This is a genomic window from Thermus sp. (genome assembly GCF_039793865.1).
In the GTDB taxonomy this organism is placed as follows: domain Bacteria; phylum Deinococcota; class Deinococci; order Deinococcales; family Thermaceae; genus Thermus.
In genome coordinates, this window is record NZ_JBAMMI010000044.1 from 1 (window position 1) to 40,916 (window position 40,916).

Annotated in this window: 41 protein-coding genes; 27 read left to right on the forward strand and 14 right to left on the reverse strand. The window is 68.7% G+C overall.

The features are described 5' to 3' along the window. Positions 1-121 precede the first annotated feature (121 nt). The 5 genes from ABJK26_RS04025 (at position 122) to ABJK26_RS04045 (ending at position 3,751) form a co-directional block, all read left to right on the forward strand. Entirely contained in the window at positions 122-508 is a 387-nt protein-coding gene (locus ABJK26_RS04025; protein ID WP_347240948.1) for a hypothetical protein, read from the forward strand. Between the two features lie 78 nt (positions 509-586). Then, positions 587-1,648, forward strand: coding sequence for a PQQ-dependent sugar dehydrogenase (locus ABJK26_RS04030; RefSeq protein WP_347240949.1), 1,062 nt, complete (start codon positions 587-589; stop codon positions 1,646-1,648). A 10-nt stretch (positions 1,649-1,658) separates the two neighbouring features. Continuing rightward, complete coding sequence (gene mtnA / locus ABJK26_RS04035; protein ID WP_347240950.1) at positions 1,659-2,651, forward strand: S-methyl-5-thioribose-1-phosphate isomerase; 993 nt, start codon at positions 1,659-1,661, stop codon at positions 2,649-2,651. Beyond that, the gene (locus tag ABJK26_RS04040; RefSeq protein WP_347240951.1) at positions 2,632-3,246 is read left to right on the forward strand and encodes a ComF family protein; all 615 of its coding nucleotides are present in this window, start codon (positions 2,632-2,634) and stop codon (positions 3,244-3,246) included. Before mtnA ends, ABJK26_RS04040 begins: the two co-directional genes overlap by 20 nt. 100 nt (positions 3,247-3,346) lie before the next feature. Next, positions 3,347-3,751 carry a DUF4258 domain-containing protein gene (locus ABJK26_RS04045; protein ID WP_347240952.1) on the forward strand — a complete coding sequence of 135 codons (405 nt, stop codon included), beginning with the start codon at positions 3,347-3,349 and terminating at the stop codon, positions 3,749-3,751. Here the strand turns inward: ABJK26_RS04045 and ABJK26_RS04050 are convergent. Further along, positions 3,733-4,110 carry a transcriptional repressor gene (locus ABJK26_RS04050; protein WP_347240953.1) on the reverse strand — a complete coding sequence of 126 codons (378 nt, stop codon included), beginning with the start codon at positions 4,108-4,110 and terminating at the stop codon, positions 3,733-3,735. The genes ABJK26_RS04045 and ABJK26_RS04050 overlap by 19 nt on opposite strands. Positions 4,111-4,167: 57 nt before the next feature. Here ABJK26_RS04050 and ABJK26_RS04055 point away from each other — a divergent pair, with 57 nt between their 5' ends. From ABJK26_RS04055 to ABJK26_RS04075, 5 genes are all read left to right on the forward strand, one after another. Further along, positions 4,168-5,190 carry a YibE/F family protein gene (locus ABJK26_RS04055; protein WP_347240954.1) on the forward strand — a complete coding sequence of 341 codons (1,023 nt, stop codon included), beginning with the start codon at positions 4,168-4,170 and terminating at the stop codon, positions 5,188-5,190. A 168-nt stretch (positions 5,191-5,358) separates the two neighbouring features. Further along, entirely contained in the window at positions 5,359-6,480 is a 1,122-nt protein-coding gene (locus tag ABJK26_RS04060) for an exonuclease SbcCD subunit D (RefSeq protein WP_347240955.1), read from the forward strand. Then, positions 6,455-9,286: an SMC family ATPase gene (locus tag ABJK26_RS04065; protein WP_347240957.1), complete on the forward strand. Its 2,832-nt coding sequence runs from the start codon at positions 6,455-6,457 to the stop codon at positions 9,284-9,286. The genes ABJK26_RS04060 and ABJK26_RS04065 overlap by 26 nt, the downstream gene beginning before the upstream one ends. Positions 9,287-9,384: 98 nt before the next feature. Further along, on the forward strand, positions 9,385-9,762 hold the full coding sequence (locus tag ABJK26_RS04070; protein WP_347240959.1) for a CBS domain-containing protein: 378 nt from the start codon (positions 9,385-9,387) through the stop codon (positions 9,760-9,762). 92 nt (positions 9,763-9,854) lie between these two features. Then, entirely contained in the window at positions 9,855-10,844 is a 990-nt protein-coding gene (locus ABJK26_RS04075; RefSeq protein ID WP_347240960.1) for a pectin acetylesterase-family hydrolase, read from the forward strand. On the opposite strand, the gene ABJK26_RS04080 is transcribed toward ABJK26_RS04075, so the two are convergent. Continuing rightward, complete coding sequence (locus ABJK26_RS04080) at positions 10,798-11,574, reverse strand: hypothetical protein (protein WP_347240961.1); 777 nt, start codon at positions 11,572-11,574, stop codon at positions 10,798-10,800. The genes ABJK26_RS04075 and ABJK26_RS04080 overlap by 47 nt on opposite strands. Next, on the reverse strand, positions 11,574-13,886 hold the full coding sequence (gene recG, locus ABJK26_RS04085; RefSeq protein WP_347240962.1) for an ATP-dependent DNA helicase RecG: 2,313 nt from the start codon (positions 13,884-13,886) through the stop codon (positions 11,574-11,576). Before recG ends, ABJK26_RS04080 begins: the two co-directional genes overlap by 1 nt. Before the next feature lie 15 nt (positions 13,887-13,901). On the opposite strand from recG, the gene ABJK26_RS04090 reads away from it, so the two are divergent. The 5 genes from ABJK26_RS04090 (at position 13,902) to malQ (ending at position 19,717) form a co-directional block, all read left to right on the forward strand. Next, positions 13,902-15,113 (forward strand): pitrilysin family protein, encoded by a 1,212-nt coding sequence (locus ABJK26_RS04090; RefSeq protein ID WP_347240963.1) that lies wholly within the window; start codon positions 13,902-13,904, stop codon positions 15,111-15,113. Next, on the forward strand, positions 15,106-16,326 hold the full coding sequence (locus ABJK26_RS04095) for a pitrilysin family protein (protein ID WP_347240964.1): 1,221 nt from the start codon (positions 15,106-15,108) through the stop codon (positions 16,324-16,326). Before ABJK26_RS04090 ends, ABJK26_RS04095 begins: the two co-directional genes overlap by 8 nt. Beyond that, positions 16,316-17,170, forward strand: coding sequence for a DMT family transporter (locus ABJK26_RS04100; RefSeq protein ID WP_347240965.1), 855 nt, complete (start codon positions 16,316-16,318; stop codon positions 17,168-17,170). The genes ABJK26_RS04095 and ABJK26_RS04100 overlap by 11 nt, the downstream gene beginning before the upstream one ends. 20 nt (positions 17,171-17,190) lie before the next feature. Continuing rightward, the gene (locus tag ABJK26_RS04105) at positions 17,191-18,063 is read left to right on the forward strand and encodes a 3-hydroxybutyryl-CoA dehydrogenase (RefSeq protein ID WP_347240992.1); all 873 of its coding nucleotides are present in this window, start codon (positions 17,191-17,193) and stop codon (positions 18,061-18,063) included. Positions 18,064-18,214: 151 nt separating this feature from the next. Continuing rightward, positions 18,215-19,717: a 4-alpha-glucanotransferase gene (malQ, locus tag ABJK26_RS04110; RefSeq protein ID WP_347240966.1), complete on the forward strand. Its 1,503-nt coding sequence runs from the start codon at positions 18,215-18,217 to the stop codon at positions 19,715-19,717. Between the two features lie 23 nt (positions 19,718-19,740). On the opposite strand, the gene sucD is transcribed toward malQ, so the two are convergent. Genes sucD through ABJK26_RS04135 form a run of 5 tightly spaced genes read right to left on the reverse strand, consistent with a single transcriptional unit; the run spans position 19,741 to position 26,282 of the window. Next, complete coding sequence (gene sucD / locus ABJK26_RS04115; RefSeq protein WP_347240967.1) at positions 19,741-20,607, reverse strand: succinate--CoA ligase subunit alpha; 867 nt, start codon at positions 20,605-20,607, stop codon at positions 19,741-19,743. After that, entirely contained in the window at positions 20,604-21,740 is a 1,137-nt protein-coding gene (gene sucC / locus ABJK26_RS04120) for an ADP-forming succinate--CoA ligase subunit beta (RefSeq protein WP_347240968.1), read from the reverse strand. The genes sucD and sucC overlap by 4 nt, the downstream gene beginning before the upstream one ends. A gap of 39 nt (positions 21,741-21,779) precedes the next feature. Continuing rightward, on the reverse strand, positions 21,780-22,787 hold the full coding sequence (locus ABJK26_RS04125; RefSeq protein WP_347240969.1) for a PIN domain-containing protein: 1,008 nt from the start codon (positions 22,785-22,787) through the stop codon (positions 21,780-21,782). Continuing rightward, entirely contained in the window at positions 22,784-24,064 is a 1,281-nt protein-coding gene (gene radA / locus ABJK26_RS04130) for a DNA repair protein RadA (RefSeq protein ID WP_347240970.1), read from the reverse strand. The genes ABJK26_RS04125 and radA overlap by 4 nt, the downstream gene beginning before the upstream one ends. 13 nt (positions 24,065-24,077) lie before the next feature. Beyond that, a complete protein-coding gene (locus ABJK26_RS04135; RefSeq protein WP_347240972.1) occupies positions 24,078-26,282 on the reverse strand; it encodes an ATP-dependent Clp protease ATP-binding subunit in 2,205 nt (734 codons plus the stop codon). A gap of 128 nt (positions 26,283-26,410) precedes the next feature. Between ABJK26_RS04135 and ABJK26_RS04140 the strand changes: the two genes are divergently transcribed. The 3 genes from ABJK26_RS04140 (at position 26,411) to ABJK26_RS04150 (ending at position 29,331) form a co-directional block, all read left to right on the forward strand. Beyond that, positions 26,411-27,931, forward strand: coding sequence for a glycine--tRNA ligase (locus ABJK26_RS04140; protein WP_347240973.1), 1,521 nt, complete (start codon positions 26,411-26,413; stop codon positions 27,929-27,931). Positions 27,932-28,144: 213 nt separating this feature from the next. Next, positions 28,145-28,339, forward strand: coding sequence for a hypothetical protein (locus ABJK26_RS04145; protein WP_347240975.1), 195 nt, complete (start codon positions 28,145-28,147; stop codon positions 28,337-28,339). Continuing rightward, positions 28,336-29,331: an aspartate-semialdehyde dehydrogenase gene (locus tag ABJK26_RS04150; RefSeq protein ID WP_347240976.1), complete on the forward strand. Its 996-nt coding sequence runs from the start codon at positions 28,336-28,338 to the stop codon at positions 29,329-29,331. The genes ABJK26_RS04145 and ABJK26_RS04150 overlap by 4 nt, the downstream gene beginning before the upstream one ends. Here ABJK26_RS04150 and ABJK26_RS04155 read toward each other — a convergent pair. Then, complete coding sequence (locus ABJK26_RS04155) at positions 29,318-30,025, reverse strand: TlyA family RNA methyltransferase (RefSeq protein WP_347240977.1); 708 nt, start codon at positions 30,023-30,025, stop codon at positions 29,318-29,320. The genes ABJK26_RS04150 and ABJK26_RS04155 overlap by 14 nt on opposite strands. A gap of 17 nt (positions 30,026-30,042) precedes the next feature. On the opposite strand from ABJK26_RS04155, the gene ABJK26_RS04160 reads away from it, so the two are divergent. After that, entirely contained in the window at positions 30,043-30,354 is a 312-nt protein-coding gene (locus ABJK26_RS04160; RefSeq protein WP_347240978.1) for a DUF3234 domain-containing protein, read from the forward strand. Beyond that, the gene (locus ABJK26_RS04165) at positions 30,347-30,775 is read left to right on the forward strand and encodes a hypothetical protein (RefSeq protein ID WP_347240979.1); all 429 of its coding nucleotides are present in this window, start codon (positions 30,347-30,349) and stop codon (positions 30,773-30,775) included. Before ABJK26_RS04160 ends, ABJK26_RS04165 begins: the two co-directional genes overlap by 8 nt. Here the strand turns inward: ABJK26_RS04165 and ABJK26_RS04170 are convergent. Further along, a complete protein-coding gene (locus ABJK26_RS04170; protein WP_347240980.1) occupies positions 30,772-32,418 on the reverse strand; it encodes a glutamine--tRNA ligase/YqeY domain fusion protein in 1,647 nt (548 codons plus the stop codon). The two genes, ABJK26_RS04165 and ABJK26_RS04170, sit on opposite strands and share 4 nt — an antisense overlap. Before the next feature lie 9 nt (positions 32,419-32,427). Then, a complete protein-coding gene (locus tag ABJK26_RS04175; RefSeq protein WP_347240982.1) occupies positions 32,428-33,189 on the reverse strand; it encodes an enoyl-CoA hydratase/isomerase family protein in 762 nt (253 codons plus the stop codon). A gap of 92 nt (positions 33,190-33,281) precedes the next feature. Between ABJK26_RS04175 and infC the strand changes: the two genes are divergently transcribed. The 6 genes from infC (at position 33,282) to mqnB (ending at position 37,283) form a co-directional block, all read left to right on the forward strand. Continuing rightward, positions 33,282-33,797: a translation initiation factor IF-3 gene (infC, locus tag ABJK26_RS04180; protein ID WP_347240993.1), complete on the forward strand. Its 516-nt coding sequence runs from the start codon at positions 33,282-33,284 to the stop codon at positions 33,795-33,797. Positions 33,798-33,885: 88 nt separating this feature from the next. Next, positions 33,886-34,083 (forward strand): 50S ribosomal protein L35, encoded by a 198-nt coding sequence (gene rpmI / locus ABJK26_RS04185; protein ID WP_011172638.1) that lies wholly within the window; start codon positions 33,886-33,888, stop codon positions 34,081-34,083. Positions 34,084-34,094: 11 nt separating this feature from the next. Next, positions 34,095-34,451, forward strand: coding sequence for a 50S ribosomal protein L20 (rplT, locus tag ABJK26_RS04190; RefSeq protein ID WP_347240983.1), 357 nt, complete (start codon positions 34,095-34,097; stop codon positions 34,449-34,451). 44 nt (positions 34,452-34,495) lie between these two features. Then, entirely contained in the window at positions 34,496-34,975 is a 480-nt protein-coding gene (locus ABJK26_RS04195; protein WP_347240985.1) for a small multi-drug export protein, read from the forward strand. Then, a complete protein-coding gene (locus ABJK26_RS04200; protein WP_347240986.1) occupies positions 34,972-36,630 on the forward strand; it encodes a glycerol-3-phosphate acyltransferase in 1,659 nt (552 codons plus the stop codon). Before ABJK26_RS04195 ends, ABJK26_RS04200 begins: the two co-directional genes overlap by 4 nt. Continuing rightward, the gene (gene mqnB, locus ABJK26_RS04205) at positions 36,630-37,283 is read left to right on the forward strand and encodes a futalosine hydrolase (RefSeq protein ID WP_347240987.1); all 654 of its coding nucleotides are present in this window, start codon (positions 36,630-36,632) and stop codon (positions 37,281-37,283) included. Before ABJK26_RS04200 ends, mqnB begins: the two co-directional genes overlap by 1 nt. 21 nt (positions 37,284-37,304) lie before the next feature. Here mqnB and ABJK26_RS04210 read toward each other — a convergent pair whose 3' ends face one another. The 3 genes from ABJK26_RS04210 to ABJK26_RS04220 all read right to left on the reverse strand — a co-directional run bounded on the left by ABJK26_RS04210 (position 37,305) and on the right by ABJK26_RS04220 (position 40,191). Then, entirely contained in the window at positions 37,305-37,919 is a 615-nt protein-coding gene (locus ABJK26_RS04210) for a superoxide dismutase (protein WP_347240988.1), read from the reverse strand. Positions 37,920-37,993: 74 nt separating this feature from the next. After that, entirely contained in the window at positions 37,994-39,394 is a 1,401-nt protein-coding gene (gene fumC / locus ABJK26_RS04215) for a class II fumarate hydratase (RefSeq protein ID WP_347240989.1), read from the reverse strand. Between the two features lie 53 nt (positions 39,395-39,447). Continuing rightward, a complete protein-coding gene (locus ABJK26_RS04220; RefSeq protein ID WP_347240990.1) occupies positions 39,448-40,191 on the reverse strand; it encodes a TerC family protein in 744 nt (247 codons plus the stop codon). Between the two features lie 36 nt (positions 40,192-40,227). Here ABJK26_RS04220 and ABJK26_RS04225 point away from each other — a divergent pair, with 36 nt between their 5' ends. Next, positions 40,228-40,893 carry a transposase gene (locus ABJK26_RS04225; protein ID WP_347240991.1) on the forward strand — a complete coding sequence of 222 codons (666 nt, stop codon included), beginning with the start codon at positions 40,228-40,230 and terminating at the stop codon, positions 40,891-40,893. Positions 40,894-40,916: the final 23 nt, after the last annotated feature.

Sequence of the window (40,916 nt, forward strand, 5' to 3'; positions counted from 1 at the left end):
GGGGATCTTCAACACCGCGTAAGTCCAGTACGAGGTCAACGTCCTGAACTACGCGGACCTCTCGGGCACGTTCACGGTGGGGCAGGGAGGCATTAGCCCCAACCCCAAGACGGTGGGCCCCGTGGAGATCCGGTACACCCCCGACCCCCGGTTGAACCTCACGGGGGTTGCCCTGGACTACAAGGTGCGCTTCGCCTCGGGGACCCCGGGGGCGAGCTTCCAAGGGAGCGTGGTCTACACCGCCTACCTGGGTGGGGATGCGGGAACGCTCTTCCTGGAGGCCAACAAGCTGGCCGAGGGCACGGAGGACGTCTCGGGTCTTTCCGCTGGGGGGGTGTGCGTGGAGGGGCAGGCCCAGGCCACGGCGGCCCAGGTCCAAGCCTTGCAGAGGGGCACCTTCTACGTGGGGGCCAGGATCTCCGGGGACGCCACCAGCAACCAGGAGGCCACGGTGCGCTACCGCACGGAGCGGTTCCTCTTGAGGCTTTCGGGAACGGTGAGGCCTTAGGAGCCTTCTTTGGGAACGTGGGCCCTGCCCTTGGGGCGGGGCCTCGCTTTGGGGTAGCCTCCTCCTTAAGGAGGGACCATGCTGAGCCGCAGGCGGCTTCTTGCGGGGCTTTTGGGCCTAGGGCTTTCCCGGGGCCAGGGGCTGAGGGCCGAAGAGGTGGTGGGGGGCCTCGAGGTCCCCTGGGGCCTGGCCTTTCTGCCCGGTGGGGGGATGCTCATCTCGGAGAGGCCCGGGAGGGTCCGGCTCTTTCGCGAGGGGAGGCTTTCCACCTACGCCGAGCTTTCCGTCTACTCCCGGGGGGAGTCCGGGCTTTTGGGCCTCGCCCTCCACGCCCGGTTTCCCGAGGCGCCCTACGTCTACGCCTACCGCACGGTGGAGGAGGGGGGTCTGAGGAACCAGGTGGTGCGCCTGAGGCATCTGGGGGAGCGGGGGGTCCTGGACCGGGTGGTCCTGGACGGGATCCCCGCCCGGCCCCACGGCCTCCACTCGGGGGGCCGGATCGCCTTCGGCCCCGACGGCATGCTCTACGTGACCACGGGGGAGGTCTACGAGCGGGAGCTCGCCCAGGACCTGGCCTCCTTGGGGGGGAAGGTCCTCCGCCTTACCCCGGAGGGGGAGCCTGCCCCGGGGAACCCCTTTCTGGGCCAGAAGGGAGCCAGGCCCGAGATCTACAGCCTGGGCCACCGGAACCCCCAGGGCCTCGCCTGGCACCCCAAGACGGGGGAGCTCTTCCTGAGCGAGCACGGGCCGAGCGGGGAGCAGGGCCTTGGCCAGGATGAGGTGAACCTGATCGTCCCCGGGGGGAACTACGGCTGGCCGAGGGTGGTGGGGAGGGGGAACGACCCCCGCTACCGGGACCCCCTCTACGTGTGGCCCGAGGGCTTCCCCCCGGGGAACCTGGCCTTCTTCCGGGGGGACCTCTACGTGGCGGGCCTCCGGGGGGAGGCTCTCCTCAGGCTCGTGCTGGAAGGGGAAAGGGGGCGCTGGCGGGTTTCGCGGGTGGAGGTGGCCCTCTCGGGCTTCGGCCGCCTCCGGGAGGTCCAGGTGGGCAAGGACGGGGCCCTCTACCTCACCACCTCCAACCGGGACGGAAGGGGAAGGGTGCGCCCCGGGGACGACCGGGTGCTCCGCCTGGCGTAGACTGGGCCTCGTGGAGCGGGTCCTGCCCTTCCGCTTTGACGAGAAAGAGGGGGTCTTCTGGCTTTTAGACCAGAGGCGGCTTCCCCTGGAGGAGGTCTGGGTGCCGGTGCGCACCGCCAAGGAGATGGCCGAGGCCATCCGGGCCATGGTGGTGCGGGGGGCTCCGGCCATCGGGGTTTCGGCGGCCTTCGGCATGGTGCTCGCCCACCTCCGAGGGGAGGACCTGGAGGAGGCCGAGCGCCTCCTTAGGCAAAGCCGTCCCACGGCGGTGAACCTCTTCCACGCCCTAAAGAGGATGCGCCCCCACCTCGGGGACCTAAGGGGAAGCCTAAAGGAGGCCAAGGCCCTCTGGCGCGAGGTGGAGGAGACCGAGCGGGCTATAAGCCAGCACGGGGCGAGGCTCTTAAGGGGCCAGGTCCTCACCCACTGCAACACGGGGCCCTTGGCCACGGGGGGCTTCGGCACCGCCCTGGGGGCCATCCTCGAGGCCCACCGCCAGGGGCGGGTCACCCACGTCTGGGTGGACGAGACCAGGCCCTACCTCCAGGGGGCCCGCCTCACCGCCTTTGAGCTCATGAAGGCGGGGGTCCCCGCCACCCTCATCGCCGACAACATGGCGGGGTTTCTCATGCAGCGGGGCCAGGTGGACGCCGTCATCGTGGGGGTGGACCGCATGGCCCTAAACGGGGACTTCGCCAACAAGATCGGCACCTACGCCCTGGCGGTCCTGGCCCACCACCACGGCATTCCCTTCTACGCCGCCCTGCCCCTTTCCTCCGTGGACCCAAGCCTCCCAAGCGGGGAGGGCATCCCCATTGAGGAGCGCCCCCCCGAGGAGGTCCTGGAGCTAAAGGGGGTGCGCCTCGCCCCCCCGGGCTTTCCCGCCTACCACCCGGCCTTTGACCTGACCCCCCACCGCTACCTCACCGGCATCGTCACGGAGAAGGGGGTCCTCTATCCCCCCTTTGACGAGGCGCTACGGGATGCCCTGGGCCTTTCTTGAGGGGCTTTTGGGCCACGCCTGCCCGGGGTGCGGGGGGAGGCTGGACCGGCCTCTCCTCTGCTCCGGGTGCCGCGCGGGCCTTCGGGCCCAGGTGGCGGGGGACTTGGTCTACCTCGGGCTCTACGGCCGGGTAGGGGGGCTTGCCCGTGCCCTGAAGTACGGCCGACGCTTCGGCCTCGCCCCCCTCCTCGCGGCTCCCCTGGCCGAAGGGGTGCGGGAGGCGGGCTGGGCCCTCCAGGGGGTTGCGGCGGTGCCCACCCTTCTCCCTAGGCTTCTCCTCCGGGGCTACAACCCCCCCGAGCTCCTCGCCCGGGAGGTGGCCCGCCTCCTCGGCCTTCCCTACCGGAGGGCCCTGCGCCGGGTGCGCTATGCCCCAAGCCAGCCCACCCGGGGCCGGGCCCGCGGGAAGCTCCCCGGGAACCTCTTCGCCCCCGCCCTAAGGGTGGAGGGAGCCTGGCTTTTGGTGGACGATGTGCTCACCAGCGGGGCTACCTTCCTAAGGGCGAAGGAGGCTCTTGAGAGGGCGGGAGCGAGCCAGGTCTACGGCGCCTTTATCGCCGTCAGGGACCCCGGGGCCTTGGGGCCTTACCGGTAGACGGGCGCTCTCGGCTCCCATGCGGGCGCCCTGCCATGGGGCGGTAGGCACATTCCCGCGGGGGCTTCCCCCTAGACTGGGGCGTAAGGGGGTGGTTCCCTTGAAAAAGCCCCGCCTCCGCCGCCTCCCGGACCTCCTTCCCCACCTCAGGGAGGGGCGCTACCGCCTGGGCCCCCACGTGGCCCGGCACATGCTCCAGGAGGGCTTCACCGAGCTGGACGTCCTCCGGGCCCTGGAGTGGGGGAGGGAGCTCGCCATCTACCCCGAGGACCAGAGGATGCTCGTCCTGGGCTACATGGTCTTTCCCCCGAGGCTCCGGCTTCCCCTGCACGTGGTCTTGGAGTACGCCACGCCCCGCCAGGTGGACATCGTCACCGCCTTCATCCCCAAGGACCCCTACCGGGTCTACTCCCGGGCCCGCCTGGCGGCCATCTTGCGCTTTGACGGGGCCCTCGAGGAGGTGCGCTGGACCAAGCCCCTCGCCCTCTACCCCTCCTGGGAGTAGCACCCGGGGCAGCGGCCGTAGACCGTGACCTCGTGGGCCTCGGCCAGGAAGCCGGGGGGTAGGTGGGTGAGGCCCAGGTCGCATCCCAAAAGCTCGTACACCCGGCCGCAGACCCGGCAGAGGAAGTGGTGGTGGTGGGCCTGGCCCGCCCGCTCGTACCTCGGGGGCTCCCCTGGGAGCGCTACGGGCACCAGAAAGCCTTCCTCCTGGAGGCTTTTGAGGTTGCGGTAAACGGTGGCCAGGCCCAGGGAGGGCACCTTCCTGCGGGCGAGCTCCAGCACCTCCTGGGGGGAGAGGGGGCGGTCCGCCTCGAGGAAGACCTCCCGGATGGCCCGCCGCTGCCGGGTGGAGCGCTTCATGCTCCAAGGATACCCATCTGAAAAGAAATTTTCATCCTCTTGGGATAGAGTGGCCTCATGCGCTCCCTCATGGCCTTATTCCTATGCCTTTGGCTCCTGCCCGCCTTGGCCCAGGAGTCCGGGGAGTACCTCCTGGGGCGCATCCTCGGCCTGGACCTGGAGCGGGGCGTGGCCCAGGTCAGGGTCCAAGGGGAGGTGAGGGAAGCCCTCTTGCCCACCGATGGAGGGGGGTTTCGGGTGGGGATGGGGGTGGTCCTGTACCGGGAGGGGGAGCGGCTTTACGTGAGCGAGCCCGACCGGACGCCCTGGCTCCTTGCGCTTCTTGGCCTTTTCGCCCTGATGGCGGCCCTTTTGGGCCGGGCCAAGGGGGTGCGGGGGCTTCTCGGTACCTTCCTTAGCCTCCTGGTGGTGGTCTACCTCGTGGTGCCCAAGGTGGCCTCCGGGGGAAACCCCTTGCTTGTTGCCCTTCTAGGGAGCCTGGGGGTGCTCCTTTTTTCCGTCTACCTGGTCCACGGGGTGAACCGCAAGACCACGGCGGCCCTTCTCGGCGTCCTGGGGGCCGTGGCCTTCGTGCTCCTCCTCGCCGCCTTCTTCGTGCGGGCCATGGGCTTCACCGGGCTGGCCTCGGAGGAGGCCCTCCTCCTCCGCCAGTGGGGCGGGGTGGACCTCCTCTCCCTCTTCCTGGCCGGGGTGGTGGTGGGGGCCCTGGGGGCCCTCACGGACGTGAGCGTGACCCAGGCGGCGGTGGTCCAGGCGCTAAGCCACGCCAACCCCCGCTACGGCCTTTGGGAGCTCTACCGGAGGGGGATGGAGGTGGGCTACGACCACATCGGAAGCCTGGTGAACACCCTGGTCCTGGCCTACGCCGCGGGCTCCTTGCCCCTCTTCCTCCTCCTCACCAAGGACCCCACCCCTCTTCGCTTCCTCCTGAACACCGAGCCCTTCGCCTCCGAGATCGCCGCCATGGTCCTGGGCTCCTTGGGGCTTCTCCTGGCGGTCCCCCTCACCACCCTGGTGGCGGCCTGGTTCTTCCAGGGGGGGAGGGGTGAGGCCCCAGAAGACCAGGGGCACGTTCACTAAGTGCCCGCACCTTGGCTTTGTAACAAGGGATGCCCAAGCTTTGGCCGCGGGAAAGCTCTTTTGGGGCCCCCACCGCGGCAAAAGCCGCGGTGGGGTACTTAACCTGGCGACCCTTCGCCCAGGACGAGGCCCGGGAGGTTGGGTGGGATAAGCGCCTACAATGGGGGCGTGCGCTTATTGCATACCGCGGACTGGCATTTGGGAAAGGTGTTGAAGGGCATAGACCGCACCCCCGAGATCGGGGAGGCCCTGAAGGGTCTTCTGGAGATCGTTCACAAGGAGCGGGTGGAACTGGTGGTGGTGGCGGGGGACCTCTTTGACCGGCCCCAGGTTTCCGCCGAGGCCGAGGCCTACGCCGTGGAGTTCTTCCTGCGCCTCAGGGAGCTTGAGGTGCCCGCTTTGGTCATCGCCGGGAACCACGACCCCAAGGAGCGCCTCGAGGCCCTCTCCCCCCTTCTCGCCCTGGCGGGGGCGGTGGTGCGGGGAAGGCCCCTCTTTCGGGAGGAGGGAGGGGTGGTAAAGACCCGGGGGCTAAGCGCGGCCCTCCTCCCCTTCGTGTCCGAGAGGGTCTTGGTGAAGCGGGTGTGGCAGGAGGCGGAGGAACGGCACCGCACCTACGCCGAGGCCATGCGCCGGGTCCTGGCCAACCTGGAAAGCCCCCTGATGTTGGCCCACTTCGCCCTGGAGGGGGTGCGGCCCGGGGGTGGGGAGTTCTACTTCCACCTGGCCGGGAGCTACGCCGTGCCCCCCTCGGCCCTCCCCTTGGGGGCCCGCTACCTGGCCCTGGGGCACATCCACCGCCAGCAGCAGGTCTCGGAGGCTCCCGTGGCCTGGTACCCGGGGAGCCTGGTCCAGCTGGACTTCGGCGAGGGGGAGGAGGCGGAGCGGGGGGCGCTTCTGGTGGAGCTTCCCCCCTCGGGGCCTCCCCGGGTCCACCCCATAAGGGAGCGCTGGGGGAAGCCCCTCAGGACCTATCGCCTGAAGAAGGAGGAGCTGGACGGGAGGATGGGCGAGCTGGAGCGCTTTCCCGGCTACCTGCGCCTGCTGGTGGAGGGGAGGCTTTCCCCGGCGGAGAAGGAGCGGTTCTACCGGGCCCTTCCCCATCTCCTGGCCCTCGAGGCCCTTTCGGAGGGGGCGGAGGCCAGGGGGGAGGAAGGCCCCGAGCTCGGCCTGGTGGAGGCCTACGGCCGCTACCTGGAGGAGCGGAACCGCAAGGAGGAGGCCCTCCTCGCCCGTTTCGGGGAGGTGCTGCGGGAGGTGGAGCGTGAGGCCTTGGAAGCTGGAGCTTGAGGGCTTCGGCCCCTACCGGGACAAGCAGGAGGTGGACTTCTCCGAGGTGGAGCTCTTCGCCATCACCGGCCCCACGGGAAGCGGGAAGAGCACCCTCTTGGACGCCATCGCCTTCGCCCTTTACGGGCGGGTCCCCCGGGTGGGGCGGAACGTCAAAGACCTCGTCCACCCCGCCCGGAGCGAGGCCCGGGTGCGCCTCACCTTCGCCGTGGGGGAAAGGCTCTACCGGGTGGAGAGGGTGCGCGGGAAAAAGAGCGAGGCCCGGCTTTTTGAGCTGGGGACGGTGGAGAGGCTCCTTCCCCTGGAGACCCTGGAGGACGTGAACCGCGCCCTGGAAGGGCTTCTCGGCCTCTCCTACGAGGCCTTCACCCGGGCCCTCCTCCTGCCCCAGGGGGAGTTTGACCGCTTCCTCAAGGGGGAGGCCAAGGAAAGGCGGCAGCTCCTCATGGACCTCTTTGAGCTCTCGCGCCTGGAGAGGGCCAAGGAGAAGGCCGTCCATGAGCGGGACCGGCTAAAGGGGGAAAGGGACCGCCTGGAGGGGGAGCTTTCCTCCCTGGCCGGGGCCACGCAGGAGGCCCTGGAGGCCTTGGAAGGGGAGCTGGAGGTCCTGAGGCAGGAGGAAGACCGCCTGCAGCGGGAGAGAAAGGAAAGGAAAAGGGCCCTCGAGGAGGCGGAGGCCCTTCTGGAGAAAATCCGGGAAAAATCCCAGCTGGAGGCGCGAAGGGCCCGCCTCGAGGCCGAGTCCGAGGAGATAGAAACCCTCCGCCGCCGCCTGGCCCGGTCCGAGGAGGCGGCGCGGGCCCTGCCCCTTTGGGAGCGGTACCGCAGATGGGCGGAGGCCCTGCGGAAGACCGAGGAGGAGATAGCCAAGGCCGAAAGGAGCCTGGAGAACCTGAGGGCCCAGGTCCAGGCCCTGGCCTTTGACCCCCAGGCCTTGGAGGAGGCCCGGGAGAGGCTTCGCCAGGACCAGGAGCTCAAGGGCCTCGAGGGCCTCTGGAAGCGGGTGGCCCCCTCCTTCCCGGGAGGCCCACCCCGCCACCCCTCTCCCCGCCTGGACCCCCTGGCCCTGGAGGCCCTTCTGGAGAAGGAGGCCAGTCTGCAGGCCTCCTTGCAGGAGCTCCGGCGTCTCGCCGAGCGGGAGGAGGCCTTGAAGGAGACCCTGGAAGCCCTGGAAAGGCTGGAGGAGGAGGGCAAGGCCCAGCGCGAAGAGGTGGAGGGCCTAAGGGCCCGCCTTAAGGGGGCCTTGGCCCACCGCCTGGCCCAGGTGGAGGCGGCCCTCGCCGCCTTGGAGGGGGAGGAAGGGGCCCTGCGGGAGGCCCTGGAGGCCCTGAGGGAGGAGGAGCGCCGCCTGGGGCTTCTCGCCTACCACGACCTCCTCCGCCCCGGGGAGCCCTGCCCCCTCTGCGGCGGGGTGGTCCACCGCCTCCCGGAGAGGCCCTCTCCCAAGGACCTGGAGGGGGAGAGGAAGCGGCTTTCGGAGCGCCTTGGGGAGGTGGAGCGCGGGCGGGGCGCGCTCCTCGCCGAGAAGGAGTCCTTGGAAGAGAGGCTGGGAGGGGTCCGGCCCGAACCCCTCCCCGGGGACCCCAAGGCCCTGGAAGGGAAACTGAAGGAGGCGGAGGAACGGCTTGCCGCCTTACGGGAGGCCTACAAGGAAAAGAGGGGCCAGGTGCAGGTCCTGGCGGAGGCGGTCCAGGACCTAAGGAAGCGGGTGGAGGGCCTTGGCCCCCTGGAAGAGGTGGAAAGGAGGCTTTCCGCCCTCCAGGAGGAGAAGGCCAGCCTGGCGGCGGGGCTTTACGGGTATCTGGAGGGGAAGACCGGCGGCCTGGGGGTGGAGCGGTACCTGAGGGACTTGGAGGCCAAGGTCAAGGACTTGGAGGCCAAGGAGAAGAGGCTAAAGGACTTGGAGGAAGCCCTCCACCGGGTCCAAAGCGCCCTCTCCGGCCTTCGGGCGCAAAAGGAGACGCAGGCCCAGGCCCTGGAGGAGGCCCGGGCTTCCGTGCAGGGCCTCATGCCCGAGGAGGAGGCCAAGGCCCTCGCCCTCTCTCCCGGGGCCAAAGAGGCGCTGGAGAAGAAGGTCCAGGCCCACGAGAAGGAGTGGGCCGAGGTGGAGATCAACTTAAGGAAGCTCTCCCACCTCCCCCCCCTCTCCCTCGCCGAGGCCGAGGCCCGGGTGAGGGAGTTCCGGGAGGGCCTTCGGGCGGTGGAGGAGAGGCTCCAAGAGCTGGGCAGGGAGATGGGGGCCAAGGAGGCCCGGGTGGAAAGCCTGCGGGAAGACCTCAGGCGAAAGCGGGACCTCGAGGCCCGCCTGGCGGAGGTGGGGAAGGAGGTGGCCCTTTGGGAAAAGCTCGCCTGGGATCTCCAGGGAAACAACTTCCCCGCCTACCTCCTGGGCTTCAGGCAGCGGCACCTGGTGGAGCGGGCCGATGGGCTTCTTTCCACCCTTTCCGGAGGGCGGTACCGCCTGAGGGTTCAGGAAGACGAGTACAGGGTCCTGGACCTCTGGACCGAGGCCGAGCGCCCGGTGAAGACCCTCTCCGGCGGGGAGAGCTTCCTGGCGAGCCTCGCCTTGGCCCTGGCCCTCTCGGAGGAGCTTTCCCGGGGGCGCCTCGGGGCGCTTTTCCTGGACGAGGGCTTCGGCACCCTGGACCCCGAGGCCCTGGAGGGGGTGGCGGGGATCCTCGAAGCCCTTCCCACCCGGGGGCGGCTCGTGGGCATCGTGACCCACGTGGAGGCCCTGGCGGAAAGGCTTCCCGCCCGCCTCCGGGTGCGCAAGCACCCCTCGGGAAGCCGGGTGGAGTGGGTCTAGACCCGGGGCGTTTGTCCCTGGCGGGCCCCTACCCCGAGGAGGTATCCTTTTCTTCGCCCACAAGTCCTTTCCACGGCTCACGGGCGAGGAGGTGCGTCGTGAAAAAGGCCAAGGACATCATGTCCACCGAGGTGGTTATGATCCAAGGCTCGGCTACGGTGAGGGAGGCCGTCAACCTCATGAAGGAGACGGGCCTTAGGGCCCTCATCGTGGACCGCCGCCACGAGGAGGACGCCTACGGCATCGTCACCGAGACGGATATCGTCTACAAGGTCATCGCCTACGGCAAGGACCCGAGCACCGTCCAGGTCCACGAGATCATGACCAAGCCGGTCATCACCGTGAACCCGGACCTGGGGGTGGAGTACGTGGCCCGCCTCTTCGCCAACACCGGCATCCGCCGTGCCCCGGTGATCCAGGGAGAGGTCCTGGGCATCGTTTCGGTGACGGATATCCTCCGCAAGGCCGTTTTCTGAGGAGGGTTCCACGGGACCCCGGGGAATCCACCCCGGGGCTTTTTCTTGACCTGGTATAAGAATCTTCTTAAAATGGCAGCGGAGGTGAAAGGATGAAGCGGCTTATCGCCCTGGTTCTCCTCTTCGCCCTGGTCCTGGCCCAGGGCCTCGAGGCCTTCTGGAAGGCGGTGGAGGTGCCGGGCGGGGTCTGCGCGGACGGCTCCCCCTACCGCTTCTACGTGAGCCCCGGGGACCCCAAAAAGGTGGTCCTGGACTTCCAGGGGGGCGGGGCCTGCTGGGATCCGGCCACCTGCAACCCCCAAAACCCTACCTACCGCAAGCGGGTGGACGTGCAGGAGCTCCTCCTCGCCCAGGGCATCTACAACCGGATGACCGCCGCCAACCCCTTCTTCGGCTGGACCCATGTCTTCGTCCCCTACTGCACGGGGGACCTCCACGTGGGCCGGGCCACGGTGGACTACGGGGGCTTCAAGGTCCACCACCAGGGGGCCCAGAACGCCGAGGCCGCCCTGGAGTACGCCTTCCGCAACTACCCGAACCCCGAGCGGGTCTTCGTCACCGGGTGCAGCGCCGGGGCCTACGGGGCGGTGCTTTGGGCGGACAAGGTCCTCGCCACCTACAAAAACGCCCAGATCGCGGTCTGCGGCGACGCCGGGGTGGGCGTGGTCACGGGGGACTTCCCGGGCTTTGCCGCCTGGAAGCCCCGCCTCCCCGAGCTTCCGGGCCTCTCCTCGCCCCCCAGGATGTGGGAGGTCTACCGCGCCCTGGCCCAGGCCTACCCGAGGGCGGTCCTCGCCCAGTACACCACCCTTCTGGACGGGACCCAGATCTCCTTCTACGCCCTCATGAAGAAGGAGGCCGCCCCCAGCGAGGCCACGGCCCGGGAGTGGGCCGAGGAGGCGAGGAAGGCCGTCCTGGCCCCGGCCGGGGAGGTCAACTACACCTACTACCTCGCCCCGGGGAGCCAGCACTGCATCCTCCCCCGGCCCGAGCTCTACACCCTAAAGGTGGGGGAGGTGGGCTTCCTGGAGTGGCTCAAGGCCCTGGCCGAGGGGAAGACCCCGCCCCGGGTGGGCCCTTGAGGCCGAAGCCCCGGAACCAGTCCCTAAGCTCCGGGTAGAGCTCCACCAGGAGGCGGTGCCCCCGCTTGCGGTCCAGGGGGGCCGCCTCCAGCATCTTCCTGAGGAGGAGGTCCCCGTCTCGCCTGAGGAGGGTTTCGGCCTCTAGGGTGAACCGGGCCTGGAACCAGAGGGCGCCCTCGAGGCCCCCCCGGCGCCGCTCGTAGTCGGAAAGCCGCCTTTTCTCCGGGGCGAGCCGGGCGAGGTACCGGCTAAAGGCGAGGAGGGTCTCCGCAAGGTCTGGTCGGGCCCTTTGGAGCCCCAGGAGGAAGAGGTAGTTGGCCACGAACTCGTCCAGCCACCGGGCCCCCGTGCGGAGCCCCCAGGCCACCTGCACGGCGTGGGCGTATTCATGGCCCAGGTTGAGGTCCAAGAAGGCGGCAAGCTCCCCGGGGGGCGGCCCCAAGGGGAGAAGGACCTCCCTCAGGCGGTGGAGGAGCCTTTCGGGGTAGGTGAGGGGGGCGTAGACGGCAAGCCCCTCTGGCCCCGCGTGCTGGAAGGGGAGGCCGTAGGGGTAGGGAAGCCTCGCCCGCCAGTCCCTCTCCGAGAGGACGAAGAGGCGCACCGGGGGGAGGGGGGCGTAGCGGGCGTAGACCCCCCTTAGGGAGAGGAGGTAGTCCTGGAGGGCCTTGGCCCTTAGGGCCCCGCCCTCGGAGAAGAGGGCGGGGAAGTGGGGGTGGGGGAGGGCCCGCATCAGATGACTTCCCGGAAGCCCACCCGCTCCGACTGGGCCCGGAGCTCCTCCCTGAGGGCCCGGTGCTCGGGGAGGTCCAGGGTGGGGTCCCTCTCCACGATGGCCTTGGCCAGCTCTCGGGCCCGCTCAATGATCCCCGTGTCCTCGGCGAGGTCGCCGAGCTTGAGCTCGGGGTAGCCCGACTGCCTTGTGCCCCGAAGCTCCCCCGGGCCCCGAAGCTTCAGGTCCATCTCGGCGATGTAGAAGCCGTCCGTGGACTCCTCCAGGATCTTCAGGCGCTTTAGGGTCTTCTGGCCCGCCTCCCCCGCGAGGAAGATGGCGTAGCCCTGAAGCCCTCCCCGGCCCACCCGGCCCCTGAGCTGGTGGAGCTGGGCGAGGCCGAAGCGCTCGGCGTTTTCCACGATGATGAGGGTGGCCTTGGGGATGTCCACCCCCACCTCCACCACGGTGGTGGAGACCAGAAGGTCGTAGTCCCCCCGCCGGAAGGCCTCCATGACCTCGTCCTTTTCCCGGGCGGGCATCTTGCCGTGGAGGAGGGCGAGGCGCACCCCGGGGAGGAGGCCTCTAAGCTCCTCGTAGAGGCTCGTGGCCGCCTTCAGGTCCAGCTCCTCGCTCTCCTCAATGGCCGGGGCTACCACGAAGACCTGGTGGCCCTTCCTCACCTCCTCCCGGGCGAAGGCGTAGGCCTGGAGGCGGAGGCGGTGGGGGAGGACCTTGGTCTTCACCGGGGCGCGGCCCGGGGGCATCTCGTCCAGGACGCTCACCTCCAGGTCCCCGTAGAGGGTTAGGGCCAGGGAGCGGGGGATGGGGGTGGCGGACATGACGAGGACGTCGGGGGGCGTCTTGGCCAGCTTGAGGAGGGCCCGCCGCTGGAGGACCCCGAAGCGGTGCTCCTCGTCCACCACGGCGAGGCCGAGGTCCCTAAAGCCCACCCCCTCCTGGATGAGGGCGTGGGTGCCCACGGCCACCTGGGCCTCTCCCGAGAGGAGGCGGGCCGTGGCGGCCTCCTTCTCCTTGGCCGTCATGGAGCCCAAAAGGAGCTCCACCCGGACCCCCAGGGGAAAGAGGTAGCGGGCGAGGTTCTGGTAGTGCTGCTTGGCCAGGATCTCCGTGGGGGCCATGAGGGCCCCCTGGGCCCCGTTCTTGGCCGCGAGGAAGAGGGCGAAAGCCGCCACCACGGTCTTCCCCGAGCCCACGTCCCCCTGGAGGAGGCGGGCCATCTGGCGGGGGCTTTGCATGTCCTTGGCGATCTCCCCCATGACCCGCTCCTGGGCCTTGGTGAGGGGGAAGGGGAGGGCCTTTTTGAAGGCCTCCACCCAGGCCTCCTCCACCCGGAAGCTCCGGCCCAGCACCGCCCCTCCCGCCTCGAGGAGGGCCTTGAGCTCTAAGAGGAGGTACTCGTCAAACTTGAGGCGGAGGAGGGCGCGCTTTAAGGCCTCCTCGCTTTCGGGGAAGTGGATGGCCTTTAGGGCCTCGCTGTAGGGCATGAGGCCGAGGCCCTCCCGGTAGGCCTCGAGGGGGTCGGGGAGGGGGAGGGCCTCCTCCAGGGCCTTGTGGACGGTGCGGCGGAGGAAGGCCTGGCTTACCCCCTCCTTGGCGGGGTAGATGGGGACGATCCGCCCGGTGGAGAGGGACTCGGTGCCCTCGTCCTCAAAGTGCTCCACCAGAAGCTGCACCCCGCCCCGGCGCTGCACCCGGCCCGTGACGATGAGGGTGCTCCCCACCTCCACCTGGGAGAGGACCCAGGTCTGGTTGAACCAGACCAGGGTGAGGCGCCACCCCCAGGCGTCCTGGGCCTTCACCTGGACGAGCTGCATCCCCTTCTTGGGGGTCCTTAAGAGCTCCTTGGCCAGGACCTTCACGGCCAGGGTGGCCTTCTCTCCCTCCTCCAGGAAGCGCACCCCCGGGAGGGCCCTCCGGTCCTCGTAGCGCCGGGGGTAGTGGTGGAGCACGTCCCGCACCGTGCGCAGGCCGAGCTCGGCGAGCTTCCTCCGGCTTTGCGGGGGGGCGAGGAGGTGGGCGGGATCGGCGGGGCTAAGCCTCTCGGAGGAGGCCTGGGCCTGGCCTCGAGGGGAGGGCTCTTGGTCCTTTAGGAGGCGGAGGGCTTCCTGCAAAACCCGCTTCCGCTCTTCCTGGGGCTTTCCCCCGTAGCCCCGGAAGAGCGCCAGGAGCTCGGGGAAGGGGCGGGCGAGGTTTTGCACCAGGGCCTCGAGGCCCCCCACCACCACCCGGTCCCTGGCCCCGTCCTGGAGTTCCCGGAGAAGGGGCTTGAGGAGCCTGGCCTTGAGCTCCCCTTCCGTCACGCCTTCCATGATACCCTTAGGCCTGTGAGCCGCGTGGAGCGCCTACCCAACGGCCTGGTGGTGGCCCTGGAGGAGCGGGACTTCCCCGGGGTCGCCTTCCAGCTTCTGGTCCCCGCGGGGGCGGTGAACGACCCCGAGGGGATGGAGGGGGCGGCCGCCCTCCTCGAGGGGTGGCTCTGGAAGGGGGCGGGGGACCTGGACGCGAGGGCCCTGGCCCAGGCCCTGGACGCCCTCGGGGTCAGGCGGAGTAGCGGGGCGGGCCTGGAGTACACCGGCTTTTCCGCCGCCTTCCTCCCCGAGGTCCTGGAGGAGGTCTTCCGCCTCTACGCCCTCCTCCTCACGAGGCCCCGCCTTCCCGAGGAGGGCTTGGAGCAGGTGCGCTCCGTGGCCCTCCAGGCTCTCCTCTCCCTGGAGGACCAGCCCGCGAGGAAGCTCCTTTCTGAGCTTCGCCGCCAGGTCTTCCGCTCCCCCCACGGGCGGGAGCCCCTGGGCCGGGAGGAGGACCTGAAGGGGGCGGGGGCCGAGGCCCTCAAGTCGGACTACCGGAGGCGCTACACCCCCAAAGGGGCCATCCTCGCCGTGGCCGGGGGGGTTTCCTGGGAGAGGCTTCGCGAGGCCCTAGAGCCCTTCCTCGCCTGGGAGGGGGAGGAGGCTCCCTACCCCCGCCCGGAGCTTTCCGAGCCCCACCGCTTCGCCCTCCAAAGGCCCACGGCCCAGGTGCAGATCGGCCTCGCCTACCCCGACGTGGGCCCCGAGGACTCGGGCTTCTACGCCGCAAGGCTCGCCCTGGAGGTCCTCTCCGGGGGGATGTCTAGCCGCCTCTTCACCGAGGTTAGGGAGAAGCGGGGTCTGGTCTACGCCGTCTCGGCCTTCCCCGCAGGGGTAAGGGGCCAGGGCCTCCTCATGGCCTACGCCGGGACCACCAAGGAGCGGGCGGGGGAGACCCTGAAGGTGATGCGCGCCGAGGTGGAGCGCCTGGCCGAGGGGGTCACGGAGGAGGAGCTTTCCCGGGCCAAGGTGGGCCTGAAGACCGCCTTGGTGATGGCGGACGAGTCCATTAGGAGCCGCGCCGCCTCCATGGCCCGGGACCTCTACATGCTGGGGAGGGTGCGCTCCCTTTCCGAGATTGAGGCCGCCATTGAGGGGACGAGCCTGGAGGCGGTGAACGCTTTCCTCAGGGCCCATCCCTACCAAAACCCCTGGGTGGGCCTTTTGGGAGAGGTGGAGGATGTTTAGGGAAGCCGAGCTCAAAAACGGCCTTCGGGTCATCGCCGAGGTGGTCCCGGGGGCGCGAAGCGTGGCCCTGGGCTACTTCGTGAAGACGGGGGCCCGGGACGAGGCCAAGGAGGAGAGCGGGGTGAGCCACTTCCTAGAGCACATGGTCTTCAAGGGCCCCGAGGACATGGACGCCCTCTCCGTGAACCGGGCCTTTGACCGGATGGGGGCCCAGTACAACGCCTTCACCTCCGAGGAAGCCACGGTCTACTACGGGGCGGTCCTCCCCGAGTTCGCCCAAGACCTCCTTGGCCTCTTCTCCAAGCTCCTGCGCCCCGCCCTTCGGGAGGAGGACTTCCAGACGGAGAAGAAGGTGATCCTGGAGGAGATCGCCCGCTACCAGGACCGCCCGGGCTACATGGCTTATGAATGGGCCCGGGACCGCTTCTTCCAGGAGCACCCCTTGGGGAATAGTGTCCTGGGGACACGGGAGAGCATTGCCGCCCTCGCCCGGGAGAGGATGGCGGCCTACCACGGGAAGCGCTACCTGCCCAAGAACATGGTCCTCGCCGCCACGGGGAAGGTGGACTTTGACCGCCTCCTCGCCGAGGCCGAGCGCCTCACCGAGGGCTGGCCCGAAGGCGAGGCGGAAAGGGCCTACCCGCCCCTAAAGCCCGGCTTCGGGGTGGAGGAGCGCCCCTACGAGAAGGCCCGGGCCCTCTACCTGGTGGCCCTCTTCCCGGGGGTCGCCTACCAGGAGGAGGCCCGCTTTGCGGCCCAGGTCCTCGCCCACCTCCTGGGGGAGGAGGGCTCGGGAAGGCTCCACTTCGCCCTGGTGGACCAAGGCCTCGCCGAGGCCGCCTCCTTCGGGCACGAGGAGGCCGACCGGGCCGGGGTCTTCCACGCCTACGTCCAGGCGGACCCCGCCCACAAGGAGGCGGTGCTCCTTGCCCTTAAGGAGGAGCTTGACCGCCTTCTCCAGGAGGGGGTCACGGAGGAGGAGGTGGAAAGGGCCAAGACCCCCCTCGCCACGGGCCTGGTCTTCGCCGGGGAGACCCCCATGCAGCGGCTTTTCCACCTGGGGATGGAGTACCTCTACACCGGGCGCTACCTCTCCTTGGAGGAGGTGAAGGCCAGGGTGCGAAGGGTGACGGCCCGGGAGGTGAACGCCCTTTTGGAGCGGGGCCTCCTGGAGAAGGGGCTTTACTACCTGGTCCTCCCCCATGGAGCCTAGGGCCCTAGGGGCGGCCCTCCTCACCATCCTCTTCTGGGCGAGCGCCTTCGCCGGGATCCGGGCGGGGCTTATGGGCCTTGCGCCCGGCCACCTCGTCCTCCTCCGCTTCCTGGTGGCGGGGGCCGTCCTCCTCCTCTACGCCCTCTTGAGGGGGCTTTCTCCCCCGAGGCGGGAGGACCTTCCCCGCCTTTTCCTCCTGGGGTTCTTGGGCATCACCGTCTACCACACCGCCCTGGTCTACGGGGAGCTTTGGGTGAGCGCGGGGGCGGCGAGCCTCCTCATCGCCACGGGGCCGGTCTTTACCGCCCTCCTCTCCCACCTTTTCCTGGGGGAAAGGCTCGGGAGGCGGGGGGTTTTGGGCTTCGGCCTCGCCTTCCTGGGCTCCGCCCTCATCGCCTTCGGGGAGGGGGGCGGAGTGGGGCTTAGCCCGGGGGCCTTCCTCGTCCTCCTCGCCGCCCTCTCCACCTCCCTCTACTTCGTCCTGCAAAAGCCCCTCTTCGGCCGCTACCGGAGCGAGGAGATGACCGTCTACACCCTGCTTCTCGGCACCCTGCCCCTCCTCGTCTTCCTCCCCGGGCTTCCCGAGGCCATCGGGACGGCCCCCAGGCCCGCCCTCCTCTCCGCCTTGTACCTCGGGGTCTTCCCCGGGGCCTTCGCCTACCTCACCTGGACCTACGCCCTTTCCCGCACCCCGGCCTCCCGCCTCTCCTCCTTCCTCTACCTCTCCCCGGTCCTCGCCCTCTTCATCGCCTACCTGTGGCTTGGGGAGGTGCCCTCCCCCCTTTCCCTCCTGGGCGGGGGCCTCGCCCTCCTCGGGGTCCTCCTGGTGAACCTCCGGGCGTAGAATGGGCCGGGGTGAACGCCATGGAGGTCAAGCGCATCGGCGTGGTGGGCGCGGGGCAGATGGGCAGCGGCATCGCCCAGGTGGCGGCGAGCGCGGGCTACGAGGTGGTCCTGGTGGACGTGGCGGAGGGCTTCCTGGAAAGGGGCCTTTCCGCCATAAGGCGCTCTTTGGGCAAGTTCCTGGAGAAGGGAAAGATCACCCAGGAGGCCCACGACCTGGCCCTCGGGCGCATCCGCACGAGCCTGAGCCTCGAGGACCTGAAGGACGCCGACCTCATCGTGGAGGCCATCGTGGAGGACGAGGGGGAGAAGCGGCGGCTCTTTGAGCGCCTGGGGGCCCTGGCCAAGCCCGAGGCCATCCTCGCCAGCAACACCTCTTCCATCCCCATCACCGCCCTCGCCCGCTCCTCGGGGCGGCCGGAGCGCTTCATCGGCATGCACTTCTTCAACCCCGTCCCCCTCATGCAGCTCGTGGAGGTGATCCGGGGGGAGCTCACCTCCGAGGCCACCCGGGACGCCGTGGTGGAGGTGGCGAGGCGCATGGGGAAGACCCCCCTGGAGGTCCAGGACTACCCCGGCTTCATCTCCAACCGCCTCCTCATGCCCATGATCAACGAGGCTGTGGAGGCCCTCCGCGAGGGGGTCGCCACCAAGGAGGCCATTGACGGCATCATGCGCCTTGGGATGAACCACCCCATGGGGCCCTTGGAGCTCGCCGACTTCATCGGCCTGGACACCTGCCTCGCCATCATGGAGGTTCTCCACAAAGGCTTCGGCGACGACAAGTACCGGCCCTCGCCCCTCCTCCGCCGCATGGTCCAGGCGGGGCTTTTGGGAAGGAAGTCGGGCCGGGGCTTTTACACCTACGACGAGAAGGGGAACAAGGTGGGCTAAGTACCCCACCGCGGCAAAAGCCGCGGTGGGGGCCCCAAAAGAGCTTTCCCACAGCCCAAGCACGGGCATCCCGTGTGGCAAAGCCAAGGTGCGAGCACTTGGGTGCCCGAAGGTTGTGGAAGCTCTTCCAGCGCCGGGGTATACTTCCCCCATGGAGCTTCCCCGCGCCTACGGCCTCCTCCTCCACCCCACGAGCCTCCCCGGCCCCTATGGCATCGGCGTCCTGGGCGAGGAGGCCCGGGACTTCCTTCGCTTTTTAGGGGAGGCGGGGGGGCGGTACTGGCAGGTCCTCCCCCTGGGCCCCACGGGGTATGGGGACTCCCCCTACCAGTCCTTCAGCGCCTTCGCCGGAAACCCTTACCTCATAGACCTCAGGCCCCTCTCGGAGCGGGGCTTCATGGGCCTCGAGGACCCCGGCTTCCCCCAAGGTCGGGTGGACTACGGCCTCCTCTACGCCTGGAAGTGGCCCGCCCTGAAGGCGGCCTTCCAGGGCTTCAAGGAAAAGGCCTCCCCGGAGGAGCGGGAGGCGTTCGCCGCCTTCCGGGAACGGGAGGCCTGGTGGCTTCAGGACTACGCCCTCTTCATGGCCCTCAAGGAGGCGCACGGGGGGCTTCCCTGGAACCGGTGGCCCCTTCCCCTGAGGAAGCGGGAGGAGAAGGCCTTAAGGGAGGCGGAGCGGGCCTTGGCCGAGGAGGTGGCCTTCCACGCCTTCACCCAGTGGCTCTTCTTCCGCCAGTGGGGGGCCCTGAAAGCGGAGGCCGAGGCTTTGGGGATAAGGGTCATCGGGGACATGCCCATCTTCGTGGCCGAGGACTCCGCCGAGGTCTGGGCCCACCCCGAGTGGTTTCACCTGGACGAGGAGGGCCGCCCCACGGTGGTGGCCGGGGTGCCCCCCGATTACTTCTCGGAGACGGGCCAGCGCTGGGGGAACCCCCTCTACCGCTGGGAGGTTTTGGAGCGGGAGGGGTTCTCCTTCTGGATCCGCCGCCTGGAAAAGGCCTTGGAGCTCTTCCACCTGGTGCGCGTGGACCACTTCCGCGGCTTTGAGGCCTACTGGGAGATTCCCGCAAGCTGCCCCACGGCGGTGGAGGGGCGCTGGGTTAAGGCCCCGGGGGAGAAGCTCTTCCAAAGGATCCAGGAGGTCTTCGGCGAGGTCCCCATCCTCGCCGAGGACCTCGGGGTGATCACCCCTGAGGTGGAGGCCCTGCGCGACCGCTTCGGCCTCCCGGGGATGAAGGTCCTGCAGTTCGCCTTTGACGACGGGATGGAAAACCCCTTCCTCCCCCACAACTACCCCGCCCACGGCCGGGTGGTGGTCTACACCGGCACCCACGACAACGACACCACCCTGGGCTGGTACCGCACGGCCACGCCCCATGAGCGGGCCTTCCTGGAGCGCTACCTTAGGGACTGGGGGATTTTCTTCCAGGGGGAGGAGGAGGTGCCCTGGGCCCTGATGCGCCTGGGCATGGCCTCCGTGGCCCGGCTCGCCGTCTACCCGGTGCAGGATGTCCTGGCCCTGGGCAGCGAGGCCCGGATGAACTACCCGGGAAGGCCCTCGGGGAACTGGGCCTGGCGGCTCCTTCCGGGGGAGCTCTCCCCGGAGCACGGGGCGAGGCTTAGGGCCATGGCCGAGGAGACGGGTCGGGGATGAGGCCATGGCCCTAGAGAGCCCGTTTAGCCCAGGGCCTTTTTCACCAGCTCCACGATCTCGTCAATGGTGTCGGCCACGGGGATGCCCGCCTCGGCGAAGGCCTTGAGCTTGGACTCCGGGGTGCCCACGTTGCCCATGATGATGGCCCCGGCGTGGCCCATGCGCTTGCCCTTAGGGGCGGAGCGCCCTCCGATGAAGCCCACCACGGGCTTCTTCATGTGGGCCTTCACCCAGGCCGCCGCCTCCTCCTCGTCGGAGCCGCCGATCTCCCCAATCAGGACCACGGCCTCGGTCTCCGGGTCCTCGTTGAAGAGGGGGAGGAGGTCCTTGAAGGTGGTGCCGATCACGGGGTCGCCCCCGATGCCCACGGTGGTGGTGGTGCCAAGCCCCGCCTCCGAAAGGGCGGCCGCCGCCTCGTAGGTGAGGGTGCCGGAGCGGCTGATGAGGCCCACCTTCCCCCGCTTGAAGACGTGGCCCGGCATGATGCCGATCTTGGTCTCCTCGGCGCTGATGATCCCCGGGCAGTTTCCCCCGATGAGGCGGCTTCCCAGGGCCTTGATCTCCTCCACCGCCCGCACCATGTCCAGGGTGGGGATGCCCTCGGTGATGAGGACGATGAGGGGAACCCCGGCGTGGGCCGCTTCCAGGGCGGCGTCCGCCGCCATGGGGGCGGGGACGAAGATGATGGAGGCGTCTATGGCGTGGTGGGCCACCGCCTCCTTCACCGTGTCGTAGACGGGGACCCCTAGGACCTCGGTGCCCCCTTTCCCCGGGGTGACGCCCGCCACGATCTTGGTGCCGTAGGCAAGCATCTGCTGGGTGTGGAACTGCCCCTCCCGGCCGGTGATGCCCTGGACCAGGACCCGGGTCTCGCGGTTCACCAGGATCACGCCGCACCTCCCACCATGGCCACGATGGCCTTGGCCGCCTCGAGGGACGTGGGGTACATGTAGACGGGCTTCCCCTCCAAAAGCTTCTTGGCCTCCTCCTCGGCGGTGCCCGCCACCCGCATGACCACGGGCTTGGTGAGGAGGCCCTCCTCCAGGGCCCGGATCACCCCCTTGGCCACCTCGTCCGCCCGGGTGATGCCGCCGAAGATGTTGATGAAGACCCCCTTGACGTCGGGGTCCTTGAGGACCACCTTGAGGGCGTTGTAGACCACGTCCGCCTTGGCCCCACCGCCGATGTCCAGGAAGTTGGCGGGCCTGCCCCCCACCCGGTTCACCAGGTCCAGGGTGTACATCACGAGGCCCGCCCCGTTGCCGATGATGCCGATGTTGCCGGAAAGCTTCACGTAGGCGAAGCCGTAGTTGCTGGCCTCCACCTCCAGGGGGTGCTCGGCCTCCACCTCCCGGAGCTCCGCGAGGTCGGGGTGGCGGAAGAGGGCGTTGTCGTCCAGGACGATCTTGGCGTCGGCGGCCACGATCCCGCCCTCCGTGGTCACCACCAGGGGGTTGATCTCGGCGATGGAGGCGTCCACCCCCTCGTAGGCCCGGTAGAGGGCCACCAGGACCTGGGCGATCTTGTTGGGGTTGCCCTCGAGCCCCGCCCGCTTCACCATCTCCCGGGCCTCAAAGGGGCGGAAGCCCTTGTGGGGGTCTATCCAGAACTTGTGGATGGCCTCCGGGCGCTCCGCGGCCACCTCCTCGATGTCCACCCCCCCCTCCTTGGAGAGCATGAGGACCACCCGCTTCTTGGCGCGGTCCAGGATGAGGCCGGCGTAGTACTCCTTGGCGATGTCCACCGCCTCGGCCACCAGGACCTTCTTCACGGTGAGGCCCTTGATGTTCATGCCCAGGATGGCCTTCGCCTTCTCGTAGGCCTCCTCCGGGGTGTCGGCGAGCTTCACTCCCCCCGCCTTGCCTCTCCCCCCCACGTGCACCTGGGCCTTGATGACCACCCGCTTGCCGAACTCCTGGGCGATCCTTTTTACCTCCTCGGGGGTGTAGGCCACCTTGCCCGGCGGCACCGGCACCCCGTAGCGGGCCAGGATCTCCTTGGCTTGATACTCGTGCAGGTTCAAGCTCCACCTCCTCGGCCAAGGCCAGGAGGCATTATACCTTCAGGTCTCCGCGGCGGGCCGGGCGAAGAAGAGGCGGCCCACCTGGGTCTGGATGGCCTGGGTGATGACCACCTCCACCTCCTGGCCCCGGTAGCGGATGCCCCCGTCCACCACCACCATGGAGCCGTCCTCCAGGTAGCCCACCCCCTGGTGGGGCTCTTTGCCCTCTTTGAGGATGAGGAGCTTCAGGGTGTCCCCCACCTGGAGCTGGGGCCTTAGGGCCTGGGCCAGGGCCTGCACGGAGAGGGCCTTCACCCCGTAGATGCGGGCCATCTGCAGGAGGGCGAGGTCGTTGGTGATCAGGGCGGCCCCGAGCTCCCGGGCCAGGAAGAGGAGCTTCTCATCCACGCTCTCCCCCTTGGGGGCCTCCTCGAGGACCTCCAGGGGCAGGTGCTCTTTAAGCCTCTCCAGGGCCTCGAGGCCCCGCCTGCCCTTGGCCCGCTTGAGGGGGTCGGGGCTGTCGGCGAAGTGCTGGAGCTCGGTGAGGATGAAGTGGGGAACGTAAAGGGGGCCTTCCAGGAAGCCCGTGGCCGCCACCTCCGCGAGGCGCCCGTCCACCAGGACGCTGGTGTCCAGCACCTTGCCCCCATTTGGGCGGCGCTCCCTTTGGGGGGGGCGGAGGTACTCCTTGTACCCCAGGGCCAGGTAGGCGAAGAGGCCCACCAGGAAGAGGGCCAGAAGGAGGCTGTGGTAGGGGCTGAAGCCCGGCACCTGGGAGAGGAGGCTGGTGAGAAGCACGGTGAAGAGGAGGCCCAGGGTGGCCCCCAGGGTGAGGGCCACCGAGACTTCGGGGGGAAGCTCCCGCAGGCGGGCGAGGCGCTTTTCCAGGAAGATTTCCAATCTAGGGGCCAGGAGGACCCCGCTCAGGAAGCCCGCCCCGGCCAGGTAGAGCCGGTTCAGGGAGAGGAAGCCGGCGGAACGGGGGAGGAGGCCCAGGCCCTCCAGGGCCACCGCCCCCTGGTAGCCCAAGAAGGCGAAGAGGAGGTAGAGGAGAAAACGCCCGTTCATCCCAGGTACCGCTCCACCGCTTCTTTCAGGCTCCGGGTGTTGCCGGGGTGCAGAAAGCGGGAAAACCCCGCCCGCTCCCCCTCCCGAAGCCGCCTCTCCAGGCTCACCACGCTCCGCACCTCTCCCAGAAGCCCCACCTCCCCCACGGCCGCCAGGTCCTGGGGCAGGGGCTTTCCCACCACCGCAGAGTACACCGCCAGGGCCACGGCCAGGTCCAGCCCCGGGTCCAGCACCTTAAGCCCCCCGGCCAGGTTCACGTAGACGTCCAGGCTGGCCAGGGGCAGGCCGAGCCGCCTCTCCAGCACCGCCAGGACCATGTCCACCCGCCTAGCCTCCAGCCCCTGGACCACCCGGCGGGGGGCGGGGAAGGGGGTCTTGGCGGCCAGGGCCTGGACCTCGAGGGCCAAGGCCCGCTCCCCGGCCAGGGCTAAGGCGATGGCGCTCCCCGGAACCCCCAAAGGTCGCTCCAAAAGGAAGGCCTCCGAGGGGTTCTTCACCTCCAGGAGCCCCTCCTCCTCCATGCGGAAGACCCCGAGCTCCCCCACGGGGCCGAAGCGGTTCTTGGCGCTCCTTAAGACCCGGTAGACCCCGGCGGTCTCCAGGTAGAGGGTGGCGTCCACAGCGTGCTCCACGCTCTTGGGCCCCGCCACCACCCCCTCCTTGGTCACGTGCCCCACCAGGACCACCGCGGCCCCGCTCTCCTTGGCGAAGCGCACGAAGGCCTGGGTGGCCTCCCGCACCACCACCAGGCTCCCGGGGCTTCCTCCGGCCTCTATGGTCTGGATAGAGTCCACAAATAGGGCCTCGGGAGGCTTCTGCTCCAGGAGGTGGAGGAGGGGTTCCAAGCGGGTCTCCCGGAGGAGCAGGAGGTCCTTCACCCCCAGGCGCCGGGCCCGGAGCTTGATCTGGGCCGGGGACTCCTCCCCGGCCAGGTAGTAGACCCGCTCCGGCATGCGCCGGGCCATCTCCAGGAGGAGGGTGCTCTTGCCCACCCCGGGCTCCCCGCCCAGGAGGACCACCTCCCCCGGCACGAACCCCCCGCCCAGCACCCGGTCCACCTCGGCAAGCCCCGAGGAGAAACGGCGCTCCTCCCTCTCGTCCACCTGGGAGAGGGGAAGGAGGGCGGCCGGGCGTCCCGGCGCCTCCTTGCGGGGAGGTTCCAGGGCGGCCTCCTGGAAGCTCCCCCAAGCCCCGCACCCGGGGCACCGCCCCAGGGGCTTCGGGGTGCGGTAGCCGCACTCCACGCAGACGTAGCTGGCCTTCTCCTGCCTCCTCACGCCGGGGGGTGCTTCACACCAGGAACTCCTCCACCTCGTGGAAGGCCAGGTGCCCGTCCTCCACGCTCACGTAGAGGCGGCCCGCCGGCTTCTTGAGGAGGGCCAGGGACAGGGGGTCTTCGATGCGCTCGCGGATGACCCCCCGGATGGCCCGGGCGCTCCCCGTCTTCGGGGCCTGGTCCACCACGAAGCGGGCCACCTCGGGGGCGAAGGTCACCTCTATGTCTCGGCTCTTCAGCTCCTTCTGGATCTCCTCCAGCATGAGCCGGGCCACCTGCACCAGCTCCTCCTCGGTGAGGGGGCGGAAGCGGATGACCTCGTCCAGCCGGTCCAGGAACTCGGGGGTGAAGAGGGCCTTCAAGGGGGACTCCGTGTCCACCTCCTTGGAGGTGAAGCCGATGGCGGGGCCCACGTTGTAGCCGGTGTTGGAGGTCATGATGAGGATCACCCGGCGGAAGTCCACGGTGCGCCCCATGCCGTCGGTGAGGCGGCCCTCGTCCAGCACCTGCAGGAAGGTGTTGTAGACGTCGGGGTGGGCCTTCTCAATCTCGTCCAGGAGGACCACGCTGAAGGGCTGGCGCCGCACGGCCTCGGTGAGGCGGCCCCCCTGCTCGTAGCCCACGTACCCCGGCGGGGCGCCGATGAGCTTGGAGATGGAGTGGGGCTCCTGGAACTCGGACATGTCAAAGCGGATGAGGGGCCTCTCCGAGCCGAAGAGGACCTCGGCCAGGGCCTTGGCGAGCTGGGTCTTGCCCACCCCGCTTTGGCCCACGAAGAGGAAGCTCGCCGCCACCCGGGTCCTCCCGCCGAGGCCCACCCGGGCCCGGCGGAGGGCGCTCGCCAGGGCGCGGATGGCCTCCTCCTGGCCCACCACCCGCTTCCTTAGCTCCTCCTCCAGGCGCATGAGCTTCTCGTCGTCCTTGTCGTCCACGTAGACCCCGCCCCAGGAGTCCACCACCGCCTCTATGTCCTCCCGGGTGACGATGGGGGTGCCGTCCTCCTCCTCCGCCACGGGGAGGCCCAAGGAGGCGTTGAGGCGCACCCTCGAGGCCGCCTCGTCAATGAGGTCAATGGCCTTGTCGGGGAAGTTGCGCCCAGGGAGGGAGCGGATGCCGATCTTCACCGAAAGCTCCAGGATCTCGTCGGGGATGATCACCCCGTGGTGGGCCTCGTAGCGGGGGCGGAGGCCCTTTAGGATCTCCAGGGTCTCCTCCGGGGAGGGCTCGAGGACGATCACCGGCTGGAAGCGCCGCTCTAAGGCGGCGTCTTTTTCTATGTAGCGGTGGTACTCCCCGGTGGTGGTGGCCCCGATGACCTGGATCTCCCCCCGGGCCAGGGCGGGCTTCAGGATGTTGGCGGCGTCCAGGGTGCCCTCGGCCCCGCCCGCCCCGATCAGGGTGTGGAGCTCGTCGATGAAGGCGATGACCTTGGCGTTCTTGAGCTCCTCGATGATCTGGCGCAGGCGCTCCTCAAACTCGCCCCGGTACTTGGTCCCCGCCACCACCCCGGCGAGGTCAATGGCCACCACCCGGGCCCCCTTGAGGATGGGGGGGACCCGCCCCTCCACGATGGCCTGGGCCAGCCCCTCCACGATGGCCGTCTTGCCCACCCCGGGGTCGCCGATGAGCACGGGGTTGTTCTTGGTGCGGCGGGCCAGGATCTGGATCACCCGGTTGATCTCCTCCTGCCTGCCGATCACCGGGTCCAGCCTCCCCTCCCGGGCCTCCTTGGTGAGGTCGCGGCCGTACTCGTCCAGGAAGGGGGTGTTCACCGGCTTCTCCCGCTCGCGCCCCTCGGCCATGGAGAGGATGCGCCAGCGGATGGCGTCCACGTCCTTGGCGAAGTGGCTGAGGATGCGGTAGGCGATCCCGTCCCCCTCGCGGATGATGCCCAGGAGGATGTGTTCCGTGCCGATCACCTGGGCCCCCATGTTGCGGGCCTCGGCGCTGGCGAGCTCCATCACCCGCCTCGCCCTCGGGGTGATGGCGGGGGGCTCCCCGGTGCGGCTCCCCTCGCCCCGGCCCACCAGCTCCTCCACCATGCGGCGCATGGCCTCGAGGCTCGCCCCGTACTCCTGGAGGATGCGGGCCGCCGTGCCCCCCTCGCGCATCAGGCCCAGGAGGAGGTGCTCCGGGCCGATCATGGAGTGGCCTAAGCGGCTCCCCTCCTCCCTTGCGTAGTGGAAAACCAGCCTGGCGCGGTCGTCGTACCTGTTCATGCTCCCCTCTACCCACATTCTAGCCTAACCCCCCTTCCCTTGGGGGTTTGCGCCCAGGCTCACCTTGGCCCCATCCGGTAAGATGCCCTCTAACCGGGGGTCTTTGCCCCCCTTTTTGAGGAGGAAGCATGCCGGCGAGCACCCTCGAGGAACTGGTAGCCCTTTGCAAGCGGCGCGGCTTCATCTTCCAAAGCTCCGAGATCTACGGGGGCCTCCAGGGCGTCTACGACTACGGGCCCTTGGGGGTGGAGCTCAAGAACAACCTCAAGCAGGCCTGGTGGCGCAGGAACGTCTACGAGCGGGACGACATGGAGGGCCTGGACGCCAGCGTCCTCACCCACCGCCTGGTCCTCCACTACTCCGGGCACGAGGCCACCTTCGCCGACCCCATGGTGGACAACCGCATCACCAAGAAGCGCTACCGCCTGGACCACCTTCTCAAGGACCAGCCTGAGGAGGTCCTCGGGCGGCTTTACCGGGCCATGGAGGTGGAGGAGGGAAACCTCCACGCCCTGGTCCAGGCCATGATGGGGGCCCCCGAGAGGGCGGGAGGGGCCATGACCGCGGCCGGTGTCCTGGACCCCGCGAGCGGGGAGCCGGGGGACTGGACCCCGCCCCGGTACTTCAACATGATGTTCAAGACCTACGTGGGCCCCGTGGAGGACGAGGCCTCCCTGGCCTACCTGCGCCCGGAGACCGCCCAGGGCATCTTCGTCAACTTCAAGAACGTCCTGGACGCCACGAGCCGCAAGCTCCCCTTCGGCATCGCCCAGATCGGCAAGGCCTTCCGCAACGAGATCACCCCCAGGAACTTCATCTTCCGGGTACGGGAGTTTGAGCAGATGGAGATCGAGTACTTCGTCCGCCCGGGGGAGGACGAGCGCTGGCACCGCTACTGGGTGGAGGAGCGCCTTAGGTGGTGGCAGGAGATGGGCCTAAGCCGCGAGAACCTCGTCCCCTACGAGCAGCCCCCGGAGGAGCTCGCCCACTACGCCAAGGCCACCGTGGACCTCCTCTACCGCTTCCCCCACGGCCTGGAGGAGCTTGAGGGCATCGCCAACCGCACGGACTTTGACCTGGGGAGCCACACCAAGGACCAGGAGGCCCTGGGGATCACCGCCCGGGTCCTGAGGAACGAGCACTCCACGGCCCGCCTCGCCTACCGCGATCCCGAGACGGGAAAGTGGTTCGTGCCCTACGTGATTGAGCCCTCTGCCGGGGTGGACCGGGGGGTCTTGGCCCTCCTCGCCGAGGCCTTCACAAGGGAAGAGCTTCCCAGTGGGGAAGAGCGCATCGTCCTCAAGCTCAAGCCCCAGCTCGCCCCCATCAAGGTGGCGGTCATTCCCCTGGTGAAAAACCGCCCGGAGATCACCGAGTACGCCAAGCGCCTCAAGGCCAGGCTCCTCGCTTTGGGCCTCGGGCGGGTCTTCTACGAGGACACGGGCAACATCGGCAAGGCCTACCGCCGCCACGACGAGGTGGGCACCCCCTTCGCCGTCACCGTGGACTACGACACCCTCGGCCAGGGCAAGGACGGCACCAGCAAGCTCAAGGACACGGTCACGGTGCGGGACCGGGACACCATGGAGCAGATAAGGCTCCACGTGGACGAGCTGGAGGGCTTCCTTCGGGAGAGGCTTAGGTGGTAAGCTATAGGCATCTTCGCGGGGCGCCTTGAGCAGGAACAAGCAGCTTCGCAAGCGGCTTGAAGGATTGGAATACCAAATCCTTCAGCATCACCGGAAGATCAGGGAGGAGCTGGAGAGGGCTAACCCCGACTGGGGGTTGATTGGAAAGGGGGAAAGGGAGATTCGGGCATGGGAAGGGGAACGAAGGCGGCTACTCCGCAGGTTGAGAAGGTAGTGGGCCTGCCTGACCCCATCTGGCAGGAGCTCTTTGAGGAGGTGGACCGCCTCAAGGCGGTGTACCAAAGCCTGAAGGAGGCGCCTCCGGAAGCGCGAAGCGCCTTGGAGGAGGAGGTCCTCCATAGCCTCACCCACCTCTGGGCCCACACCCGGGTCATGTGGGAAGAGCTAGAGCTTACGGAGGACGCATGAGGGTGGCCGTGGTGGGGGCCACGGGGGCCGTGGGGCGGGAGATCCTCAAGGTCCTCGAGGCCCGGAACTTCCCCCTCTCCGAGCTCCGGCTCTACGCCTCCCCCCGCTCCGCCGGGGCGCGCCTTCCCTTCCGGGGCGAGGAGATTCCCGTGGAGCCCCTGCCCGAGGGGCCTCTCCCCGTGGACCTGGTGCTGGCGAGCGCCGGGGGAAGCCTTTCCAAGGCCAAGGCCTTGGTCTGGGCGGAGGGCGGGGCCCTGGTCATAGACAACTCCAGCGCCTGGCGCTACGAGCCCTGGGTGCCCCTGGTGGTCCCCGAGGTGAACCGGGAAAAGATCTTCCAGCACCGGGGGATCATCGCCAACCCCAACTGCACCACGGCCATCCTGGCCATGGCCCTCTGGCCCCTGCACCAGGCCTTCCGCGCCAAGCGGGTCGTGGTGGCCACCTACCAGGCGGCTTCAGGCGCCGGGGCCAAGGCCATGGAGGAGCTCCTCCGGGAGACCCACCGCTTCCTCCACGGGGAAGCCCCCAAGGCGGAGGCCTTCGCCCACCCCCTCCCCTTCAACGTCATCCCCCACATAGACGCCTTCCAGGAGAACGGCTACACCCGCGAGGAGATGAAGGTGGTCTGGGAGACCCACAAGATCTTCGGGGACGACTCCCTTAGGATCAGCGCCACGGCGGTGCGGGTGCCCACCCTAAGGGCCCACGCCGAGGCGGTGAGCGTGGAGTTCGCCCGCCCCGTGACCCCGGAGGCGGCCCGGGAGGTCCTGAGGGAGGCCCCGGGGGTGGAGGTGGTGGACGAGCCCGAGGCCAAGCGCTACCCCATGCCCCTCACCGCGAGCGGCAAGTGGGACGTGGAGGTGGGAAGGATCCGGAAAAGCCTCGCCTTTGAGAACGGCCTGGACTTCTTCGTGGTGGGGGACCAGCTCCTGAAGGGGGCCGCCTTAAACGCCGTGCAGATCGCCGAGGAGTGGCTCAAGGGCGCCTGAGCCAAAGCCAGTACTCCAGGTTCCCCTCCTTCCCCGGGAGGGGGCTTTCCCTTTCCCCCAGGACCTGGAAGCCAAGCTCCCTGGCCTTTTCCCGCACCCGCCTCAGGGCCTCTTGCCGCTTGGCCTCCTCCCGCACCACCCCCTTGTGGGCTTTGGGCCCGAGCTCAAACTGGGGCTTGACCAGGACCAGGGCCTCCCCTTTTGGCCTTAGGAGCTCCAGCACCTTGGGAAGGAGGAGGGTGGAGGAGATGAAGGCGACGTCCATCACCACCAGGTCCACGGGCTCGGGCAGGACCAGGGTGCGGGCGTCCTGTTCCTCCAGGGCCACCACCCGGGGGTCTTCCCGGAGGCGGGGGTGGAGCTGGCCCCGCCCCACGTCCACGGCGTAGACCCGCCTCGCCCCTCCCTCCAGGAGCACCTGCGTGAACCCCCCGGTGCCCGCCCCGAGGTCGGCGCAGAGCTTTCCCCTGGGCTCCACGGGAAAGGCCTCCAGGGCCCCGAGGAGTTTGTAGGCCCCCCGGCCCACGTAGCGCTCCTCCGCGAGAAGCTCCACGGGGGCGTCTTGGGGCACGGGGTGGGCGGGCTTCTTTACCACCCTTCCTCCCACCCGCACCCTGCCCTCCTGGATCAGGCGCTTGGCCTTCTCCCGGCTTTCCGCGAGGCCCCTCTCCACCAGGTACCGGTCCAGGCGCACGAGGGTATTATGAGCGGGTGGCGCCCGACCTTTCCGGGACCTGGTACGTGCTGGAGGGGGAGCCCGGGGAGCACCTGGTGGTGGAGGCCTTGGGGGAGAGGCTTTCCGGGATCTGGACGAGCCGGGAGCTGGCCGAGGCCTTCCTGGCCCACCACCCCCACCTGGGGATGCGGGTGAGCGCCTTGGAGAGCTGGGCCCTGAAGGAGGCTTTCTTGACGGCCCTCAGGATGCTCCGCGTGGAAGCGGTGATGGTGGACTATCGGCCCGGGACCCACCGGGCGCAGGTGGCCAAGGTGGAGGACCTTCTCAAGGAGGTGCGGCGTGCGTAGGGTTTGGGCGGCGCTTTTCCTGGTCTTGGCCTTCGGCGTGGCCCAGCGGGCCGAGTTCAGCGCGGGCAGCCCCTTCGGGCTTCAGGCCGGGGTGCGCTTCCCCCTCGTCCCCCTCCTTTTGGACGGGCGGGCCTACGGGGGGGCGGGCCTCGAGGCCCTGGGGGGCGGGGCGGACCTCCTCTTCAAGGTCCCCCTCACGGACCTCTACCTGGGCCTGGGGGGCTTCTACGGCACCAGGCGGGCCCTCTCCTTTCCCCGGGACGGGGCGGGGCAAGGGGGCGTGCGGGCGGTGTTGGGCACCTGGCTCAACCTTCCCCTGCCCCTCCTCGGGGTCTACCTGGAGCTCCATCCCGTCTACTACCTGGCCCCGGTCCGGGCCTTCGGCCTGGGCGGGGCCTTGGGCGTGAGCGTAGGGCTTTAGGCCCGGTACCCCTCCTTCAGGGGCACGATGCGGTTCATCACCAGGGCCTCGGGCCTAGAGTCCACGGGGTCCCGCCAGAAGTAGCCGAGGCGCTCCAGCTGGTAGCGGGTGTCCTCGGGGTCCTTGGCCACGCTGGGCTCAAGGAAGCCCCGCTTCACCAAAAGGGCCTCGGGGTTGAGGTTCTTTAGGAAGTCCCCGCCCTCCTCGGGGTCAGGGGTGCGGAAGAGCCTCCCGTAGAGCCTAAACTCCACGGGGAGGGCGTGGCGGGCCGAGACCCAGTGGATCACCCCCTTGGGCCTGACCCCGTCCTCGGGGTTCGCCCCCAGGGTGCCGGGGACGATCCGGGCCTTGAGGAGCTTCACCTCGCCTCCCTCTTCCACCACGTCCTCGAGCTCCACCACGTAGGCGTGCCGGAGGCGCACCCTCTGCCCCGGGGCGAGGCGCTTCCAGCCCTTGGGGGGGTGAAGGCTAAAGTCCGTGCGCTCAATATAGAGCTCCGGGGAGAAGGGGAGGGGGCGGCTTCCCTCCTTGGGGATGTCCCGGGGCCAGTAGGGGGCCTGAAGCCACTCCTCCCCCTCGTAGTTGGTGAGGACCACCTTCAAGGGGTCCACCACGCCTAAGACCCGGGGGGCGATGGGGTTCAGGTCGTCCCGCACCACCTCCTCAAAGAGGTCCATGGCTATCTGGGCCTCGTTGCGGGAGATCCCCGTCTTGCGCACGAACTCCACGATGGCCTCGGGCCTTACCCCCCTCCGCCTCAAGGCCCTTAGGGTAGGAAGCCTGGGGTCGTCCCAGCCCCACACATACCCCCCTTCCACCAGCTTGATGAGCTTCCTCTTGGAGAGCACGGTGTGGCTTAGGTCCAGCCGGGCGAACTCGTACTGGTGGGGCCTCGGAGAGGTGAGAAGGCCGCACTTCCCCTTGAGGTTTTCAATGACCCAGTCGTAGACCGCCCGGTTGTTCTCAAACTCCAGGGTGCAGAGGGAGTGGGTGACCCCCTCAATGAAGTCCTCCAGGGGGTGGGCGAAGTCGTACATGGGGTAGACCACCCACCGGTCCCCGGCGTGGTAGTGGGGGGCGTGGACGATGCGGTAGAGCACGGGGTCGCGGAGCTTGAAGTTGGGGTGGGCGGGGTCAATCTTGGCCCTAAGGACCCGGCTTCCCGTGGGGAACTCCCCCCGGCGCATCCTCTCAAAGAGCTCCAGGTTCTCCTCCACGCTCCGTTCCCGGTAGGGGCTTGGTTTCCCCTCGGCCCTTAAGGCGCTCATCTCCTCCTCGGGGAGGTCGTCCACGTAGGCCTTGCCCTCCTGGATGAGGGCCAGGGCGCATTGGTACATGGTCTCAAAGTAGTCCGAGGCGTAGAGGACCCGGCTCGGGGTGAAGCCGAGCCAGCGCACGTCCTCCTCAATGGCCCGGGCGTACTCCTCCTTCTCGGTCTCGGGGTTGGTGTCGTCAAAGCGCAGGTTGCACTCCCCGCCGTAGTCCTGGGCCAGGCCGAAGTTTAAGACGATGCTCCGGGCGTGGCCGATGTGGAGGTAGCCGTTGGGCTCCGGGGGGAAGCGGGTGAGGAGCTTGGGGTACTTTCCCTCCTTGAGGTCCCGCTCCACGATCTCGGTGATGAAGCACTCGGGGACGAGGCCCATAAGGAGAGTCTAGAACTTGGGCGGCCGTTTCTCAAAGAAGGCCCGGATGCCCTCCTTCAGGTCCCCGGTCTCCCGCACCCAGGCGTTGGCGAGGGCGGCTAGGCGGAAGCCGTCCTCGAGGCCCATCCCCGGCAGGGCGAGGAGGAGCTCCTTGGTGAGGCGAAGGGAGGTGGGGGCGTTCTTCGCCACCTCCTCCGCCAGGGCCACCGCCTCCTCCAGGGCCCTCCCCGGAGGGGCCACGCGGTTCACGAGGCCCAGGGCCTTGGCCTCCTCCGCCCCCACGAGCCTTCCCGTGAGGAGGAGGTCCTTGGCGGCCTTCTCCCCCACGGCCCGGGAGAGGATCACCGAGACCAAGGCGGCCACGAAGCCGATCTTCACCTCGGTGTAGCCGATTTGGGCTTCTCGGTCCATGACCACCAGGTCGCAGGCGGTGGCGAGCCCCGCCCCCCCGGCCACCGCCACCCCGTTCACCGCGGCCACCGTGGGCTTGGGGAAGGTGTAGAGGCGGTGGAAGAGGCGCATGAGGGAGAGGGAGTGGCGGTAGTTCTCCTCGGCGCCGAGCTCCGTGACCCTTTCCAGAAAGGCGAGGTCCGCCCCGGCGCTGAAGGCCTTGCCCCTTCCCGTGAGGACCACCGCCCGCACCTCGAGGTCTTCCTCCAGCGCGTCTAAGGCCTTTAGGAGCCCTTCCACCATCCCCGGGGAGAGGGGGTTGCGCCGCTCGGGGTCGTTGAGGAAGATCGTGGCCACGCGGCCTCTTTCCACCTGGACCATGCCCCCATTGTAGCCGAGGGCCTTTTCCTGCTACACTCCCCTTAGCCCGCAAACTTCGGCGAAAGGGCTTGGCGGGCTAGGAGGTGGTGTAGATAAAGGAGTACCTGACGAACGAACGCATACGCGCCAAACAGGTAAGGGTCATCGGCCCCGATGGACAGCAGCTCGGCATCATGGACACCCGGGAGGCCCTTCGGCTCGCCCAGGAGCAGGACCTGGACCTGGTCCTGGTGGGCCCCACCGCCGATCCGCCCGTGGCCCGCATCATGGACTACTCCAAGTGGCGCTACGAGCAGCAGGTGGCGGAGAAGGAGGCCCGGAAGAAGGCCAAGCGCACCGAGGTCAAGTCCATCAAGTTCCGGGTGAAGATTGACGAGCACGACTATCGGACCAAGCTGGGCCATATCAAGCGCTTTCTGGAGGAGGGGCACAAGGTCAAGGTGACCATCATGTTCCGGGGGCGGGAAATGGCCCACCCCGAGCTCGGGGAGAGGCTTCTAGAGCGGGTGGCCGAGGACCTCAAGGGGATGGCGGTGGTGGAGATGAAGCCCGAGATCCTCGGCCGGGACATGAACATGCTCCTGGCCCCGGCCAAGGTGTCGGCCTAGACCGAGGAAGCCCCCTCTGGTATAGTGGGAGGGCTTTGGGGAGCACCCAAGACCCCTTCGGGGGCGCTTCCCAAAGCGGAGGAGGCTTATGCCGAAGATGAAGACCCACAAGGGCGCCAAGAAGCGGGTCAAGATCACCGCTTCGGGCAAGGTGGTGGCCATGAAGACGGGGAAGCGGCACCTCAACTGGCAGAAGTCCGGGAAGGAGATCCGCCAGAAGGGGCGGAAGTTCGTCCTGGCCAAGCCGGAGGCGGAGCGGATCAAGCTTCTCCTCCCTTACGAGTGAGGAGGTAGAGGATGCCGCGCGCCAAGACCGGATTTGTCCGCCGCAGGAAGCACAAGAAGATCCTGAAGCTGGCCAAGGGGTACTGGGGCCTCCGCTCCAAGAGCTTCCGCAAGGCCCGGGAAACCCTCTTCGCCGCGGGCAACTACGCCTACGCCCACCGCAAGCGGAAGAAGCGGGACTTCCGCAGGCTCTGGATCGTGCGCATCAACGCCGCCTGCCGCCAGCACGGGATGAGCTACTCCACCTTCATCCACGGGCTGAAGAAGGCGGGGATTGAGGTGGACCGGAAGAACCTGGCGGACCTCGCGGTGCGGGAGCCCCAGGCTTTCGCCGAGCTGGTAGCGAGGGCCAAGGCGGCCCAGGCCTAAGGGCCGGGGAGGGGGCGCCGGGCCAGGCTCCGGCGCCCTTTCCGATGAAGATGAACCCGATCCCGCCGCAACTTTACGTCCTCCTGGTGGCGGTCCTCCCGGTGGCGGAGCTCAGGGGGGCCATTCCCCTGGGGGTGGCCCTGGGGCTTTCCCTCTGGGAGGCCTTTTCCCTGGCCCTCCTGGGAAACCTGCTGGTGGCCCCCCTCGCCTTGGCCCTCCTTCCCTGGGTTCTGGACCTCGCCACCCGCGTCCCTCTCCTGGCGCGGGCCTGGCAGGCCCTCGAGGCCCGGGTCCGGCTTAGGGGAGAGGAGCAGGTCCAGCGCCTGGGGGCCTTGGGCCTCTTCCTTTTCGTGGCCGTCCCCCTTCCCGGCACCGGGGCCTGGAGCGGAAGCGTTTTGGCCGTGGTCCTGGGCCTTAGGCGGCGCTACGCCCTCCTGGCCATCTCCTTGGGGGTGGTGGCGGCGGGGGTCCTCGTCCTCCTCCTCACCGGGGGGACGGTGTACGGGCTAAACTACCTGCGATGACGGCGCTTCTCCTTCCCCTCGCCTACCTCGTGGGGGCCCTGCCTCTCGGGCACTGGCTCGCCAGGCGGCGCGGGGTGGACCTGCGCACGGCAAGCCCCTACACCCTGGGCCTGGAAAGCGCCCTTAGGCGCCTGGGCCTAGGCCTCCTCCTCTCCTTTCTCCTGGACTTCCTCAAGGGCTACCTGCCCCTTCTCCTGGGGCGGGCTTTGGGGTTGGACCTCGCCGGGCTCCTCGCCTTGGGGGTGGCGGCATATCTCGGCCACCTCTACCCCCTTTTCCTCCGGGACCCCTGGCCCTTAAGGGCCAAGGGGGCGGGGGTCCTCCTCGGAATCCTTTCCGGCCTTCCCCTGCCGCCTGCCCTGGGCCTCGTCCCCGTGGCCCTGGGCCTCGCCCTCTACGCCCTCACCGGCTACGCCTCCTTGGCTGCCTTGGGGCTTCCCTTGGGGCTTTTGGGGGTGACGCTCTTCGGGGGGTTTGGCCTTGGGGAAAAGCTTTCCGCCCTTGCCCTCTTCCTCCTCGCCCTCTGGCGCTACAAGGAGAACCTGGGGCGGATCCTCGATGGCACCGAGCCCAGGCTCGGCGAGCCCCTGCCGCTTCCCTCAGGAAAGCAGGTGGTCTGCGCCTTCCTCATCCACCCCCTGACCCTGGAGGACCTCTGGCAGAGCCCCCGCTTCCGCTGGCTCAGGCCCCTGGTGCGCCTCGGCCTCCTCAAGCGGGAATGGATAGAGCGCCTCGCCGAGCGCTTCCGGCCCATGAAGGTGGGGGAGGTGCGGGGGGTGCGGACGGCGGACGGGCGGGAGGTCCTCTGCCACCTCATCTCCGCCCCCCTCTTTCCCCACCAGATCAAGGCCAAGCCGGAGCTCGCCGTGCGGCGGGCCATCCAGGGGGCGCGGCTTGCCAAGGAGCTTGGGGCCACGGTGGTGGGCCTCGGGGCCTTCTGGAGCGTGGTGGGGGAGAAGGGGAAAAGGGTGCAGGAGGCCGTGCCCGGCATTGAGGTGACGAATGGCGGGGCCTACACCGCAGGCACCGTCAGGGCGGCCATCCCCAGGATCCTCGCCCACTTCGCCCAAAGCGGCAAGGACCTGAAGGGGGTCACGGCGGCGGTGGTGGGGGCGAACGGGGTGGTGGCCTTCGGCATCGCCCGCCAGATCGCCCCCTACGTGGGAAAGCTCGTCCTGGTGGGGCGGGACCTAAAGCGCCTGGAAAGGGCGGCGGAGAGCCTCAGGAAGAACCTGGAGCGCAAAGGGGAGGTGCCCGAGATCCTGGCCACCACGGAGATCGCCGCCATCCGGGAGGCGGACCTGGTCTTCACCGCCACCAGCGACCCCGCCCCGGTGATCTACCCCGAGCACGTGAAGCCCGGGGCCTGGATCTACGACGAGGGGGTGCCCCCGGACGTGCACCCCTCGGTCCGGGAGGTGCCGGGGGTGCGGGTGATCCCGGGGGGCGTGGTGCGGCTTCCCGGGGAGGCGCGGGCCACCCTGGACCTCCACTTCGGGGCCCCGGACCAGGTCCCCGCCTGCCTGGCCGAGACCATGATCCTGGCGGCGGAGGAGGCCTTTGACCGGAAGAGCCTCGGGGGGGAGGTGAAGGCGGAGAACATCCAGTTCTTCGTGGAGCGGGCCGAGGCCCTGGGGTTTAGGGTGGTGGAGTAGTGTGGCTCCTCCTTTCCCCCACCCGCCTCGAGGCCCCCTTTTTGAAGGGGGAACCCTTCGCCTTCCTCGCCTGGAAGGGCCTTAAGGGGGAGGGGTTCGTCTATCTGGAAACGGGGATCGGCAAGGTGAACGCCGCCATGGCCCTCGCGGCCTACGCCGCGAGAAACCCCGTGGAGAAGGCCCTCCTCTTCGGCCTCGCCGGGGCCTACCCCGGGGGCCCCCCCTTGGGGGAGGCGGTCCTGGTGGGGGAGGAGGTGGAGGCGGACCTCGGCCTGAAGGAGGGCCTGGAACCCTTGGGCTTTCCCGCCTTGGAGCTTGGGGAAAGGCGCTACTACAACCGCTTTCCCCTGGACCCCGGCCTCACCGGGGCCCTCGCCCAGAGGCTTGGCCTAAGGGTGGCCGTGGGCCTCACCCGGGACCTGGTCTCGGAGGGCCCTGAGGAGGCCCGGGCCTTGGCCCAGAGGTGGGGGGCCGCCTTGGAGAACATGGAGGGGGCGGCCTTCGCCCGGGCCTGCCTGGCCTTGGGGGTTAGGGGGGCGGAGCTTAGGGCCATCTCCAACCCCGCCGGGGTGCGGGATAGGGGGGCGTGGCGCCTCAGGGAAGCGGTCTTGGCCGTGGAGCGGGCCGTGGAGCGGCTCCTCGCCCCCCCGTAGGGGCCCCGGGTTGCGCTATGGCTAGGCCTTTTTGAAGAACTCCTCGGCCACGTCCCAGTTGAGGACGTTCCAGATGGCCTGGAGGTAGTCGGCCCGGCGGTTCTGGTACTTGAGGTAGTAGGCGTGCTCCCAGACGTCAATGCCCACGATGGGGGTGAAGCCCTCCATCACGGGGTTGTCCTGGTTGGGGGTGGAGAGGACGTGGAGCTTGCCGAAGGGGTCCTTCACCAGCCAGGCCCAGCCCGAGCCGAAGCGGCCCATGGCCGCCTGGGTGAGCTTCTCCTTGAGGGCCTGGAAGCCCCCGAACTCCTCGTCAATGGCCTTCTTCAGCTCCCCCACGGGCTCCTTGGCCCCTCCCGGGGTGAGGAGCTTCCAGAAGAGGCTGTGGTTCAGGTGGCCGCCCCCGTTGTTGCGCACGGCGGCCTGGATGTCGGCGGGGAGGGCGGCGAGGTGGCGCAGGAGGACCTCCACCTCCGCCCCGTGGAGGTAGGGGTGCTTTTCCAGGGCGGCGTTGAGGTTATTCACGTAGCCCCCGTGGTGCTTCTGGTGGTGGATCTCCATGGTCTGGGCGTCAATGTGGGGCTCGAGGGCCTGGTAAGGGTAGCCGAGCTCGGGAAGCTTGAACGGGTACGGCATACTTCACCTCCGCCCCTCACTATAAAAGAGGCCACCCCTTGGGGGGTGGCCTTTCTCACAAAGCCCCGCGCCGCCTAGGCTTCCTCGTGGGGCTTGGCGAGCTTCAGGGGCACCACGATGCGGTCAAACTCCTCCTCCGTGAGGTAGCCGAGCTCCAGGGCCGCCTGCTTCAGGGTCTTCTTCTCCTTGAGGGCCTTCTTCACCACCTCCGCCGCCTTGTCGTAGCCGATGGCCTTGTTGAGGGCGGTGGCCAGCATGGGGTTCTTCTCCAGGTGCTCCTGAATGCGCTCCAGGTTGGGCTCAATCCCCTTGGCCAGGTGCTCGTTGAAGGACTCCATGGCCTCGGCGAGGAGCTTGATGGACTCCAGGGCGGCGTCGGCCATCACCGGCTTGTAGACGTTGAGCTGGAAGTTCCCCTGGCTTCCCGCAAAGGCCACGGCGTGGTCGTTGCCAAAGACCCGGACCACCACCATGGTGAGAGCCTCCACCTGGGTGGGGTTCACCTTCCCCGGCATGATGGAAGACCCCGGCTCGTTGGCGGGGATGAAGATCTCCCCGATGCCCCCGTAGGGCCCCGAGGCCAGCCAGCGGACGTCGTTGCCCACCTTCATCAGGGCCCCGGCCAGGGTGCGGAGGGCCCCCATGACGTTGACGAGCTCGTCGTGGGCGGCGAGGGCGGCGAAGCGGTTTTCCGCCACCCTAAAGGGAAGCCCGGTTTCCTCCGCCAGGTATTTGGCCACGAGCTCCCCAAAGCGGGGGTGGGCGTTTAGGCCCGTGCCCACCGCCGTGCCCCCGATGGCGAGGTGGTAGAGGCCCTTTTCCGCCTCCTTCACCATGGAGAGGGTGTTCCTGAGCTGGGCGGCCCAGCTTCCCACCTCCTGGCCCAGGGTGATGGGCACGGCGTCCATCAGGTGGGTCCGCCCGATCTTCACGATGTCGTCAAAGGCCCGGGCCTTCTCCTCCAAGGTCTGGATGAGGGCTTCCGCCGCCGGGTAGAGCCTCTGGTTTAGGGCCAGGGCCACGGCCACGTACATGGCGGTGGGGAAGGTGTCGTTGGAGCTCTGCCCCCGGTTCACGTGGTCGTTGGGGTGGACGTACTTGCTCCCCAGGGGCTTCCCCAGGATCTCCGAGGCCCGGTTGGCGATGACCTCGTTGACGTTCATGTTGGTCTGGGTGCCGCTTCCGGTCTGGAAGACCACCAGGGGGAAGTGGTCGTCCAGCTTCCCCTGGACCACCTCCTCCGCCGCCTGGAGGATGGCCCTGGCGATCTCCTCGGGAAGCTCCCCGAGCTCCAGGTTGGCTCTGGCGGCGGCCTTTTTCAGCATCCCGTAGGCGCGGATGACCTCGAGGGGCATCCGGAAGCGCCAGGCCCCGATACGGAAGTGCTCCAGGGAGCGCTGGGTCTGGGCTCCCCAGTAGCGGTCTGCTGGCACCCGCACCTCGCCCATGGTGTCCCGCTCAATCCGGTATTCCACAAGCCACCTCCCAGCGCGATTCTACCCGAGCTCTCCCGGGACCAGGAGGGGGGCTAGGCCTCTTCCTCGTAAGGGTCGTGGAGCTTCACCGGCCTGCCCCGAAGCCCCGCCCGGAGGTTCAGCCACTCCACGAAGACGGCGAAGCCCATGGCGAAGTACACGTACCCCTTGGGGATGTGCACCCCCGTGCCCTCGGCCACCAGGGTGAAGCCGATGAGAAGGAGGAAGGAAAGGGCTAGCATCTTCACCGTGGGGTGCTGGTTCACGAAGGCGTAGATGCCCTTGGAGGCGAGGAGCATCACCCCTACGGAGGTGAGGATGGCCGCCACCATCACCGGCACGTAGGGGGTGAGGCCCACGGCGGTGATCACCGAGTCTATGGAGAAGACGATGTCCAGGAGGAGGACCTGGGCGATGACGCTGTAGAAGCTCGGGGCTACCCTTTTGACCGCATGGCCTGGCTCCCCCTCCAGCTTCTCGTGGATCTCCTTCACCGACTTATAGATGAGGAAAAGCCCCCCGGCGATGAGCACCAGGTCCTTGCCCGTGATCTCGTGGCCGAGGAGGGCGAAGAGGGGCTTTTTGAGGGCCAGGATCGAGGCGATGGAGAGGAGGAAGAGGATCCGGGTCACCGCCGCTAGGGACAGCCCCATCACCCGGGCCCGCTCCTGCTCCTCCTTCGGGAGCTTGGAGGCCAGGATGCTGATGAAGATCACGTTGTCCACGCCGAGGACCACCTCGAGGACCGTCAGGGTGAGGAAGGCCAGCCAGATCTCGGGGTTGGTGAGCCACTCCATGGGAAGAAGTCTACCTGTTGCCCTAAACTCTAGGGGATGGTGGACGTCCTGGTGGTGGGCGCGGGGCCGGTGGGGCTTTGCGCCGCCCTTTGGGCCAAGCGGCTCGGCCTTTCCCACCTGGTCCTGGAAAGGGGCACGGTGGCGGAGACCGTCTACCGCTTTCCCCGGGACATGGTCTTCTTCTCCGAAGCCAAGAACACGGAGTGGGCGGGGAGCAAGCAGGTCCTCGCCCTCCTTCAGAGGGAGCTGGTGTGCGTGAGGGGGCTCCTTGGGGAGGTGGAGGCCAGGGTCCAGGCCCTCCTCGCCGCCCTCCCCGAGGCGGAGGTGCTGATGGGCCTGCCCGGGGTGGGGCCCCAGGTGGCGGCGGCGGTGTTGGCCCTCCTGCCCCCGGAGCTTTGGGGCCGGGCGAAGAGGGCCGCCTCCTACGCGGGGCTCATCCCCGAGCGGGAGGAGTCGGGGAAGAGCGTGGAGAGGAGCCGCCTCTCCAAGAAGGGGCCTCCCCTCTTGCGGCGGAAGCTTTACATGGGGGCCCTGGTGGCGGTGCGCCATGACCCGGAGATGCGGGCCTTCTACCATCGCCTGCTCTCGCAGGGAAAAACGAAGAAGCAGGCCTTGGTGGCCGTGGCCCACAAGCTCCTCAGGCGGATGATGGGGCGGCTCAGAGAGTACTACGCTGGCCGGTTGGTCCAGGGGGTGGCTTGACAGGCAAGACAGTATCAGCCCCC

Excerpts from the sequence above, each read along its gene's own strand:
- ABJK26_RS04200 (WP_347240986.1), top strand. The coding sequence starts at position 34,972 with ATGACGGCGCTTCTCCTTCCCCTCGCCTACCTCGTGGGGGCCCTGCCT.
- ABJK26_RS04150 (WP_347240976.1), top strand. The coding sequence starts at position 28,336 with ATGAGGGTGGCCGTGGTGGGGGCCACGGGGGCCGTGGGGCGGGAGATC.
- rplT (WP_347240983.1), top strand. The coding sequence starts at position 34,095 with ATGCCGCGCGCCAAGACCGGATTTGTCCGCCGCAGGAAGCACAAGAAG.
- ABJK26_RS04080 (WP_347240961.1), bottom strand. The coding sequence starts at position 11,574 with ATGCGGGCCCTCCCCCACCCCCACTTCCCCGCCCTCTTCTCCGAGGGC.
- ABJK26_RS04135 (WP_347240972.1), bottom strand. The coding sequence starts at position 26,282 with ATGAACAGGTACGACGACCGCGCCAGGCTGGTTTTCCACTACGCAAGG.
- ABJK26_RS04075 (WP_347240960.1), top strand. The coding sequence starts at position 9,855 with ATGAAGCGGCTTATCGCCCTGGTTCTCCTCTTCGCCCTGGTCCTGGCC.
- ABJK26_RS04030 (WP_347240949.1), top strand. The coding sequence starts at position 587 with ATGCTGAGCCGCAGGCGGCTTCTTGCGGGGCTTTTGGGCCTAGGGCTT.
- ABJK26_RS04175 (WP_347240982.1), bottom strand. The coding sequence starts at position 33,189 with ATGGTCCAGGTGGAAAGAGGCCGCGTGGCCACGATCTTCCTCAACGAC.
- recG (WP_347240962.1), bottom strand. The coding sequence starts at position 13,886 with ATGGAAGGCGTGACGGAAGGGGAGCTCAAGGCCAGGCTCCTCAAGCCC.
- ABJK26_RS04055 (WP_347240954.1), top strand. The coding sequence starts at position 4,168 with ATGCGCTCCCTCATGGCCTTATTCCTATGCCTTTGGCTCCTGCCCGCC.
- ABJK26_RS04105 (WP_347240992.1), top strand. The coding sequence starts at position 17,191 with ATGGAGGTCAAGCGCATCGGCGTGGTGGGCGCGGGGCAGATGGGCAGC.
- ABJK26_RS04125 (WP_347240969.1), bottom strand. The coding sequence starts at position 22,787 with ATGAACGGGCGTTTTCTCCTCTACCTCCTCTTCGCCTTCTTGGGCTAC.
- ABJK26_RS04225 (WP_347240991.1), top strand. The coding sequence starts at position 40,228 with ATGGTGGACGTCCTGGTGGTGGGCGCGGGGCCGGTGGGGCTTTGCGCC.
- ABJK26_RS04195 (WP_347240985.1), top strand. The coding sequence starts at position 34,496 with ATGAAGATGAACCCGATCCCGCCGCAACTTTACGTCCTCCTGGTGGCG.
- ABJK26_RS04170 (WP_347240980.1), bottom strand. The coding sequence starts at position 32,418 with ATGGGCCTCGTCCCCGAGTGCTTCATCACCGAGATCGTGGAGCGGGAC.
- malQ (WP_347240966.1), top strand. The coding sequence starts at position 18,215 with ATGGAGCTTCCCCGCGCCTACGGCCTCCTCCTCCACCCCACGAGCCTC.
- ABJK26_RS04210 (WP_347240988.1), bottom strand. The coding sequence starts at position 37,919 with ATGCCGTACCCGTTCAAGCTTCCCGAGCTCGGCTACCCTTACCAGGCC.
- ABJK26_RS04220 (WP_347240990.1), bottom strand. The coding sequence starts at position 40,191 with ATGGAGTGGCTCACCAACCCCGAGATCTGGCTGGCCTTCCTCACCCTG.
- ABJK26_RS04050 (WP_347240953.1), bottom strand. The coding sequence starts at position 4,110 with ATGAAGCGCTCCACCCGGCAGCGGCGGGCCATCCGGGAGGTCTTCCTC.
- ABJK26_RS04100 (WP_347240965.1), top strand. The coding sequence starts at position 16,316 with ATGGAGCCTAGGGCCCTAGGGGCGGCCCTCCTCACCATCCTCTTCTGG.
- ABJK26_RS04095 (WP_347240964.1), top strand. The coding sequence starts at position 15,106 with ATGTTTAGGGAAGCCGAGCTCAAAAACGGCCTTCGGGTCATCGCCGAG.
- ABJK26_RS04040 (WP_347240951.1), top strand. The coding sequence starts at position 2,632 with ATGCCCTGGGCCTTTCTTGAGGGGCTTTTGGGCCACGCCTGCCCGGGG.
- ABJK26_RS04140 (WP_347240973.1), top strand. The coding sequence starts at position 26,411 with ATGCCGGCGAGCACCCTCGAGGAACTGGTAGCCCTTTGCAAGCGGCGC.
- rpmI (WP_011172638.1), top strand. The coding sequence starts at position 33,886 with ATGCCGAAGATGAAGACCCACAAGGGCGCCAAGAAGCGGGTCAAGATC.